Here is a 57,671-nt window from a genome sequence, read left to right on the forward strand (position 1 = left end):
CCGGGGTATTCGGTGGTGCGGAAGGATTGCGCCTTCATGCGGCCGCTGGCCTGGATGCGGATAAAGCCCTCGCCCGCCGTCACGGTGGCGCCGGCTTCGCGCAGCTTGTCGATCACGGCGTCGAGGTGGTCGGCGCGGCCGTGCTTGAGCACGACGTCACCGCCGGCGGCCGCCACTGCGCACAGAAATGTGCCGGTTTCAATGCGGTCGGCCACCACCTGGTGCGTGCAGCCGTAGAGGCGCTCCACGCCCTGGATGCGGATGCGGCGCGTGCCGTGGCCTTCGATCTTCGCGCCCATCTTGATGAGCATTTCGGCCAGGTCGCCGATCTCCGGCTCCTGCGCGGCGTTTTCCAGGATGGTCTCGCCCTCGGCCAGGCTGGCGGCCATCAGGAAGTTTTCAGTGCCGGTGACGGTCACCATGTCGGTGGTGATGCTGGTGCCCTTGAGCCGCTTCTGGCCGGCCGGCAACTTGGCCAGCATGTAGCCGTGCTCTACCGCGATCTCGGCGCCCATGGCCTGCAGGCCCTTGATGTGCTGGTCCACCGGGCGCGAGCCGATGGCGCAGCCGCCGGGCAACGACACGGTGGCTTCGCCGAAGCGCGCCAGCAGCGGGCCCAGGGCCAGCACGGAAGCGCGCATGGTCTTGACCAGTTCATAAGGCGCCTCGGGCGAGCTGAGCTTGCCGGCGTTGATGCGCACCGTGCCGTCGTCGCCACGCTCGGCTTCCACGCCCATGTTGCGGATCAACTTGAGCATGGTGGCCACGTCCTGCAGGCGCGGCACGTTGTGCAGCGTCACCTCGTCGGCCGTCAGCAGCGCGGCGCAAAGTTCGGGCAAGGCGGCGTTCTTGGCGCCCGAAATTTCGACCGTGCCGGCCAGCGGCTTGCCGCCTTTGATGAGTAGTTTGTCCATGTTTTTTTAGCTCGCGTTGCCGTTGTTGTTGGCCCATTCGGTGGGCGTATAGGTTTTCATCGACAGCGCATGCACCTCGTCGGTCTGCATGCGGCCGCCCAGCGTGGCGTAGACCTTCTGGTGGCGCTGGATCAGGCGCTGGCCTTCAAAGGCGCTGGACACCACGGTGGCGTACCAATGGCGGCCGTCGCCCGACAGCTCGATGTGCTCGCAGGGCAGGCCTGCGGCGATGATGGATTGCAATTCTTCGCTGGTCATAGCTTACCTATTGGGCACGAGAGGAGTGGCTTCGCAAGCAGGGGCCGCGGAACTGGCTTTGCCAGGCCGCAGGCGCAGCGCCCCCTCGGGGGGCAGAGAGCGACACGAAGTGCGCGAACGTGGGGGCTCATAGCTTAGTGCCTGATTTTGTAGCCGGTGCGCAGCATATTCACCGCGATGGCGCTGACGACCAGCAGAGCGGTCGCCACGATGCCCAGACTGAGCCAGGGCGAAACATCGCTGACGCCGAAAAAGCCGTAGCGGAAACCGTCGATCATGTAGAAGAAGGGATTCAGGTGGCTGACCTTCTGCCAGAAGGGCGGCAGCGAGTGGATGGAATAAAACACGCCGCTCAGGAAAGTCATGGGCATGATGACGAAGTTCTGGAATGCCGCCATCTGGTCGAACTTCTCGGACCAGAGGCCCGCGATCACGCCCAGCGCGCCCAGCATCGCGGCGCCCAGCACCGCGAACAGCACGATCCACAGCGGCGCCACAAAAGAAGGTTGGCCGAAGAACGCCGTGACGGCAAAAACGCCCACACCCACCAGCAGGCCGCGCGCGACCGAGGAGCCCACATAGGCGAAAAACCAGTGCCAGTGCGACAGCGGCGTGAGCAGCACAAACACCAGGCTGCCCATGATCTTGCTCTGGATCAGCGAGGAGGAACTGTTGGCGAAGGCGTTCTGCAGCACGCTCATCATCACCAGGCCGGGCACCAGGAAGGCGGTGTAGCTGACCTGGTTGTAGACCTTCACCTGGTCCTGCAGCACGTGGCCGAAGATCAGCATGTAGAGCACGGCGGTCAGCACCGGCGCGCCCACGGTCTGGAAACCCACCTTCCAGAAGCGCAGGGTTTCCTTGTAGAGCAGTGTTTGCCAGCCGGTCATGTTGCCACTTTCGCGAGATCTACCGCCACGGCCGCGGTTTCGGCCACCGGTTTTTTGTTCATGACGTCGAGGAAGACGTCTTCGAGGTCGGCTTTGCGGATTTCAACGTCCTCGGCCACCAGGCCCGCCTCGCGGATCGCCGCGAGGTATTGCTCGATGTCATGGGCGTTGTGCGCCGGGAACTGCACGATGCGGCCGGTGATGCGGGCCTGCACGGCCAGGTGCGCGGGCAGTTCACTGTCGATCTTGAAGCGCAGCACGTTGGAAGACGCCGCCTTGAGCAATTCGGAAGTTTGCGCCAGCGCCACCACACGCCCCTGCTTGAGCATGGCGATGCGGCTGCACAGTGCCTCGGCTTCTTCGAGGTAATGCGTGGTCAGCAGCACCGTGCTGCCCTGCTTGTTGAGTTTGGCGATGAACTGCCAGAGCGTCTGGCGCAGCTCCACGTCGACGCCGGCGGTGGGCTCGTCCAAGACGATGACCTGGGGTTTATGCACCAGCGCCTGCGCCACCAGCACGCGGCGCTTCATGCCGCCCGAGAGCTGGCGCATGTTGGCGTTGGCCTTGTCGGCCAGGCCCAGGCTGACCAGCAGTTCGTCTATCCAGTCGTCGTTGTGCTTGATGCCGAAATAGCCGGACTGGATGCGCAGCGCCTCGCGCACGGAGAAGAAGGGGTCGAACACCAGTTCCTGCGGCACCACGCCGAGCTTGCGCCGGGCGCTGGCGTAATCGCTGAGCACATCGCTGCCATGGACCTTGACGGTGCCGCTGCTGGCGCGCGACAGGCCGGCCAGGATGCTGATGAGGGAGGTTTTTCCGGCGCCGTTGGGGCCCAGCAGGCCGAAAAATTCGCCTTGCCGGATGTCGAAACTGACGTCGTCCAGCGCCTTGACGACGGGCCCCGTTTGATTTCGCGAGGAAGAGTAGGTTTTGGAGACGGACTGGAATGAGATCGCTGGCATGAGCCCGCCATTTTAAGGGCGTATGCCGCTTTCCAGCCGGGAGGGCGATGGAATGCCCTTGGCGGGACCGCTGCGAGCGGCCGTACCTGCTGCAGCGCTCAGGCCGCAGCGGCAGGAATCAGTTCGGCCACACCGTACAAGCCCGCCAGCTGGCGCAGGCGGGGCGGTAAGCCCGCCACCGAAAAATCCTTGCCGGCGGCCAGCGCCTCACGCCGGCATTCCAGCAGCACCGCTAAAGCAGAGGAGTCAAATTCCTTGAGCGCGCCCGCGTCCGCCACCACGCCGGCCGGCTGGGCCAGCACGGCCTGCTTCAGGCCGCGGGCAAAACCTGCGGCTTCGGCGTGCGTCAGGATGGGGGGAAGCGTCAGCACCGGCAATTCGTCCGCTCAGGACTTTTTGGCGGCCGCGCCGGTGTTGGACTGGTTGCGCTGCACCAGCGAGGCGATCAGGCCGTCCACGCCCTTGGTGCTGATTTCCTGCGCGAACTGCGTACGGTAGGTTTCCACCAGCCAGACGCCGAGCACGTTCAGGTCATAGATCTTCCAGCCCGTGGGGGTCTTTTCCATGCGGTAGTCCAGCTGGACGGGGTCGCCCCGGCCCAGGACTTCGGTGCGCACCACCACTTCGGTGTCGGCAGCCTCCGCGCGCAGCGGCTTGACGTTGACGCTCTGGTCGCTCACCTGTGCCAACGCGCCGGAGTAGGTACGGATCAGCAGGGTTTTGAACTCGTCCTGCAGCTTCTTTTGCTGCTCGGGCGTGGCCTGGCGCCAGTTGCGGCCCACGGCGGCAGCCGTCATGCGGGTGAAGTTCACGTTGGGCATGATCTTGCTGTCGACCAGGGACAGCACCTTGGTCAGGTCGCCGGCTTTGACGGCCTTGTCGGTCTTGATGTTGTCCAGCACTTCAGCGGACACGCGTTTGATCAGGGCGTCGGGGGCCTCGACCTGTTGGGCGCGGACGAAAGGCGCGGCGCCCAGCAAGGCGAGGCTGAGGGTGGCGGTCAACAAATGGCCAAGGGTTCTGCGTTTCATGGTGTTCCTTCGGTGGCGAAACATGCGGTTGCCAGCTTGCGGCATCAGGGTCGATGCATTACATGCTGGAAACCGATGGTTCGATGGAGATTCTGCGGGATTGCTTCCGGTCTGGGGATGAAGTTATTCGGCAGTCTTGTAAATATTGTCTGGATACCGCTTAAACAAGGCCTTTTTTGGCCCTGTTCAGCCTGTTTCACTTCTTACTTGGCTGCGGGTGCGGGCGTCGCCGGTGCACCTTCAGGCAAATCGAAGCGCTCTTCCTTTTCGACCGGGGCATTGCCGATCAGGCTGCTGCGGCGCTGCTGGTAAATTTCACGGGTGAAGCTGTATTTATCCAGGGCCGCCTGGTCGAGTACGTCACCGGCGCCCAGCAGGTTGGCGCGGCCGTTAACCACGCGCAGCGTCGTCAGCGAATTGCGCACGCGGACATTGCTGGCCTGGGTCACCAGGTCCAGCTGCGAGTCCACCACCAGGCCGGCGGTATCGCGCACCGTGGAGGGGCCCAGCAAGGGCAGTACCAGGTAGGGGCCGGAACCCACGCCCCAGACACCCAGGGTCTGGCCGAAATCTTCCGAGTGTTTCGGAATCTTCAATTCCGTGGCCACGTCAAAAATGCCGCCCAGGCCCCAGAGGGTGTTGGTCGTGACGCGGGCCAGGCTGTCGGCGGCGTATTCACCCTTGCCCTGCAGCAGGTTGTTGACGATAGCCCAGACATCCGAAATATTGCCGAAGAAGCTGGTGACGCCGGTGCGCACCGGCTGGGGCGTGACGTCGCGGTAGACGGTGGCCACTGGCTTGAGGACGGCGCGGTCCACGCCTTCGTTGAAACCGAACATGGCGCGGTTGAACGGCTCCAGCGGATCGGTTGGATTGGCGCCCGGCCCGGTTGCACACCCCTGAAGCAGCGTCACCGCCAGAACCGCCGCGCCTGCCCACCCTGTTGACTTTTTCATCGTGTTATTGCTCGTCATTTTTTTTCTGTCGTCGCTGGTGGCGGTGCAGACCCTGATCCGGAACTGCTGTCCGCCGCTTTACTGTATAAAAACTGGCTGATCAGATTCTCAAGTACTACGGCAGATTGCGTGTTTTTGATCACGTCTCCCGAAGTAAAATTTTTCTCGTCGCCGCCGGCTTCCACGCCGATGTACTGCTCACCGAGCAAGCCGCTGGTCAAAATTTTCAGCGAGCTGTCCTTCGGAAATACATAACGGCTCTCCATGGCCAGGTTGACGCTGGCTTGGTAGGCCTTGTCGTCGAAAGTGATGTTTTCAACCCTTCCGACCACCACGCCGGCACTTTTTACCGCGGCGCGCGGCTTCAGGCCGCCGATATTGTCGAATTTCGCCGTGATCTTGTAAGAAGTGTCGAAATTCAGTGAAAGAAGGTTCGCGGACTTCAGTGCCAGGAACAGGATGGCCGCGCCCCCTATCAGGACAAACAGGCCAACCCAGAGGTCATTTTTGGAGCGTTGCATGGTTTTTCTTTCAGTGGCCCCAAAGGGCAGCCCTGCACCAACCATCCAAGGCGAACACTGGAACGGTGGATTTTCTCATGGGCGGATTAAAAATGTTTTAGGGTGGTCTAAAGGCCGCATCAAAGGCTGAACATCGACGCGGTGAGCAGGAAATCCAGCCCCAGCACGGCCAGCGAGGCCACCACCACGGTGCGTGTGGTGGCGCGCGAGACGCCTTCGGGCGTGGGCTGGGCTTCAAATCCCTGGTGCAGGGCGACGAAGGTGACGGTCACGCCGAAGACAAAACTCTTGATGATGCCGTTGCCGACGTCGCGCCAGACGTCCACGCCCGATTGCATCTGGCTCCAGAAGGAGCCTGAATCTATGCCTATCATGACCACCCCGACCAGCCAGCCGCCCAGGATGCCGACGGCGCTGAACACCGCGGCCAGCAAGGGCATGGCGATGATGCCGCCCCAAAAACGCGGCGCCAGGATGCGTCGGATAGGGTCGACGGCCATCATTTCCATGGCCGACAGCTGCTCGCCGGCTTTCATCAGGCCGATTTCGGCGGTCAGGGCCGTACCGGCACGGCCGGCGAATAGCAGCGCCGTGACCACCGGCCCCAGTTCGCGCACCAGGCTGAGGGCCACCAGCAGGCCCAGCGCCTCGGCGGAACCGTATCGCTGCAGCGTGTAATAACCCTGCAGGCCCAGCACAAAGCCGACAAAAAGCCCCGACACCCCGATGATGGCCAGCGAATAGTTGCCCAGAAAGAAAATCTGGTCGCGCACCAGGCCGAAGCGCGCCAGCGCCGGCCCGCTCAGGGCCACCAGGCGCGACATCAGCCGGGCGGCGTAACCCATCTCGGCCAGTTGCCGGCGTGTGGCAAAGCCGAGGTCGGACACCAGGCGCACGGGGCTGTAGCGGCTCATGCGCGCTCCTTTTTGGCCGCGTCCGCGTTGCCGAAGTCGGCCTCTACGCCCGGCCCGGGGTAATGGAATTTCACGGGGCCTTCGCTCTCGGCGTTGACGAACTGGTGCACCAGCGGGTCGGCGGAGCGTCTGACTTCATCAGGTGTGCCCTGCGCCGCGATGCTGCCGTTGGCCAGGATGATGACCTTGTCGGCGATGCGGAAGGTTTCTTCGAGGTCGTGCGAGACGACGATGCTGGTGATGCCCAGCGTGTCGTTGAGCTGGCGTATGAGCTGCGCGGCGGTGCCCAGCGAGATCGGGTCCAGCCCGGAGAAGGGTTCGTCGTACATGATGAGCTCGGGGTCCAGCACGATGGCGCGCGCCAGCGCCACGCGCCTGGCCATGCCGCCGGAAATCTCACTGGGCATCAGGTCGCGCGCGCCGCGCAGGCCCACGGCGTTGAGTTTCATCAGCACGATGTCGCGGATCAGGCGCTCATTCAGCGCGGTGTGCTCGCGCAACGGGAAAGCCACGTTGTCGAACACGCTCAGGTCGGTGAACAGCGCGCCGAACTGGAACAGCATGCCCATGCGCCGGCGGGCCGTGTAGAGCTCTTCCTGCACCAATTTCCCGACGTCCTTGCCGTCAAACAGCACGGCGCCGCCGGTGGCCTTCTGCTGGCCGCCAATCAGGCGCAGAACGGTCGTCTTGCCGCCGCCCGAGGCGCCCATCAGCGCGGTGACTTTGCCCCGGGGCACGGACAGGGTGACCCCGTCCAGAATGACGCGGTCACCCGCGGAACCGGGGTAGGAGAAGGTCACATCCTTGAATTCAACCAGTGAAGAAGCGGAGATGTCGGCCATGGAAAAAGGAGAGGCCGACGGTCGTGTCGGCGGTGCTAGGGGAATGCCCTAATGATACGAGGTTTGACCTGGCGCTTCCCGGGAAGTAATACCAGACATGAATACCCGTAAGGACTGTGCCGGCGGCACAACGGCGTAAGCCCGCCGTCACCATGGCGGCGCTGGAGCCGGACGGCCTTGGACCGGCGTTCGCAGGAAGGCCCTTGAGCCCCAGGCGCAGCCTGGGTTTGTTCGACCGTTTTGGCGCTCAGCGCGGCAAGTCGCTGTAACCCATCAAAAACTCGTCGACGGCGCGCGCGGCCTGGCGGCCTTCGCGAATCGCCCAGACGACCAGGCTCTGGCCGCGGCGGATGTCGCCGGCGGCAAACACCTTGGGCACGTTGGTGGCATAACCGCCCGTGAAGTCGGTGCCGGCCTTGGCGTTGCCGCGGTTGTCTTTTTCGATGCCGAAGGCGTCCAGCACGGAAGCCACCGGCGAGATGAAACCCATGGCCAGCAACACCAGGTCGGCCTTGAGGGTCTGCTCGGAGCCGGGTACCTCGACCATCTTGCCGTCTTTCCATTCGACGCGAACGGTCTTGAGGCCCGTGACCTTGCCTTTTTCGCCCATCAGCTCCTTGGTGGAGATGGCGAACTCGCGCTCGCAGCCTTCCTCATGCGACGAAGAGGTACGCAGCTTGATGGGCCAGTAAGGCCAGGTCATGGGGCGGTTTTCTTCTTCGGGCGGCTGGGGCATCAACTCGAACTGCGTGACGCTGACGGCGCCGTGGCGGTTGCTGGTGCCGACGCAGTCGGAGCCGGTGTCGCCGCCGCCAATGACGATGACGTGCTTGCCGTCGGCGCGCAGCTGGCCCTTGACCTTGTCGCCGGCGTTGACCTTGTTCTGCTGGGGCAGGAATTCCATGGCAAAGTGCACGCCGTCCAAGTCGCGGCCGGGCACGGGCAGGTCGCGCGACTGCTCGGCGCCGCCGGTCAGGATCACGGCGTCAAAGTCTTTTTGCAGCTGCTCGGGACTGATGCTTTCCTTGGCCCAGTTGGTGACTTTGGAGTCCTTGGGCAAGGCGCCGACCATCACGCCGGTGCGGAAGTTCACGCCTTCGGCTTTCATCTGGTCGACGCGGCGGTCGATGTGGATTTTCTCCATCTTGAAGTCGGGAATGCCGTAGCGCAGCAGGCCGCCCACGCGGTCGTTCTTCTCGAACAGGGTCACCTCGTGGCCGGCGCGCGCCAGCTGCTGGGCGGCGGCCATGCCGGCGGGGCCGGAGCCGACAACGGCGACTTTTTTGCCGGTCTTGTGCTTGGGCATGACCGGCTTGACCCAGCCTTCGGACCAGGCGCGGTCGATGATGGCGTGCTCGATGGACTTGATGCCGACGGCCTCGTCGTTCACGTTCAGCGTGCAGGCGGCTTCACAGGGCGCCGGGCAGATGCGGCCGGTGAACTCGGGGAAGTTGTTGGTGCTGTGCAGCGTGTCGATGGCGTTTTTCCAGTCGGCTCTGAACACCATGTCGTTGAAGTCGGGAATGATGTTGTTGACCGGGCAGCCGCTGTTGCAGAACGGCGTGCCGCAGTCCATGCAGCGTGCGGCCTGCTTGTTGGCTTGCGCGTCGTCCAGCCCGATGACAAATTCGCGGTAGTTCTTCAGGCGCTCCGGCACGGGCTTGTAGCCCTCCTCGATGCGCTCGTATTCCATGAAGCCGGTGATTTTTCCCATGATGAGGTCCTGTGCGATTCTTTTAACTTTTCAGGCCGCCGGCCCGTGCCTGACTACGGCAAGGGACGCGGGCGGCGGCGATGAATTCCATGCAAGCGTGAGGTCCAGCGGCGCCTACTTGGCGGCCACCGCTTCCTGGTTGGTGGCGACCTGGGCGCGGGTGGTCTCGGTGGCAGCTTCCAGGCGGCGCTCCTTGCGCTCGATCAGGGCCTTCTTGTATTCGTTCGGGAAGACCTTGACGAACTTCAGGCGCGACTCGCTCCAGTTGTCCAGCAGTTCGCGCGCGCGCTTGCTGCCGGTCCAGCGGTTGTGGTCCTGCAGCAGGCGCTTGAGCAGTTCCTCATCGCTCTGTTCGGCATGCCAGTCGGCCTTGTCATGGGTGTGCTGTTCGGCCGTGGTGACGATGCGGTCCATGGAGACCATGGAGGTGTTGCAGCGCGTGGCGAACAGGCCGTCCTCGTCATACACATAGGCCACGCCGCCGCTCATGCCGGCGGCGAAGTTGCGGCCGGTCTTGCCCAGCACCGCGACGGTGCCGCCCGTCATGTATTCGCAGCCGTGGTCGCCCGTGCCTTCAACGACCGCCGTGGCCCCCGAAAGCCGCACGGCGAAACGCTCGCCGGCCACGCCGCTGAAGAAGGCCTCGCCGGTGGTCGCGCCGTAGAGCACGGTGTTGCCGACGATGGTGTTCTTCACCGCGTCGCCGCGGAAGTCAATGCTGGGGCGCACCACGATGCGGCCGCCGGACAGGCCCTTGCCGGTGTAGTCGTTGGCGTCGCCTATCAGGTACATGGTGATCCCCTTGGCCAGGAAGGCGCCGAAGGACTGGCCGCCCGTGCCTTCCAGCTGGATGCGCAGGGTATCGTCGGGCAGGCCTTGCGGATGGTGGCGCGTCAATTCGCCCGACAGCATGGCGCCGACGGTGCGGTTGACGTTGCGCGCCACCTCGATGAACTGGACTTTTTCGCCCTTTTCAATCGCTGCCTTCGATTTTTCGATCAGGCGCACGTCCAGCGCTTTTTCGAGCGCGTGGTCCTGCTCCATGACGTGCATGCGCGGCACGTCGGCCGGCACGTTGGGCTGGTAGAACAGGCGGGCGAAATCCAGGCCGCTGGCCTTCCAGTGTTCGATGCCCTTTTGCGTGTCGAGCAGGTCGGCGCGGCCGATCAGGTCGTCGAACTTGCGCACGCCGAGCTGCGCCATGAGCTGGCGGGCCTCTTCGGCGACGAAGAAGAAGTAATTGACGACGTGCTCGGGCTTGCCGCTGAATTTCTGGCGCAGCACCGGGTCCTGCGTGGCCACGCCGACGGGGCAGGTGTTGAGGTGGCACTTGCGCATCATGATGCAACCTTCGACCACCAGCGGCGCGGTGGCGAAACCGAACTCGTCGGCGCCCAGCAGCGCGCCGATGATGACGTCGCGGCCGGTTTTCATCTGGCCGTCGGCCTGCACGCGGATGCGGCCGCGCAGGCGGTTGAGCACCAGGGTCTGCTGGGTTTCGGCCAGGCCGATTTCCCAGGGCGAGCCGGCATGCTTGATGGACGACCAGGGCGAGGCGCCCGTGCCGCCGTCATGGCCGGCGATCACCACGTGGTCGGACTTGGCCTTGGCCACACCCGCCGCGATGGTGCCGACGCCGACTTCGCTGACCAGCTTGACGCTGATGCTGGCGCGCGGGTTGACGTTCTTCAGGTCGTGGATCAGCTGGGCCAGGTCCTCGATCGAATAGATGTCGTGGTGCGGCGGCGGCGAGATCAAACCGACGCCGGGCACCGAATAGCGCAGGGAGCCGATGTATTCGCTGACCTTGCCGCCGGGCAATTGCCCCCCCTCGCCGGGCTTGGCGCCCTGCGCCATCTTGATCTGGATCTGGTCGGCCGACACCAGGTATTCGGCCGTGACGCCGAAGCGGCCCGACGCGACCTGCTTGATGCGCGAACGCAGCGAGTCGCCGTCCTGCAGCGGCAGGTCGACCTCAACCTGTTTCGGGCCGATCACGCTTTTGAGCGTTTCGCCCTTCTTGATCGGGATGCCCTTGAGCTCTTGCCGATAACGGTTGGGGTCTTCACCGCCCTCGCCCGTGTTGCTCTTGCCGCCTATGCGGTTCATGGCAACGGCCAGGGTGGCGTGGGCTTCGGTGCTGATGGAGCCCAGCGACATGGCGCCGGTGGCAAAACGCTTGACGATGTCCTTGGCCGGCTCGACTTCGTCGATGGGGATGGCTTTGGACGGGTCGATCTTGAACTCGAACAGGCCGCGCAAGGTCATGTGGCGGCGGTTCTGGTCGTTGATCAGCTGGGCATATTCCTTGTAGGTGTTCCAGTTGTTGGAGCGCGTGGAATGCTGCAGCTTGGCAATCGCGTCGGGGGTCCACATGTGGTCTTCGCCGCGCACGCGCCAGGCGTATTCGCCGCCGGCGTCCAGCATGTTGGCCAGCACCGGGTCGTCGCTGAAGGCGGCGCGGTGCATGCGCAGCGCTTCTTCGGCGATTTCGAACACGCCCATGCCTTCGACCTGGCTGGCGGTGCCGGTGAAGAACTTGGCCACGGCGTCGCGGTTCAGGCCTATGGCCTCGAACAGCTGCGCGCCGCAGTAGCTCATATAGGTAGACACGCCCATCTTGGACATGATCTTGGACAGGCCCTTGCCGATGGCCTTGGTGTAGTTGTAGACGGCTTTCTCGGTGCTGAGGTCGCCCGGCAAGCCCTTGGACAACTCGCCCAGGGTTTCCATGGCGAGGTAAGGGTGCACGGCTTCGGCGCCGTAGCCGGCCAGCACGGCGAAATGGTGCACTTCACGCGCGGACCCGGTTTCCACCACCAGGCCGGCCGTGGTGCGCAGGCCTTCTTTCACCAGGTGCTGGTGGATGGCCGACAGGGCCAGCAGGGCCGGGATGGCGACCTGCGTGGCGCTGATGCCGCGGTCGCTCACGATCAGGATGTTCTTGCCGTCCTTGATCGCGTCGACCGCCTCGGCGCACAGCGACGCCAGCTTGGCCTCGACGCCCTCGTGGCCCCAGGCCAGCGGGTAGGTGATGTCCAGGGTGTAGCTCTTGAACTTGCCTTGGGTATGCGCTTCGATGTCGCGCAGCTTCTGCATGTCGGCCACGTTGAGCACGGGCTGGCTGACTTCCAGCCGCATGGGCGGGTTGACCTGGTTGATGTCCAGCAGGTTGGGCTTGGGTCCGATGAAGGACACCAGCGACATCACGATGGCTTCGCGGATCGGGTCTATGGGCGGGTTGGTCACCTGCGCGAACAACTGCTTGAAGTAGTTGTACAGCGGCTTGTTCTTGTTGGACAGCACGGCCAGCGGGCTGTCGTTGCCCATGGAGCCCGTGGCTTCCTCGCCGTTGGCGGCCATGGGGGACATCAGGAACTTAATGTCTTCCTGGGTGTAGCCGAAGGCCTGCTGGCGGTCCAGCAAAGGGATGTTGGAAACGGCGGGCGCGGTCACCGGAGCGGCTTTTGCAGCCTTGCCGGCCACGTCGTCGAGCTTGATGCGCAGGTTTTCGATCCACTGCTTGTAAGGCTTGCTGTGCGCCAGCGTGGCCTTGATTTCCTCGTCGTCGACCATGCGGCCCTGTTCCAGGTCGATCAGGAACATCTTGCCGGGCTGCAGACGCCATTTGCGCACGATTTTGTGCTCAGGGATGGGCAGCACGCCCGATTCCGAGGCCATGATGACCAGGTCGTCGTCCGTCACGCAGTAGCGCGAGGGGCGCAGGCCGTTGCGGTCCAGCGTGGCGCCGATCTGGCGGCCGTCGGTGAACACGATGGACGCCGGGCCGTCCCAGGGCTCCAGCATGGCGGCATGGTATTCATAGAAGGCCTTGCGGCGCTCGTCCATGGTGGTGTGCTGTTCCCAGGGCTCGGGAATCATCATCATCACGGCCTGGCTGATGGGGTAGCCGGCCATGGTCAGCAACTCGAGGCAGTTGTCGAAGGTGGCGGTGTCGGACTGGCTGGCAAAACTGATGGGGTAGAGCTTTTGCAGGTCGGCGCCCAGCACCGGCGAGGACATCACGCCCTCGCGCGCCTTCATCCAGTTGTAGTTGCCCTTGACGGTGTTGATCTCGCCGTTGTGCGCGACATAGCGATAAGGGTGCGCCAGCGGCCACTCGGGGAAGGTGTTGGTGGAAAAGCGCTGGTGCACCAGACCGAGCGCCGAAACGCAGCGCGTGTCGGTCAAATCACGGTAGTAGGTGCCTACCTGGTCGGCCAACAGCAGGCCTTTGTAGACCACCGTGCGGCTGGACATGCTGGGCACGTAATATTCTTTGCTGTGCGTCAGGCGCAGGTTCTGGATGGCGGCGCTGGCGGTCTTGCGGATCACATACAGCTTGCGCTCCAGCGCGTCCTGCACGATGACGTCGTTGCCGCGGCCGATGAAGATCTGGCGCAGGATGGGCTCTTTGGCGCGCACGGTGGGCGACATGGGCATGTCGCGGTTGACCGGCACGTCGCGCCAGCCCAGCAGCACCTGGCCTTCGGCCTTGACGGCGCGCTCCAGCGCCTGCTCGCAAGCCAGGCGGGAGGCGTGCTCTTTCGGCAGGAACACCATGCCGACGCCGTATTCGCCGGGCGGCGGCAGCTGAACGCCTTGCGTTGCCATTTCTTCGCGGTACAGCGCGTCGGGCAGCTGGATCAATATGCCGGCGCCGTCGCCCATGAGCTTGTCAGCCCCCACTGCGCCCCGGTGGTCGAGATTTTCGAGGATCTTCAGGCCTTGCTGGACGATGGCATGACTTTTGTGCCCCTTGATGTGCGCCACGAAACCGACGCCGCAGGCATCGTGCTCATGGGCTCCGGAGTACAAACCGTTTTCTTCAAAATGCTTGATTTCAGCAGCCGTGGTCATGGCAATTCCTCGTCAGGTGGGGATGACGGCGATGCAGGATGGCCCCGAAAAAAGGCCGACAACGCTTCCATCCGCAAGGTTCATAATTTTTCGCAGGGAATGGGAGCATAGTGCACTGCAACAACAATGCCAAGCACTTTAAATGGGGTCAGATTCTAATTAAATACCCATAAAATCAATCAAGATTTATTTGGGGACATATTAAATTTGATAGCAATAAACTCAGGGCTGGTCACGCTTAACCTGCTGAAGAACCCTCTTTTGGCGCCATGGGTGGTCGCCCTGCCCGGTTTTTGGTCACGCGGCGCTCCGTGCGTTTTTGGAGTTCGGCCAGAAAATCCTCACCACCCAGCGCCCAGCCGCTGAGGGCCGAGCGCGTCAGCAGGTCCTGCTGCTCCAGCGTGATGCCGGCACGCACCAGTTCGGCGTAGGCCGCTTCACGCGCGAAGGGCGTGTTGCCCAGCGCCCAGACCAGTGGATGCGGCGTCAACAGGCTGTCGACCCGCAAGCCGGCGTAATGGCCGTGGCTGGACCACAGGTAGTCTTTGGCTTCGGCCACCAGCCCCGCGCGCACCGGGTTGAGGTCCAGGTAGGCCATGCAAGGCAGCAGATAGCGTTCGGCGTCGACCACGGTGGCGCGGTAGCGCCCTTCCCACAAGGTGCCGAAGCGCCCTTGGCTGTCGTTGTAGTAGCGCACGTAACGCCGCCCGGCCGCCTGCATCATTTGCGGCAGGCCGTCCGCCGTGGAAGGCGTGGCCAGCAGGTGGAAGTGGTTGTCCATCAGCACATAAGCATGCAGGGCGACGCCGAATTTGCGGGCGCTTTCGCCGAGCAGGCCCAGCAGCATCTGATGGTCGGCGGCGCAAGAAAAGACGGCCTGCCGGTTGTTGCCGCGCTGGATCATGTGGTGGGGATAACCGGGAAGCGTCAGACGGGGAAGACGGGCCATGGTGCATTGAATGGAGTTTGCACCATGGTATTCGAATCTGACCCCAATTTCTCGCCCCGAACCGCTGCGCGCGATCCTGAGGCCGGAGGTTTAACGAACCACTTTGCCGTCAGGCGTGATGGTGACCAGGTCGATGGCGCGCACCGATTCGTATTTTTTCGGGCGCAAATTGACGCGAAAGCCGCCCACGTCGTAATCCGTCATGGACTCAAACGCCTTTTGCAGGCCGGCCCGGTCGGGCTTGCCGCTGCCCGCAGCGCTGCGGCGAACGCCCTCAGCAAACGTCTTGGCGGCGATATAGCCTTCCACGCTTTCATAACTCGGCGTCTGGTCGGTCTGGTTCAGCACGTCCAGGTATTCCTTGATGATAGGCGTGCCGGTGCTGCGCGGCGAAGGCACAACCTGCGAAATCACGACGCCGCCGATTTCCTTGCCCAGGGCGCTGAACAGCGGATCAATACCGACCACCGAGAAATTCAGGAACTGGCCGCCGAAACCTGCCTGCCGCATCTTGCGGATAAAAGCCGCCGACGAATTGAACAGGCTGACCTGGATGATGGCCTGGGGCTGCGCTTTCATCAGCAATGCCACGGCCGCGTCGACCTTGTCGCTGTTGACCGGCGACAGCGCGCTGCCGACGATGGCCGGGCGCTTCAGGTCTATAAGCGCCTGGTTGACGGCCGCCAGGCCGCCGCGCCCCATGGCGTCGTCTTCGGCGAACACGGCGATGCGGTCCTGGTTCAGCGTGGCGCAATGGCGCGCGATCTTGTAGGCCTCATCGGCCAGCGCGGGACGCACATGGAACACGTTGCTGAGCGCGGGATCGTGCAGCGCATCGGACGCGGCAAAGGGCGCAAAGAACAAGGTGCTGGAAGCTTTGGCCGCGGCGAAAGCGGCATCGCAGCTGGCCGTGCCGGTGAAGCCGAAGAGCGCGTCAACGCCCTCGTCGATGAGTTGCTTGGCATTGGCGGCGGCCTTGGCCGGGGCGTAGCCGTCGTCCAGGGCCTTGACTTCAATCTTGTAGCCGCCCGCGCCGTTTTTGGCATTGATGGCGTCGAAAAAAATCTTGGCGCCATTCAGGTAGGCCAGGCCGATCTGGTCGGCGGCGCCCGTGAGCGGCACCGATTGCCCGACGACGATTTTCCGCGCGGTCTTGCTTTGCGCCCACAACACGGGGCTTGCTACCGCGGCGCCCGCAGACACCCCACTGAGAATTAATTGACGCCTATTGAAGCCCATGACAACACCTTTGGAGATAGGGAATAGCTAAGCAGGTTTGATGCCTGCATCGCAAAGCGCGCCAACTGTTAAAAAAGTCACGAACTGAGCGCAGATAGCAAGCGTAATCCGTGCCGGCCCGGAAAAACAGCGGGGAAATGCCAACACGTCATAAGCCCATGTTCTTCGCTGTGGCCTTTTGTTTGTGCTTTCGTCCCGCTTTGGTATTTATATTTTTCCGGTCCGGGCCGCTATGCGCCCTACCGCACGCATGGCCGGCAAACGCTGCAACTGCAGCGCCAGCACGAGGCCCAGCGCGGAACTGGCCGCCGTGACCCAGCCCGTCCATTGCCAGCTTCCGGTGGTGGCGGCCACCCAGGCCACCAGCGGCGGGCCCGCGAACTGGCCCAACGCCGACCATTGCTGCATCCAGCCCACGGTGGTGGAAACGGTGTCCGTGCCGGGGGCCAGCCGGACGGCCAAGCTGAACAAGGTGGCGGGAACCAGGCCGCCCAGCATGGAAAAACCCAGGATCGCCAGGTACTGCAGCACAGGTGAAACCTGCGGTGCAAAAGCCAGCAGGGCGCCGCCCGCCATCACCAGAAAGCCGGTGCCCAGCAGGGCCAGCGGTCGCACGCCGCGGCCCAGCAGCCGCCCGGCAGCGACGTTGCCGATGATGTTGACGGCGGCGGCGAACGCCGTGAGCGGGCCCGCCCAGGCGCCGGCCACACCTGCCTGGGCGTAGATGGACGGCAAAAAGCCCACCACCGCGAGCCATTGCCCCGAATACATCGCAAAGGCCATGGCCAGAAGCCAGGCCGCGCGCGAACGCAATGTCGCGCCTATCAGCCGGCCACTGGAAGAATGAGCGGACGCACCGATGGTTGCGGGCGATTCCGCCGGCACCCGCCAGGCGACAAGCAGCGCCAGCACCCCGGCCATGGCGGCCAGCAGCCACCACAGGATGCGCCAGCCCCATTGCGGCGCACCGAGACTGATCACACAAGGCCCGGCCAGCAAGGCCAGCGAGGCGCCCAGGGGCATGTAAGCGCCCCACATACCCAGCATGCCGTTCAGTTTTTCCGGTGGCACCAGCCGGCGGACCAGGGCCGGCGCCGGCAGGACCACCCACAAAAATCCCAAGCCCTCCAGCACACGCGTGGCAAGCAAGCCATACGCATTGGGGGCCATCGCACCCAGCGCGCCGGCCAGCGCCAGCACACACAGGCCGCTGACCATGCTGCGCTTGAGCCCCACACGCTGCACGGCCAGGCCCGTCACCAATCCCAGCGCCATCCCCGCGAGTTGCACGAGCGACAGTAAAAAGCCCGCCTGCAGCAACGAAACCCCCAGCACCTGGCCCAGCACCGGCAAGGCCGGCGGCAGCTTGCCGACCTGCAGCGCGGCCACCACGCCAGCCGCGATCACGTACCAGGCGGCGCGCGGGTTGAGGGTGGTGTCCGGCTTGAACTCAGACACACGGATGAAGCGCGAGTTGCAATGTCAGGCCGAAAAAGCAGCCCGTCCCTTGAGGCGCTCATGCTCTTTGGCGGCAAAGCGGTCTGTCATGCCGGCGATGTAGTCGGCCACCACCCGCTCCGGCTTGGCGCCCGCGGCGTGCGGCGCGTCTATGCCATCGAAGCGGTCGATGTGGGCTTGCGGCATCTGCGCCGGGTCGGCCATATAGGCTTCGAACAACTCGCGGACCACCTCCTTGGCGGCCAGCGTGGTTTCCACCACTTTCGGATGGCGATAAAGGTTTTGCAGCAGGAAGCGCTTGAGCGACGCGGACTGCTGCGCCATCTCGGGCGTGAAGCAGACCAGCGCCGGGACCTGGCGCACGTCGTCGACGCTGGCGGGCGCCGCCGTGTGAATGGCGGCCCAGGTCGCATCCATCACGTTGTAGACCTGCGCGCTGAGCATGCGCCGTATGGTCTCAAACAGCAGCCGGCGGCCCTGCAGGCCGGGATGGGCCAGCCGCGTTTCGCGGCAGTACTGGCTGAAAAGCTCCACGTCCTCGAGCTGCTCCAGCGTCAGCAGGCCCGAGCGCACGCCGTCGTCGATGTCGTGCGCGTTGTAGGCAATCTCATCGGCCAGATTGGCGAGCTGGGCCTCAAGGCTGGGTTGCTGCCAGTGCGGGCCTTCGGCCGGCTGCTCCACAAAGCGGCGCGCCACGCCGCCCGGTTCGCGCGCCTCGATATGGCGCGCATTGCGCCTGGAGCAGTGTTTGAGGATGCCCTCGCGCGTCTCGAAGGTCAGGTTCAAGCCGTTGTAGGCCGGGTAACGCTCTTCCAGCGCATCCACGACACGCAGGCTTTGCAGGTTGTGCTCAAAGCCGGCGCTCTCGGGATAGCCGGCTTTGAGGCAGGCGTTCAGGGCATCCTGGCCCGCATGGCCGAAGGGCGTGTGGCCCAGGTCGTGGGCCAGCGCGACAGCTTCCACGAGGTCTTCATTGAGCTGCAGCGTGCGGGCGATGGAACGCCCCAGCTGCGCGACCTCCAGCGAATGGGTCAGGCGGGTGCGGAACAGGTCGCCTTCATGGTTCAGGAAGACCTGGGTTTTGTAGACCAGCCGGCGAAAGGCCGTGGAATGCACGATGCGGTCGCGGTCGCGCTGGAATTCGGAGCGCGTGGGCGCTGCCGGCTCGGCATAACGGCGGCCGCGCGATAACGCGGGATCACAGGCATAGGGCGCCAGGCTCATGGTTCAGGCCTTCGGGGGCATCACGCGCAGCACCGGTCAATCACGCCGCGCACCAGCGCATCGGGCGCGCTGCGAAGCGCCGCCTTGCCGGGGCCGTCGATCAGGATAAAGCGAATCTCACCGGCTTCGGATTTTTTATCGATGCGCATCAATTCCAGGTAGCGGCCGGAATTGTCTGTGGCTGACAGCACAGGCGCCCTGACCGGCAAGCCGGCACGCTGAACCAGCCGGGTCAGCCGTTCGACAAAAGCCATATCGACCAGGCCCAGGCGTTCGGACAGGTGCGCGGCCATCACCATGCCGCAACCCACGCCCTCCCCGTGCAGCCATTCGCCATAGCCCAGGCCGGATTCAATCGCGTGGCCGAAGGTATGGCCGAAATTCAGGATGGCGCGCAGGCCGGCTTCGCGCTCGTCCTGGCCCACCACCCAGGCCTTGATCTCGCAGCTGCGCTGGATCGCGTGGGCCATGGCCGCGGGTTCGCTGGCCAGCAGGCCGTCAAGGTTGGCCTCTATCCATTCCAGGAAGGCCATGTCGGCAATCGGCCCGTATTTGATGATCTCTGCCAGGCCCGCGCTCAATTCGCGCGCAGGCAGCGTCTGCAGCGCGTTGAGGTCGCAAACCACCAGCAGCGGCTGGTAGAACGCGCCAATCATGTTTTTGCCCAGCGGGTGGTTGATGGCCGTCTTGCCGCCCACCGAGGAATCCACCTGCGCCAGCAAGGTGGTGGGCACCTGCACAAACGGCACGCCGCGCATGTAGCTGGCCGCGGCAAAACCCGTCATGTCGCCGACCACGCCGCCGCCCAGCGCAAACATGACTGTTTTGCGGTCGCAGCCGTTTTCCAGCAAGGCATCAAAGATCAGTTGCAGCGTCGGCCAGTCCTTGTGGGCTTCACCGTCGGGCAAAGTGACGAGCAGCACCTTGGCGTAACGCTGCTTCAGCGCCTGGCTCAGTTGCGCCGCATACAGGGGCGCCACCGTCGTGTTCGACACCACCAGCGCGGTGGCGGCTTTCGGAAGATCCTGATACGTCAGCGGGTTGCCAAGCAGCCCGTTGCCGATGGCGATCGGGTAGCTGCGCTCGGCCAGTTCGATCTGGACCCGCGCCGCCGTGGGGGAGGAATTTGCATGCATGGGGGAAGTGTAGAGGTACTCGGCCCGGCAAGCGCCTCGGGCCTAGGGCGAAGGCATCAGGCCGGCCAGATCCAGCTGCATGAGGATCATGTTCACCAGGGTCGACACCGAAGGGCGGCCGGTCTCGATGACGAAATGGGCGGTTTCCCTGTACAGGGGGTCTCGGGCGGCGTAAAGGTCCCTGAGCCGGGCCAGCGGGTCGGCGACCTGGAGCAAGGGCCGGTTCTGGTCGTGCCGCAGGCGGCGAAACACTTCCTCTGGAATGGAGTGCAGGTAGACAACCTGCGCACGCTCTCGAAGATGCAGGCGATTGGCCGGGCGCAATACGGTTCCGCCACCGCTGGACAGCACGCACGGCTCGCCTTGAGTCAACTCGTCGATGACTTGCTGCTCTATATCGCGGAAAGCGTTTTCGCCTTCGCGCTCAAAAAACTCGCGGATGGAGCAGCCGATGCGCTGCTCTATCACCTGGTCCGAGTCGATGAATCGCAAGCCCATCTTGCGCGCCAGGTGCCGGCCGACGGTGGATTTCCCCGAACCCGGCAGGCCCACGCAGGCGATTCTCAAGGGGTTTGCATTCAATGGAGTCTGGGAGGCATTTGCCCCGGATGCGTGAATAGGAACGGAAGAAAGAAAAGCCGGCGTCACAAACGCGACAGGCCCCAAAGGGCCTGTCACTACCTGTATTCTCGCACCAGACCGGCCCCGCCTCACGGCGGCCCCGGCCTGCGCAAGCTCAACGAAGCGCAGATCCGTTGGTCAGCATCTTGGGCGTGATGAACACCAGCATTTCGGACTTGGTCGAGGAGCGGGTCGTCTGTTTGAAGAGATTGCCCACACCAGGCAAGTCGCCGAGGAGCGGAACCTTGGTGACGTTGTCGCGGTCATTCTGTTCAAAAATACCGCCGATCACGACCGTTCCGCCGTTTTCCACCAGCACCTGCGTCTGGATGTGCTTGGTATCGATCGCAAAACCATTGGAAGTCTCGCGGCCCACGCTGTCTTTGTTCACATCGACGTTCAGGATGATGTTGCCCTCGGGCGTGATCTGCGGCGTGACCTCAAGTTTCAGGTTGGCCTTGCGGAAGGCGATGGAGGTCGCGCCGCTGGAAGTGGCCTGCTGGTAGGGCAATTCCGTGCCCTGCTCGATCAGCGCCTTCACCTGGTCCGCCGTGACAACCCGCGGGCTCGACACGATCTTGGTCTTGCCGTCCGCTTCAGATGCGGAAATCTCAAGGTTGAGGAATCGCGTCTTGGCGGCGTTGAACAAGGAGACGGCAAACGTGGCCGCCGAGAAGCCGTTCTGCCCCACCGCCGGCAGGTTCAGGAATTGGCCGGCGTTGGTACCCGCCGTCGTCGCATTGTAGGAGCCGCCGAACGCCGTATTGGTGTTTTGGTTAAAGGGCTGCCCACCGAGCCGCACGCCCAGCGACTTCCCGAATGTATCCGCCGCCTCAACAATCCGCGCCTCAATCAACACCTGGCGCACCGCCACGTCGAGTTTGGCGATCAGGCCTTGAACCTGCTCGAGCTTGGACGGGATGTCGGTCACGAAAAGTTGGTTGGTCCGCGCTTCGGCGATGACGCTGCCCCGGCTGGACAGGATGCGGGCGCTGGCGGGCCCCGTGCCGGCCGCGCTGAGCTGGGTTGCAATATCCGCGGCTTTGGCGTAATTGATCTGGAAGGACTGCGTCCGGACGGCTTCAAGATTCTGTATGGCGTTGCGGGACTCCAGCTCCAGCTTGTCCTTGGCGGCCAATTCGTCCTTGGGCGCAATTACCAGCACATTGCCGTTTTTCCGCATGCCCAGGCCCTTGGACTGCAAAATGATATCCAGCGCCTGGTCCCACGGCACGTCCTTCAACCTCAGCGTGACGCTACCTGTCACAGAATCGGAAGTGACGATGTTGAAGTTCGTGAAATCGGCAATGACCTGCAAAAGCGAGCGAATTTCGATGTTCTGAAAATTCAGTGACAGCTTCTCACCGCTGTAGCCCGGCCCTTGCGTCAATTTGGTCGGGTCGATCTTCTGGGGACGAACCTCGAGGACAAACTGGTTGTCGCTCTGGTAGGCACTGTGCTCCCAGGCGCCTTTGGGCTCCACCACCATCCGGACTTTGTCGCCTGTCTGGAAGGTCGTCACGGTTTGCACCGGCGTGCCGAAATCCGCCACGTCAAGCCGGCGGCGCAAGCCTTCGGGCAAGGCCGTCTTCAGGAATTCAACCACCAGGGTCTGGCCCTGCTGGCGGATGTCAACACCCACTTCGTTGTTAGTCAGGCCGACGACGATACGCCCGGCACTGTCGGTTCCACGGCGGAAGTCGATATCCTTGAGCGGCAGGACATCGCGGTTGCGGCTTTCCGCAAATACCTGGACCGGCGCAGGCATTGATGCCGCGGCAGCGGAAGAATCCAGCGTGATCACCAGTGACTTGCCCTGTATTTCGGCCTTGTAGGTCGATGGCGCCTTGAGATTGAGCACCACCCGGGTCCGCTCCCCGGCTTGAACCACGTTTGCAGACCGCAGGTTTCCAAGGTTCATGTCCAGTGCCGAACGCCCCATGGCATTGCTGACACCGGGAAAGTCAAGGGCAATGCGCGCAGGCGCCTGGATGCTGAATCCGGTGGGAACGGCGGCAAGAGGCTCGGCCAGATCGATGCGGATGATCTCGGAGCCGCCCTGAACAGAGCCAGTCACCGATTGGATCGAATTTTGCGCTTGGGCGGTTGCCGGCAGTGTTGCCGCCAGCAATGACAGCACCATGCTCAACGAAGCGCCGCGCAACACACGTTCAAGCAAACGCTTCAGGCCGCCTCCCGTACCCTCTGCCTCAAATGCCCATGTCTGCTTGTTCATTTTGATCCCTCTAAAAGCTGTAAAGTCGCCGTCCGCTCAATCCATTCACCCGCGGCATCCTGCACGATTTCACGCAGTGCAACGCTCGTTTCGGTCACCTTCGTGATACGGCCGTAATTCTGTCCAAGGTAGTTGCCGGCCCGCACCTGGTAAATCAGGTTATCAACCTTCACCAGCGCCACCGGCTGGCCCACCTTGATCAAGCTCCCGACCATGAACGTCGCGTCAAGAGGATAAGCCTCCAGGGGCTCCTTGCGCCGGCTCAGCTCCGGCGCTATCAGCGCCGCATTGGATGTCGCCTGGTTGGAGTCGCGCTTGAGCGCCTGGGTCAGTTTCTGGTTGCTGAAAGGTTCGATGGAGCCTTCCTGGGTATAGGCTTGCGGCGAAAATTTGGTAGGCTCCGGAAGAGGGTCCACCCGAGGCCGGATCGCGTTACGCTGTTCCGTCATCCACTGCTGCAACTCTTCCTGGCCGGACGAACCGCAACCGGCCAATCCGAGCGACATCACCATGAGGCTCCCCGTGAGCGCATAACCGGAAAATCTCATTTTTTGGCTCCTTTGGGCGCGTTCTTGCGCTGCAGTGCCACTTCTTCGGTGTCGAGATAGCGGAAAGTCTTGGCCGTGGTGTCCATGGTGAGATTGCCGTCCTTGCCAGGAACCAGGGTCAGGTTGTTCAAGGTAACGATGCGGGAAAGGTTGGCGATATCGGCCGCAAAAGCACCTATATCGTGATAACGCCCGGTGACGCGGACAGCGATCGGCAATTCAGCGTAGTACTCCCTGACGCTGACTTGCCCCGGCCGGAACAGTTCAAACTGCAGGCTGCGGCCCAGGCCGGCTTGGTTGATGTCGGACAGTAGCGCGTCCATTTCGGCTTTGCTGGGAAGCTGCTTCTCGAGTTGGGTCACATACTGCTGGACCTGCTCGCGTTGTTTTTTCAACGCGTCCAGGTTGACCGCCTGCACCAGTTTCTTCTTGTAGTCTTCCCTCAACTTAACTTCCTTGGCCTGCTCGGCCACGAGTTCCTCGTCTGAGGCGCTCAACCACACAAACCACAGCGCGACTACCACGGCAATCGTGACGGCGACGCACAGGAGATAACGCGGAAGCGCCGGCCAGGAGGGCGGGTCATTCGGGTCGAGCCCGCTGAACTGGGCCTTCAAGCTGTTTTGGACCGCCGAAAAATCGACGGAGACGTTAGGGGTTTTTGCCATGATCGTTCAGCCCGTTTCAGGTCTTGGCCGCAGGCGCCGTGCCAGCCGGCGCGGATCCGGCCGCTTTCGGCTCACTGGCACGCTTCAGACCAATGCGCATGGAAAAATTGGACACCCGCCGCTGGTCGCGCTGGGTCAGCGCCACCGTGCCGGCGGTGATTTCAACCAGTTCGGGCTTGGTCAACCAGGGACTGTTGTTGCCCAGATTGCGCAAAAGCTCGGAAACCCGTTCGTTGGATTGGGCCACGCCGCTGATCAGCACCGACTGGTTAACCTGCCTCATGCTGTTGATGTACACGCCATCAGGCAGCTGTTTGACCAGTTCGCTGAGCAGATAGACCGGCAAATTCCGGTTGCCCTGCAGATCTTCCACCGCGTTCTGGCGCGCCCTCAGCGCGGCAATTTCCTCCTGCAGCGCGGCAATGTCCTTGATTTGCCCTTCCAGGCGCTTGATCTCCGTTGCCAGGAAGGTGTTCTTGCTTCGCTGGCCTTCAATCTGGGCCAGGTACCAGGAGTACACGGCACCGCAAATCAGGCCGCCAACCAGGGCCGCCACGCCAAGCGTCGCAAAAAACATTTCCCGCCTGCGCTTGCGCGCAGCTTCGCGGTGCGGGAGCAGATTGACGAGAATCACTGCAGGAACCTCCGCAAGGCCAGACCACACGAGGTCAGGTAAGACGATGCCTCACGGCGCATTTTCTTTTCCCGCACACTGTCACCCAGTTCCATACCCTCGAAAGGATTGGCCAGGAGGCAGGCAAACGAGGTTTGCTGCGTGACGGAGTCGGTCAGCCCGGGCAGGGCGGACGAACCGCCGGCCAGCATGACGTAGTCCACCTTGTTGTGCGGAGTGCTGGTAAAGAAGAACTGGAGTGCGCGGCCGATTTCCTGGGCCATGCTTTCCACGAAGGGTTTCAGCACGCCGGAGCCGTAGTCTTCCGGCAAATCACCGCTGCGTTTCTTGCTTTCCGCCTCTTCCGGCGAAAACCCGTACTGGCGCACGATCAGCTGCGTCAGCTGCGCACCGCCAAAGGCCTGGTCGCGCTCGTACAGCACCTCGTCGTTCCTGATGACCTGCATGCTGGTCGTCAAAGCGCCCACCTCAAACAGGGCGACCATGGTGTCCACCCCTTTATTGGGCAGGTTTTCGACCAGGCGGGCGGTTGCCAGACGTGAAGCGTAGGACTCCACGTCAACCACGATGGGCTTGAGGCCCGCGGCCTCGGCCAAGCCTTGCCGGTCTTGCACTTTTTCCTTGCGCGAGGCGGCGATCAGCACCTCGACGTCGCCGCTGGAGGTGGCGCTGGGACCTACCACGCAGAAGTCAAGGCTGACTTCATCCAGGGAAAAGGGAATGTATTGATTGGCTTCCGACTCGACCTGGATTTCGAGTTCGGCGTCCGTCATGCCGCCGGGCAGGATGATTTTTTTGGTGATGACCGCGGAAGCGGGCAACGCCATGGCGACATTTTTGGTCCGGGTGCCGCTCTTTTTGACCAGGCGGCGCACAGCTTCGGCGACTTCGTCGAATTTTTCGACATTGCCGTCGGTGATCCAGCCGCGCTCCAGGGGCTCGATCGCGCAGCGATCCAGCACCAGGTTGCCGGCCTTGTCACGGCTCAACTCCACCAGCTTGACGCTGGACGAACTGATATCCAAACCCAGCAATGCGGGTTGTTGGCGGTTGAATAACGATCCCAGAGAGATCAAAGCAGTCCCCAAATGACGGCTAATATGTAGCCCTGCATACTTAAGAAATCACTTGAATAGTAGCAGTAAGCTCTTTGTGCAGTAAGGATTTTTCCTGTTTTGGACATCCAGAGCGTTGTCAAAAGCCGACGCTTGCAATTGTCCGCAGGCGGACAGACCCGGGCAAAACAACGTCTGCAAACGTAAAAATGTGGCGCTTCGCCGTCAACCCGGTGCGCCCCGGTTTCCAGGATTTTTATAATAGTGACGCGACTTTACGATTGCCTACATGCCCTCCACGCCAACCTCTCCTGATTCACCTCCCGGCCCGGCCAAGCGCAGCCCCACCAGTTCCTGGCTGCCGCGCTGGCTGGTCAAGTTCCTTTTATGGAGCGTGGGGCTGTTGCTGGCCGGCGTCGCCTGCGTCCTGCTGTTCGTGGCCGTCGCCCTGTCGGTCGCCTACCCCAACCTGCCCGACATCTCCGACCTGGTCGATTACCGGCCCAAGCTTCCGCTTCGTGTTTTCTCCGCCGACGGCGTGGTCATCGGCGAATTCGGCGAGGAGCGCCGCAGCCTGACGCCCATCAAGGACATCCCGCAAGTCATGAAGGACGCCGTGCTCGCCATCGAGGATGCGCGCTTCTTCTCCCACGGCGGCGTCGATTACCTGGGCGTGATCCGCGCGGGCTTTGCCAACGTGGGCCGCGCCAAGAGCCAGGGCGCCTCCACCATCACCATGCAGGTGGCGCGCAATGTGTACCTCTCGGCGGAAAAAAGCTACACCCGCAAGATTTATGAAATCCTGCTGACCTTCAAGCTGGAACATATGCTGACCAAGGACCAGATCCTTGAGATCTATATGAACCAGATCTTCCTGGGCAACCGGGCGTACGGCTTTGCCGCAGCGTCGGAAGCCTATTTCGGCAAGCCCCTGAAGAACATTTCGATTGCGGAAGCCGCCATGCTGGCCGGCCTGCCCAAGGCGCCTTCGGCCTACAACCCCATCATCAACCCCAAGCGCGCCCGGGCCCGCCAGCTCTACATCATCGAGCGCATGGAGGAAAACGGCTTTATCACGGCCGAGCAGGCCAAATCCGCCAAGGAAGAAGAACTCAAGGTCAAAACCGGGCCCGACGCGGGCCGGGTGCACGCCGAATATGTGGCCGAGACCGTGCGCCAGCTGGTCTACAACCAGTACGGCGACGAAACCTACACCCGCGGCCTGAATGTTTACACCACCCTGCGCTCCACCGACCAGACCGTGGCCTACAAAGCGCTGCGCAAGGGGATCATGGATTACGAACGCCGCCAGATCTACCGCGGCCCCGAGAAATTCATCGACCTGCCTGCCAACCCGCAGGAAACCGAAGACGCGATCGACGATGCGCTGACCGACAACCCCGACAACGGCGACGTGATGTCGGCCGTGGTGCTGGAAGCCAATCCCAAGCGCATCCTGGCCCTGCGCCAGAACAGCGAAACGGTCGAGATCACCGGCGACGGCCTCAAACCCGCGCAGTCCGGCCTGGCCGACAAGGCCGGCCCCAACATCAAGATCCGCCGGGGCGCCCTGATCCGCGTCGCGAAAACACCGAAAAACACCTGGGAAATCACCCAGTTGCCCGAGGTCGAAGGCGCTTTTGTGGCGCTGGACCCGCGCGACGGCTCAATACGCGCGCTGGTGGGCGGCTTTGACTTCGAGAAAAACAAGTTCAACCACGTGACCCAGGCCTGGCGCCAGCCCGGCTCCAGCTTCAAGCCCTTTATCTACTCGGCCGCGCTGGAAAAGGGCTTCACCCCCGCCACCGTGGTCAACGACGCACCTTTGTTCTTCGACGCCGGGGTGACGGGCGGCCAACCCTGGGAGCCGAAGAACTACGACGGCACCTTCGACGGCCCCATGAGCCTGCGCACCGGCCTGAAGAAATCCAAGAACATGATTTCCATCCGCATCCTGCAGGCCATAGGTGCGCCCTACGCCCAGGACTGGATCACCCACTTCGGCTTCGAGGCGGAAAAACACCCGGCCTACCTCACCATGGCGCTGGGCGCCGGCTCGGTGACGCCGATGCAGATGGCCACCGCCTACTCCGTGTTCGCCAACGGCGGCTACCGCGTCAATCCTTACCTGGTCAGCAAGATCACCGACCAGCGCGGCAAGGTTCTGCTCGATACCAAGCCGCCCGCGCTGGACGAATCCATGCGGGGCATAGATGCGCGCAACGCCTTCATCATGGACAGCCTGCTGCAGGAAGTGGCGCGTTCCGGCACGGCGGCCAGGGCACAGGCCACCCTCAAGCGGCCCGACCTCTTCGGCAAGACCGGTACGACCAATGACTCCATCGACACCTGGTTCGTGGGTTTCCAGCCCACGCTGACGGCGGCGGTCTGGATGGGCTACGACACCCCGAAGAAGCTCGGCGACCGCGAAACCGGCGGCGGCCTGAGCCTGCCGATCTGGATCAACTTCATGGAATACGCCCTCAAGGGCGTGCCGGTCGCCGAATACCCGCCGCCCGAAGGCGTCGTCAACGTGGGAGGCGAGTGGTATTACAGCGAGTACGCCCGCGGCTCCGGTGTCAGCACCGTGGGCGTTCAGCAGGATCCGGCGGCCGCCAATGCGGGCCAGCCCGCCGGCCCGGCCGCGCCGGGCGGCCCCATCCAGGTGCTGCCGCCTTCGGACGAGAAAAAGCGCATCCTGGACCTGTTCAAGAATTGACCCGAAGGTGGGTTGCCCATAAAAAACGGCCCCTGAGGGCCGTTTTTCATTTCCGGCAGCGAATCGGCTTCAGGCCTGGGCCTTGAACACCAGCGGCTGGCCCGCCTGCTCGCTGGCATAACGCGACAGGTTGGCAAAAAACTCGCTGGAGTCCTTGGTGTCGGCCCAGCGACCGCCGCTGAATTTGTAGTGAAACCCGCCGGCCTTTGCCGCCATCCAGATTTCCTGCAGGGGTTTTTGCAGGTTGATGATGATCTGGCTGCGGTTGGAAAAGGTGAGCGTGACCATGCCGCCGGTTCGCTGGTTGTCGATGTCCGCATCGGTTTCATCGTTGATCCGGTCGCAGGCGGCCTCCACCGCCTGGAGCGCGCGCTCGGCCAAATCCTGGTATTCAAGGTCCGTCATTACAATCCCGTTATGGTTTCTTCAGCTCAAATTTTAGGTCGCGCCCGCAATCCCGCCTTACGGCATGGCCTTGTCGCGATTGTGGCCGCTGCCGCCCTGCTGGCCGGTTGCGGCCAAAAAGGCCCTCTTTATTTTCCGGTGCCGCCCAGAGTTCCCGGCGCGCCGGCCTTGCCGTCCCTGACCACCCCTCCCGCCACCACGCTTCCGGCAGCGCCGGACGATGCGGCCGTCGTGCCGCCTGTGCCGGTCTTGCCGGCATCCGCCGCCCGTTGATTCCGTCCCAACGTTCGTCCTCCCCGGCCTGAACCTTCAAATTCAAGGCGGCGGCGGACAGTCACCTTGAATCGGCCATGGCGCGCATGCCGCGCGCTTCTTAAGATACGTCGAACCCTTCGCACTCACAGCCTGCCCACTACCCATGACCCGCCCATCCCTCCCCGGCCATCCCCATTTCGCTTGCCGCGAGGGCGAACTCTTTGCCGAGAACGTCAACCTGCGCGAACTCGCCGCCGCGCACGGCACGCCACTCTTCGTGTATTCCAAAGCGGCCATGCTCTCCGCCTTGGCCGCCTACCAGCGCGGCTTTGCCGGGCGCCATGCGCAGATCTGCTACGCCATGAAGGCCAACTCCTCGCTGGGCGTGCTGCAGGTGTTCGCCCGCGCAGGCTGCGGCTTTGACATTGTCTCGGGCGGGGAACTGGACCGCGTGCTGGCCGCGGGCGGCGAGGCCGGCAAGGTCATTTTCTCGGGCGTGGGCAAAACCCGCACCGAAATGCGCAAGGCGCTGGCTGCCGGCATAGGCTGCTTCAACGTCGAAAGCGAAGCCGAACTCGACGTGCTATCGGAAGTCGCGCTGGCCCTGCAACTGCGCGCGCCCGTCAGCATCCGCGTCAACCCGAATGTGGACCCCAAGACCCACCCCTATATTTCCACCGGCCTGAAGGACAACAAGTTCGGTGTCGCGCATGAAGACGCGCTGCGCATCTACCAGCATGCGGCATCGCTCAAGGGCCTGCGCGTCGTCGGCATCGACTGCCACATCGGCTCGCAAATCACCGACGCCACGCCCTACCTCGACGCCATGGACCGGGTGCTGGACCTGGTGGCCGCCATTGAAGCCGCCGGCATCACGCTGGAACACATCGACTTCGGCGGCGGCCTGGGCATCAACTACAACAACGACACCCCGCCCGAGGCCGATGCGCTGTGGCGGCAATTGCTGGCGCGGCTGGACGCGCACGGCTACGGCGGCAAGAAGCTGATGATAGAACCCGGCCGTTCGCTGGTCGGCAATGCCGGCGTGTGCCTGACGGAAGTGCTCTACGTCAAACCCGGCGAGCACAAGAACTTCTGCATCATCGACGCGGCCATGAACGACCTGCCGCGCCCCGCGATGTACCAGGCCTTCCACGCCATCGTCCCGGTGACGGCTGCCGCCACAAAGGGCGCGGCCGAAATGACGTACGACGTGGTCGGGCCGGTCTGCGAAAGCGGCGACTGGATAGGCCGCGACCGCGCGCTGAGCGTGGTGGCCGGCGACCAGTTGGCCGTGATGTCGGCGGGCGCCTATTGCATGAGCATGTCCAGCAACTACAACACGCGCGGCCGCGCGGCCGAACTGCTGGTCGACGGCGACCAGGTGCACCTGATTCGCCGCCGCGAAACCGTGGAAGACCAGATGCGGCAGGAACTGCTGGTCAAGGGCTGAGGCCGGAGCCCAGCCGGCCGGCGGCTGCCGCTAGGACAGCTTGCCGCGCACGCCGTAAGCGGGCTGCAGCTTCTTTTTCCTGATGAACTGCTGCACACGCCAGCCCAGCAGCACCGCAACGATCGCCGCATAGACAAACACCTCGGCGAAATTGTTCTTGCCGGCCCGCATCCAGAAAAAATGCAGCAGCCCCAGGCCCGCAATGAGGTAGACCAGCTTGTGCAGCCACTGCCAGCGCTTGGCGCCCATGGCCTTGATCGCGGCGTTGAAGGACGTCGCCGCCAGCGGCGTCAGCAGCACAAAAGCCAGGAACCCCACCAGGATGAAAGGCCGCTTGGCGATGTCCTTGGCGATGTCGGCCACATCAAAGCCCATGTCGAAGCCGCTGTAGCTCAACAAGTGGATGACGACGTAAAAATACACGAACAAACCCAGCATGCGCCGAAAGCGCGCCAGCGCCGGTATGCCGCTGATGACGCGAAGCGGCGTCACCGCCAGCACGATGCAGATGAACCGCAGCGTCCAGTCGCCCGTGGCGCGTATCAAGGCTTCGGCCGGGTTGGCGCCCAGCTGGTTGGTGAAAGCGCCGTAGAACAGCCAGGCGAACGGCAGCAGGCAGATGATGAACAACACCGGCTTGGCGGCCGGATGCAGCAAGCACTTCTGCGTTGCCGCCTTGAGCGTGGCCATCAGAAGTTCTTCTTGAGATCCATGCCGGCGTAGAGCTGGCCCACCTGGGCTTCATAGCCGTTGAACATCAGGGTCTTGCGCTTCTTGGCGAACAGGCCGTCCTCGCCGATGCGGCGTTCGGTTTCCTGGCTCCAGCGCGGGTGGTCCACGTTGGGGTTCACGTTCGAATAAAAACCGTATTCCTGCGCCGCGGCCTTGTTCCAGGCCGTGCGCGGCTCCTTGTCGGTGAAGCGGATCTTGACGATGCTCTTGCCGCTCTTGAAGCCGTACTTCCACGGAAGCACCATGCGCACCGGTGCGCCGTTCTGGTTGGGCAGCACCTCACCGTACATGCCGAAAGCCAGCAGCGCCAGGGGGTGCATGGCTTCGTCCATGCGCAAGGCTTCCACATAGGGCCAGTCCAGCACGCGCGAACCGACGAAAGGCATGGTCTTGGGGTCGGCCAGGGTGATGAACTCGACGTACTTGGCATTGCCCAGCGGCTCGACCTTCTTGATCAGTTCGGACAGCGAATAGCCGACCCAGGGAATCACCATGGACCAGCCCTCCACACAGCGCAAGCGGTAAATGCGCTCTTCCTGCGGCGCCAGCTTGACAAGGTCTTCCAGCGTGAAGGTTTTCGGCTGCTTGACCAGGCCCTCGACGGCGACCGACCAGGGTTTGGTCACCAGCGTGTGGGCATTCTTGGCGGGCTCGGCCTTGTCGACGCCGAACTCGTAGTAGTTGTTGTAGGTGGTGACGTCTTTGTAGTCGGTGATCTTTTCCATGGTCACCGCGCCGGCCACCGCCGACTTGCCGCCGGGCAGCGCCGCCAGCTTGCCGGGCTTTTGCACCGTCTGCGCCATGGCCTGGCGTCCCGCCCAGCTGGCCATCGCGGCACCGGCGGCGCCCGTGGCCATCAGCTTGATCAGGTCGCGGCGGCCGTGGTAAATGCCTTGCGGCGTGATCTCGCTGGGAACGGGATGGTCGAAACCGCTGGCGTGGGTCTTGATGAGCATGGGGGCGTCCTTGAATATCCGTTGTTAGGTGTTAGTCTGAATACGCAGCAAGTTCTTACAGGGATTCAGCCAGGGGCTTTAACAAAGACTCGCCGGCGGCTACAAGGTTCCGTAGCTGTGCAGTCCCGAGAGGAACATGTTGACGCCCAGGAAGGCAAACGAGGTGACCGCCAGCCCCACCAGGGCCCACCAGGCGGCGACCGTGCCGCGCAGGCCTTTCATGAGCCGCATGTGCAGCCAGGCGGCGTAATTGAGCCAGACGATCAGCGCCCAGGTTTCCTTGGGGTCCCAGCTCCAGTAGCCGCCCCAGGCCTCGGCCGCCCACAAGGCGCCCAGCACCGTGGCGATGGTGAAGAAGGCAAAGCCGACGGCGATCGCCTTGTACATCACGTCGTCCAGCACTTCAAAACTGGGCAGGCGCGCGGCGATGCGCTTGCGGCCCAGCAGGATGCCGGCGGCGATCAGCCCCGACACCGCCAGGTAACCCACCCAGTAGTAGCTGCCGCCCACTTCGGCCGGCGACTTGCTGCGAAACACGATGGGCACAAAGCACAGCACCACGCCCAGCAGCCACAGCGGCGTGAGCCGGTGCCAGCGCGTTTCGTCGGCCTGCTGTTTGATCAGGTAAGACAGCGACACCATGGCGGCCAGCGAGAACATGCCGTAGCCGATGAAGTTGGCCGGCACGTGCAGCTTCATCCACCAGCTTTTGAGGGCGGGCACCAGCGGCTGGATTTCATGGGCTTCGCGCACCACGGTGTACCAGAGCAAGAAGCCGACCGCGGCGCTGACCACCAGCATCACAAAGGCGCCCAGCGCGCGGGTGTTGTACTGCGATTCGAAGTAGAGGTAGAAGGCGGCCGTCATCCAGCAGAACAGCACGAAGACCTCGTACAGGTTGCTGACGGGAATATGGCCGACGTCGGCGCCAATCAGGTAGCTTTCGTACCAGCGCACCAGCGTGCCGATCAACGCCATGCCGACGGCCACCCAGGCGATTTTCGAGCCCAGCGACTCCAGCGTGCTGCTCTGGCTTTTGGCGAACATGCCGAGCCAGTAAAAAATCGTGCTCATGAAGAACAGCACGCTCATCCACAAAATGGCCGACTGGCTGGAAAGGAAATACTTGAGCCAGAACACCTGCTCGGCGCGCGCCAGGTCGCCCTGGTAGGAGGCGATGCCCAGCAGCGCGAAGGCGCTCACCACCACCATCAGCACACGCAGCGGCCGCCAGAACCAGCCCATCGCGATGGCGGCCGGAATGGCGGCCAGCAGGATGCCTTTTTCGTAGACGTCCATGAAGGCGCCGTAGCGGAAGAAGGCATAAAGGAAGCCGCCGGCGACCAGCGCCGCAAACACCCAGTCCAGCACATTGCGCTTGGCGAAATAGCCTTCGTTGAGGCTCAGCGTGCTGTCGCCGCCGGCCTTGAGCGTGGTGGTGTTCACCGCCGTGGTGTTGATCGTGGAGGTATTCATACAGGACCCTGCAACAGTTTTGTTTTCAACATCTCGAATTCCTTGTCGCCATCCATGGTCTTGCGGTTGGTCGACAAAGCCATGGTGGCCTGGCTGTTCGCCGCCGATTCTGACACCGAATCCCCCTCAGCGGGAGCTCCTTGTCCCAGGGGTAGACGCGGCGCCAGCCAGACCCAGACGCGGCGCTCACGCACATAAAGCATGGCGAACACGCCCAGAATGAGGAAGGCGCAGCCCAGGTACACAATGGTTTTGCCCGGCGCGCGCGCCACCTGGAACACGCTGGCCTGGACCTGCGTGAAATCCTTGAGTTCAAAGGCCATGGGCGCGGGATAGAAATGAGCGTCCGACAGGCTCAGCACCATCTGCGACATGAAGCCCAGTGTCTTTTCGTCCTGCGCCATGGGCTTGAGCCCGGCTTGCTCGCGCGTCATCTGGGCCAGCTCGAACAGCGCGCCGTTGAGGATGCGCACCAGCACCTCGCCGGCGCGGTTGCGTTCGGCCTCGGGCACGTTGGCTTCCATGAAATCTGAAATCGCCTGCAGGCCGGCGGCCTTGCCGTTGCCGCCGCCGGCCGCCGCCGCGTCAGCGCCGCTGCCGGCAAACAGCGCCAGCGCGCGCGAAGCGGAGGCCGCGAGCTGCTGCGCCAGTTCAGGCCGGTCGCGGCCTATGGCCTGGCTGGCGTAGCGCCTGACGGCCAGTTCGCGCTGGGCCGGGTCGGCCAGCGCGGCGCGCAGGCGCAAAAAGCTTTCCATGCCGCCTTCGGTGTCGACCGGAATGCGCAGGTACTGGAAGGGCGCCGACGGTGTTTCGCGCACGCCCATCAGGTACACGGCCGGGCTGTTTTCGTCCTGGTCGGTCTTGACCGGCAGCATGTAGTTGTGGAACTCGCGGGCCTGCCCGGCCGAGTCGCGCAGCTTGTAGCTCACGCTGGGGCCGACGTTGCGCAATTCTTTTTGCGTCACCGTCTTGTTGGCCGCGCCCAGGCGCGAATCGATGGCCTGGTGCAGGTCGACCTTGCGCACGTCGGCGCCCGAGCCGCCCATGCTGCCGCCCGAGGCGAAATTTTCCACATTGATGACGCGCAGCGCCGTGTATTCGAGCGTCAGTTTTTCGGCGCCCTCGCCCTGCCCGTTGGTCAGGCTGCTGGTGCCGCCTATCGTGCCCTGGATTTCAAACGGCTTGCTGGCCGCCGCCATGGGAATGGCCTTGAGCGTGACGCTGGAGCCGCCGTCGTCAAAACTCGACTGGTAGATCTCGACGCCCCTGTGGCGGGCCGGGTGGTTGACCTCCACGCGCGCCGGGATTTTTTCGCCGGTTTCCTTGTCGTGGATGATGATGTCGCTGGCAAACAGCTTGGGCATGCCGGTCGAGTAGTACTCGACGATGAACTTCTTCAGCTCGATGGAAAACGGCAGTTCCTGCAGCAGCACGCCGCCGGGCTGGTTCAGGATGGCGGTGCTGGCCTGCGTGCCTTCGGCCACCAGCAGGTTGGCGCGGAAAGTCGGGTTGCTGTCGCTCAGGCGGTATTGCGCCGGCACGTCGGCGATCAGGCCGCCGCCGGTGTAGATGGATTTGCCGTTGAGCCACATCTGCGCGCGCACGACCATGTCGCCGTCCAGCAGGCCGCCGATGCACACCAGCACGATGGCGCTGTGCGCCGCGATATAACCCAGCTTGTTGGCCGAGCCCTTCTTGGCAGCCACCATCCAGCCGCCGCCTTGGGGCGTCTGGCGCTGCTGCAGCTTGACCTTCCAGCCGCTTTGCACCAGCGTCTGGCCGATGCGGCGCGCGGCGGTTTCAGGCGCTTCGGCCAGTGCGGCCTCGGCGCGGTGGCCGAAGGCCTTGAGGCTTTGCTCGCGGACGTTTTCCTTGAGCTGGTTCAGGTCCGCCAGGATTTTGGGCGCGTTGCGCGCGATGCACAGCGAGGTGGAAATGACCAGGAAGGCCAGGATCAGCAAAAACCACCAGGCGCTGTAGATGGTGTTCAGGCTCAGCAGGCTGAAGGCCTGCGCCCAGAACGGGCCGAACTGGTTCACGTAGTTGCCCAGCGGCTCCGCCTGCTTGAGCACGGTGCCGATGATGGAGGCGATGCAAATGACCGTCAGCAGCGAGATGGAAAACCGCATGGACGACAGCAGTTCCACCGACGCCCGCAAGCTGCGGGAGCCCCAATTGACCTTCATACCCTGGGTGGAAACTGTCATGCTTTGAATGGAACCGGAATCGGGCTGCGGGCAGCCGACAAGGGGAAAAAAGAAAAAAGGCGGGCTTTCATCAGAAAGACCCGCCTTGGTGTGATTGGTTTTAGCGGCTTGGGTTCAATACGGCAGGCGTCCTGCGTGTACTTTCGGCACAAAAGGCCCGCCTCCCGGCAGGCCCGGGCTCAGCGCAGGCCGGCGATGTAGTCGGCCAGCGCGCGGATTTCGCGGTCGTTCAGCTTGGCGGCGACCTGGGCCATGGGCACGCTGTTCTTGCGGCCGCCGTCGCGGAAGGCCGTCAGCTGCGTCACGGTGTAGTCGGCGTGCTGGCCGCTCAGGCGCGGGTACTGCGAAGGGATGCCGGCGCCGGTCGGGCTGTGGCAGCCCGCGCAGGCGGCGATCTGGCGGTCCTGCACGCCGCCGCGGTAGATGCGCTCACCGAGGGCGACCAGTTCCTTGTCCTTGGCGAAGCCGGTCTTGGCTTTTTTCGAGGTCGCCCAGTAGGCTATGTTTTTCATGTCGTCGTCGGACAGCGCCGAAGCGAAGCCTTGCATGATGGGGTTCTTGCGCTTGCCGGATTTGAACTCCTGCAGCTGCTTGACCAGGTATTCGGGGTGCTGCTGCGCCAGTTTGGGGTTGGCGGGTGTGCCGGAATTGCCGTCGGCGCCGTGGCAGCTGGCGCACACGGCGGTGAAGCTGGCCTCGCCTTTGACCAGGTCGGGCTTGGCAACCTTGGCCGGGGCCGCAGCAGCGGCCGGGGCGGCCTCGTGCGCGGGCGCGGCTTCGCCGGCGGCAAACGACGACACGGCAGGCACGGCCAGCAAAGCGGCCAGGAGAGAAGTAACGAACAGCTTCATATCGGGGGTTTTAATTGGTTGGCGCACAAAACTTATAACTTTCTGATTTTACAATGGCTTCTGGGCATCCCCGATTATTCGGGTCTTGCCGCAGCAAGCCGCCACCGGCTTCCTGCCGGCCAAGGGCCTCAGCAGCCCCGCCCACAGAGGCTTTGGCCCCATTTCACGCATACCCCCGGCATGCAACAGACTTTCAGGGACCGCCCGACATGACCTCAGCTTCCACGCCCAAACAGCCCCCCGCGGCGCCCGGCGCCCCCGATCCCAAGATCGCCATGGGCTGGCTGCACACGGCCAAATTCCTGACCACCGCGCCCGAACTCAAGCACCTGCCGCGCGTCGACGTGCCGGAAATCGCCTTCGTGGGCCGCTCCAACGCGGGTAAATCCACCTGCATCAACACGCTGACGCAACAGCACCGGCTGGCTTTTGCCTCCAAGACGCCCGGCCGCACGCAGAGCATCAACCTGTTCAGCCTCGGCAAGCAAGGGGTAACCGACGCGGTGCTGGCCGACCTGCCGGGCTACGGCTATGCGGCCGTGCCCAAGGAAGCCAAATACCGCTGGCAGCAGGTGATGGGCAATTATTTGCAGACGCGCGACAACCTCAAGGCCGTGGTGCTGCTGTGCGACCCGCGCCTGGGCCTGACGGAACTCGACGAAATCCTGCTGGACGTGATACGCCCGCGCGTCGAGGACGGCCTGAAATTCCTGGTGTTGCTGACCAAATCCGACAAGCTCAACAAGACCGAGGCGGCCAAGGCGCTGTCCATTGTGCGACTGCAGGCCGGCGGCGGAGACGTCAAACTCTTTTCTTCGCTGAAGCGCCGCGGCGTCGAGGAAGTTGCCCAGCATTTGTGGGACTGGGCGCATCCGGCGGAAAAGCCGGCCAAGCCCGCCAGGGCCGCGCCTGAAGAGTTGCCCGAAATCAACGATTGATACCGGGCGGCGCTGCCGGCAATCGACAGAAAGCGTAGCGCCATGATCGAAACCAGTTTGCAGGCCTTGCCGCACGGCATCACCCTGTCGTGCCGCGCCAGCGGCGCCAAAGGCCGGCCCGTGCTGATGTTCCTGCATGGTTTCCCGGAAGCCGCCTTTGTCTGGGACGGCCTGCTCGAGCATTTCGCCCAGCCCGAAAACGGCGGCTTTCGCTGCGTTGCGCCCAACCTGCGCGGCTTTGAACAATCCAGCGCACCTGCCGAGCCCGCGGCTTACCGGCCCAAACACCTGGTGCAAGACATCGCAGCGCTGATTGCGCTCGAAGGCGGGCAACTCGAATGCCTGGTTGCGCACGACTGGGGCGGCGCCGTGGCCTGGAACCTGGCGGCGGGCCAGCCGGCCCTGATGAAAAAGCTGGCCATCATCAACTCCCCGCACCCCGGCACTTTTTTGCGCGAGCTGCAGCAGTCGACGGCGCAGCAGGATGCCAGCGCCTACATGAACTTTTTGATCCGCCCCGACGCCGAGGCGCTGCTGGCCGAAGACGATTTTCGCCGCCTCTGGGAGTTTTTCACCCACATGGGCGCGGTCGACGGCCCGCATGCCTGGCTCACCGATGCGCTGCGCGAACAATACCGCGCCATCTGGCGCCAGGGCCTGACCGGGCCCTGCAACTACTACCGCGCCTCGCCGCTGCGCCCGCCGCGGCCCGGCCCGCCGCACAACGATCCGGCCGCGGCGGCCGTGACGATTCCGCGCGAAATGCTGGAAGTTCATTTGCCCGCGCTGGTGCTCTGGGCCCTGGACGACATTGCCCTGCCGCCTGCCTTGCTCGATGGCCTGGAAGGCTACGTGCCGCGGATGGAGCTGCACCGCATCGCGGGCGCAACCCACTGGATCGTCCACGAGCAGCCGCAGATTGTGGCCGCGTACTTGCAGGATTTTTTGCGTTAGCCGGCAACGGCCCCGCTCAATACAGCGAGGGCTCGCCTTCAGGCCGGGTCTTGAAGCGCTTGTGCACCCAGTAGTACTGCGCCGGCATGGCTTTGATGTACTCGCCCAGCCGCGCATTCATGAGCGCGGTGTCGGCCACCGCATCTTCGCTGGGGAAGTCAGCCCATGCCGGCAGCACCTGCACCTCGTAGCCCGTGGGGGTGATGCGTGGCAGCAGCGGCAGCACCTTGGCGCGGCCCAGTTTGGCGAAGCGCGAGAGCGAAGGCACGGTGGCGGTCGGCATGCCGAAAAAAGGCACGAACACGGAGTCGTCGGGGCCGAAGTCCATATCGGGCAGCAAATACAGCGGCTGGCCTTCACGGAGCGCGGCCACGATGGGCTTGACGCCCGCCGCGCGGCCGAACAGCCGCAAATTGCCGAAGCGCCGCCGCCCGCGCAGTATCCAGCGGTCCACCAGCTTGTTGGACTGGTCGGTGTAAATCGTGGTGGAGGGCCGCGGCATCTGCAGCGCCACGGCCGTCCATGCCGCGTCCAGGCCGACAAAATGCGGCAGGAAAATCACCGTCGGCGCGTTGCCTGCCAGTTCCTCGACCGCGCCCGTCAAATGCACGCGGCGCTGCACCCAGGCCTTGGGCGCATGCCATAGCCAGGCGCGGTCCAGCCAGGCCTGGGCGAAGTAGACAAAAGTCTGCACGTTCAGCCGTCGCCGCCCAGCCGCGGAAAGCCCCGGAAAGCAAAGGGTGAGATTGGTGTCCACCACCCGGCGCCGCGCGCCCACCACGGCATAGAGCACCCAGCCGAGCAGCACGCCCAGCCCGCGTGTCCACGACAGCGGCAGCAGGGCCAGCAATTGCATAAAGAGGATGCCGCCGCGGGTCACAAGCCGGCCGGCGATCTGGCGCGCAGTCTTCAAAGCGGTGCTTCCTTGCGTGGTGTCTTGTAGCGCGCGTAGCCCCACAGGTACTGGCCGGGCTGGCTCAGCACGATGGCTTCGATGGAGCGGTTGATCCGGGTCACGGCCTGCAGCAGGTCGGCGCGCGGCTTGCCGGAATCGGCGGGCTCTACCCCTTCGACGGCCGGCCATATCTTGAGGAAATAGCCCTTGCCGTGTGCCAGGCGTTCGCAGCTCACCGGCAGCAGCACTGCGCCGCTTTGCAGGGCCAGCCGCGCCGCGAGTGTCATGGTGTAGGCCGGCTTGCCGAAAAACGGCGCCCAGACACCCAGCCCTTCCGGCGGCACCTGGTCGGTCAGCAGCGCAACAGCCTGGTTGGCCTTGAGGGTCTTGTGCATCAGGCGTATGCCGCTCAGGGACGCCGGCACCACCGTGAGGTTGGCGCGGTCGCGCGCCAGCCGTTCCAGCCGCGCCAGCCAGGCCTTGCGCGCGGGCCGGTAGATGGCGGTGATGGGGCCGTAAAGCTCGGCCAGCGCCTGTGGGCCCAGTTCGAAACTGCCGCAGTGGGGGCCGAAAAAAATCACGCCGCGGCCTTGTGCGAAAGCGCTCTCGGCATTGGCCTGGCCCTCCACCCGCACATTGCCCAGGCAGGACTCCGACGCGGGCCTCATCCACAGCTTGGGCAGTTCGGCGATGAAACGCCCGGCCTCGGCAATGGCCGGGCGGGCCCGCTCAAACGGCAGGCCGGCCTGCGCCACATGGGCGCGGAATTGCGCGCGGTATCGCGGGCTCAAACCCCAGACCAGCCAGCCCAATGCACCGCCCAAAGCGTGCAGGGCGGCCAGCGGCCAGAGGGCGAAGAAACGGAACAACCAGGGCATCGATGAAGCAAAAAAGGGGTATTGAGGGGCCAAACCGGCGCAAAAACGACCGTCATATAATGAGCGCTGTCGCCGAGTTACTGAACAACTTGCAGGGCGACATTAAACCAAACTGCTAAAGCGTTCGCCGAAGCACCCCAGCCGGCAACGCGCCGACAAACTTCATGGAGTGTACGCAATGGCGAACGATTTTCTCTTTACTTCCGAATCCGTCTCCGAAGGCCATCCCGACAAGGTCGCGGACCAGATTTCCGACGCGATTCTCGACGCGATTTTCAAGCAGGACCCGCGCAGCCGCGTCGCCGCCGAGACCCTGACCAACACCGGCCTGGTCGTGCTGGCCGGTGAAATCACCACCAACGCGCATGTCGACTACATCCAGGTCGCGCGCGACACCATCAAGCGCATCGGCTACGACAACACCGAATACGGCATCGACTACAAGGGTTGCGCCGTGATGGTCTGCTACGACAAGCAGTCCAACGACATCGCCCAGGGCGTGGACCACGCCAGCGACGACCACCTGAACATAGGCGCCGGCGACCAGGGCCTGATGTTCGGCTACGCCTGCGACGAAACGCCCGAACTGATGCCCGCGCCGATTTATTACGCGCACCGCCTCGTCGAGCGCCAGGCCCAGCTGCGCAAGGACGGCCGCCTGCCTTTCCTGCGCCCCGACGCGAAGAGCCAGGTCACCATGCGCTATGTGGACGGCAAGCCGCACAGCATAGACACCGTGGTGCTGTCGACACAGCACAGCCCCGACCAGAGCGAGACCGCGCACAAGATGAAGGCCTCCTTCATCGAAGCCGTCATTGAAGAAATCATCAAGCCGGTGCTGCCCAAGGGCATGCTGACCAAGGACACCAAGTACCTGATCAACCCCACCGGCCGCTTCGTCATCGGCGGCCCGCAAGGCGATTGCGGCCTGACCGGCCGCAAGATCATCGTCGACACCTACGGCGGCGCCTGTCCGCACGGCGGCGGCGCCTTCAGCGGCAAGGACCCCAGCAAGGTGGACCGCTCGGCCGCTTACGCAGCCCGTTACGTCGCCAAGAACATCGTGGCGGCCGGCCTCGCCCGCCAGTGCCAGATCCAGGTCGCTTATGCCATCGGCGTGGCCAAGCCCATGAACGTGACGATCTACACCGAAGGCACCGGCGTGCTGTCCGATGAAAAGCTCTCGGCCCTGGTCAACGAACACTTCGACCTGCGCCCCAAGGGCATCATCCAGATGCTGGACCTGCTGCGCCCCATCTACGAAAAAACGGCAGCCTACGGCCACTTCGGCCGCGACGAACCGGAATTCACGTGGGAACGTACGGATAAAGCCGCAGCACTTAAGGCGGCAGCCGGCCTGTAAGGCTACGAGCAAAGCGCGGCAGACGAAAGCGCAGCGTCCTACGCCGCAGCCCGCCAAGTACCGGCAACATAAAGCCACCTTCGGGTGGCTTTTTTTATGCCTTGCCGAGGAGTCGGCGTCTACAATTTTCAGCAGGTTTGCGCCCAATCGGTGGCGCCTTTTCGAGCACTTCACAAGAAAGCACCCATGCGAAGCACCACCCGAAAAATGGCCGTCAACATCGCCTGCGCCTTGTTCGCTTTTTTCACCTTGATCGGCATCAGCGAGTTGTCGTATGACAACTCCATGGATGCCATGGACGACGTGGCGCAAGCACAGCTCGCGCGCGGCCATGTGCAGCGGCTGTTGCGCGACGTGCTGGATGCGGAAACCGGGCAGCGCGGCTACCTGCTGACGGGCGACACCATGTACCTGGAGCCCTACAAAGCCGCCATCGCCGATATCGGCCAGACGCAGGACCAGTTGCGCGAACTGTTCGCCACACGAAGCGGGCAGATCGGCACCCTGGCGCGGCTGGGACGCACGGTGCAGCGCAAGCTGGCCGAGATGGACCTGTCCATCCGCATGAAAAACGAAGGCAAGGAGGATGCCTGGCGCTTTGTGCTGACGACGGAGGTGGGCCGGGAGCAAATGGACGTCATCCGCAGCAGCGCCGGCCAACTGGTCAGCGAGACCGACCAGCAAACAGCCCATGGCTACGCGGAAGTGCGCCGCTCCCTGCTGCTCACCCGCATAGGCATCACCCTGGTGGCCGCCGTCGCCTTCGTGGCTTTCTGGCTGTACCTGCGCCAGACTGCCGCCCTGAACCAGGCCGGCCAGCGCCAGCAGCTTGCGCTGCAGGCCGAGCGCGACCTGCTGGACGTCCAGGTCAGGGAACGCACCACCCGCCTGGCCGAACTGGCGACGCACCTGCAGCAGGTGCGGGAAGAAGAACGCGGCCACCTGGCGCGCGAACTCCACGACGAACTCGGCTCGCTGCTCACCGCGGCCAAGCTTGATGTCGCGCGCATCAAGGCCAGGATAGCCGCCGATGCCGGCGACCTGCACGCGCGCATTGAACATTTGATTGAAACGCTGAACAGCGGCATCGCCCTGAAGCGCCGCATCATTGAAGACCTTCGCCCCTCGTCGCTGTCCAACCTGGGCCTGGTGCCGGCCCTGGAAATACTGACACGCGAATTCGGCCAGCGTTCGGGCCTGAACATCGTCGCCAACCTGGAGCCGGCTGAAGTGGACGAAACCGTCCAGCTGACGGTGTACCGCCTGGTGCAGGAGTCACTGACCAATATCGCGCGGTATGCGGAAGCCAGGAATGTGGAAATCAACCTGCTGGGCTACAAAGACTACATCCTGGTGACTGTTCACGATGACGGCCGGGGCTTTGATCCGCAGGCGGTGCAATCCTCCAGCCACGGCCTGCAGGGCATGCGCCACCGGGTGGAGGCCTCCGGCGGCCGTCTTGACATTGTCTCGGTAGACGGCACCACCATTTCTGCCACCTTGCCTTTGACCGTGCTGCGTAAAACCGCGCCGCAAGCCGCGCTGACCTCCCCTGACGAGTTGCCTCAGCCGCGCGTGTAAGGCGTTTTCCCGACGTGCGGCGTATTCCCTAATTCCTCTGAAGGCGCGTTGTCGGCCTTGGGCTGGGGAATGGTCTTGTTGGTGCCTTCCCGACCATATTCGCCGGCGGAGTCCTTGCCGGGCCCGGCCTTCGGCGCTTTCATGCCGCCATCCGCGTCATTCTTGCCGCCCTTGGTGATTTTCTGGCTCATACCGTCTCCTTTTCGTGCAAATCGATCAGGTGACAAAACCGCCGGATGCCGGGAGAGCAGGCGCGGGCAATTCAGAGGCGCCCGTCCCGTGCGTGTTCGGAACAACCAAGCCCTTGTCCGCCACGATAAAAGGCCAGACACCACGGGACTTTGCCGCCTCTACGGCAGCGGGCTCTCGCTGCGGCCGCACGGCCCGATTTTCAGGTGTTTGCAGGGGGAAGCTGTCTAGAAACATGTCGAGGCCTTCAAGGCTTGGAGTAACTGGGTTTTGACTTTAGGGTCGCCTGCGGCCGTGACGCGTCGGCGGGATAGGAAATCTGTGTAGGACAAGCCCGAATCAGCCCGTACCCTCCTTATTTCCCCTAACCCGCAAGGCAGGACATCAGCCTGTCATAGTCCACCGGCTTGACCAGATGGTGGTCAAACCCCGCCAGGCTGGCGCGGTTTTTGTCGGTCGACTGGCCCCATCCCGTGAGGGCAATGAGGACGATTTTTTCATTGCCCGGCTGCTGGCGGATCAGGCGCGCCGCGTCGTAGCCGTTCATGCCGGGCATGCCGATGTCCATCACCACCACGTCCGGCCTGCCCGCCGCAACGGCGGCCACGGCGGCAAGGCCGTCGTAGGCCGTGGTGACCGCAAACCCGTCCATGCCCAGCAAGGCTTCCAGCGTATTGGCCGCGTCCACGTTGTCGTCCACCACCAGGATTTTTTTGGCATTTCCCGCCGGGCTGGCATCGGCAAGCGGCGCGGGTGATTCAGGCTGCTCGCCTTCCAGCACCACCGGCATGGCCAGCACGAACTCGCTTCCTTTGCCCAGGCCTTCGCTGAAGGCGTGGAGCGTGCCGCCGTGCATCTCGGCAAACTGCCTGGCCAGGCTCAGGCCGATTCCCAGGCCGGTAGGCGCCTCGCCCGGCACGGGGGTCTGGGCGAACAGGTCGAATATCTTCGCCAGCGAGGGCGCCTCCAGCCCGATGCCGTTGTCCCTCACACGAAACGTCACCACCGGGCCCGCGACGTCGGCGCGCAGCACGATATACCCGCCGGCAGGGGTGAATTTGGCGGCATTGACCAGCAGGTTGGCAACGCTCTGCACCAGGCGGGCATGGTCGGCATCCAGCACGTGCGGCGCGTCGGGCTGCTGCACGTCCAGCCGGTGCTGCTTGCTTTCCATCGCCGAACCGGAGATTTCCACCGCATGGTTGATCACCGACTGCAGGGTGATCCGCCCTTTTTTCAGCATCACCTTGCCGCTGGTGATGCGGGCCACGTCCAGCAGGTCGTCCACCAGCCGCGTCAAGTGGGTCACCTGCCTGTCCACCACATTACGCACCCGCGTGACCTGGCCCGAATCGGGATGAAGGTGCTTGAGGATGCCCATGGACGTGCGTATGGGCGCCAGCGGGTTGCGCAGCTCGTGCGCCAGCGTGGCCAGGAACTCGTCCTTGCGTTTGTCTGCATCGCGCACCTGGTATTGCCGTTCGCGCGCCCGCACGGCCGAGCGCGTGGCGGTGATCAGCGCGATGGTGCGCACCGGCCGCTCCACCAGCGTCACGTTGCCCAGGTGTTCCACGGCCCGCTGCACGTCCAGGGAATCGGCGCCGCTGCGGGTCAGCAGCAAAATCGGAATGTCCGACCAGGTCGGCTGTGAGGCCACATACTCGGCCAGCGGCCGCATGCCCGTGCCGCTGACCACCTCCTCTACCAGCAGCAGGGCGCCGGCGCCCTGCGACAGCTGCACCATGAGTTCTTCGCTGTTCGCGCAGACGATGCTGTGGATCCCCACGGACTGGAGCACTTTGGCGGTCAAGGCGGCATCCCGCCCGGTCGGCGCGCAGATGACGATGCGCCGCTCCACTATTGCCCTCCGCGGGCCGCACCCACCTCGGGATCACTGCCGGTATACACAGGCACTCCCGTCAGGATGCCGCGGAAGCCGCGCAGCGGCGCGCCCACGTGGATGCCCTTTCGCGACATCGAAAACTGGCGGATGGTGCGTTCGTGCAGGCTGCCGCGCTTCTTGAAGACCGACACGGCCTGCTTGACCTCGCCGTCGTGCTCGAAGTAACGCAGCATGAGCACGTTGTCCGCGAGGTAGCTGGCGTCCACCGTGGTGGACATCTGGCCGCCCAGCATGCCCTGCTGCACGCCCACCAGGATGGTCACGACGCCGCGCTGGCCCAGGTAAGTCAGCAGCTCGTGCAAATGCGTGGTCAAAAAACGCTCGTCCGGCATGGCATTGAGGTAGCCGTTGATGCTGTCGATGACGATGACTTTGCAGCCGCGGTCGGCGGCCTGGCACACCACGGACGCAAACTCCCCCGGGGATAGCTCGGCCGGGTCAATTTGCTGGATGCTCAGCGTGCCGGTTTCGTAGGGCTCGCGGATCTTCATGCCCAGCCCGTCGGCGCGGTTCAGCAAATTATTGGCGGCCTCTTCGAACAGGAACATGGCGCTGGTCTGCCCGCGCTCCGCCGCGGCCGTGACAAACTGGGCCGCCAGCGACGACTTGCCGGTGCCGGGCGGCCCGGCAATCAGGGTGCTGGTGCCTTCTTCCAGGCCGCCTCCGAGGAGCGTATCGAGGTCGCCCAGGCCGCTTTTGAGCTGTTCACGCTTTCCCATCACGCGCGATTCGGACGCGACCAGGCGCGGGTACACGCACAGGCCGCCGTACTGGATGTCGTAATCATGCATGCCGCCGCGAAACGCAACCCCGCGGTATTTCACCACGCGAATGCGCCGCCGCTCGGCGCCGTAATCCTTCACCGACTGCTCAAGCGTGATCACGCCATGGGCGATGCTGCGCACCTGAAGGTCTATGCCGGCGGCGGTGCGATCATCCAGCAGCATCACGGTGCAGGACCGGCTGGCGAAGAACTGCTTGAGCGCCAGCACCTGGCGGCGATAGCGCAAAGGCGTGTCGGCCAGCAGTTGCAGTTCAGACAGGGAGTCGATCACCACACGGGTCGGTTTGTACTTTTCAATCACCGACAGGATCATCTGCGTGGTCGTGCCCATTTCCACCTCCGACGGATGGAACATGGTGTATTCCGCCTCCGGCGTCAGCAGGTTTTCGGAAGGCAACACTTCATGGATAAGGATGCCGTCCAGGCCCCAGCCGTGGGATTCGGCCACGCCTTCGAGTTCGGCGGCCGTCTCTGCCAGCGTGATGTAGACGACGGATTCGCCCCGCTTGGCGCCTTCCACCAGGAACTGCAGGCCGGTGGTGGTCTTGCCGGTGCCCGGCTCACCTTCAATCAGATAGATGCGGTCCTTCAGCAGGCCTCCGCTCAGGATGTTGTCCAGGCCGGGGATGCCGGTTGACAGGAAATTCGTCGCAGGAGGTGGGTTAGGGCTCATGGTTATTTAAAACTGATGCGGTTGTGGGCCAACAAGGCCTGAAAAGCACAATCCGCTACACCCCGTCAAAGAACGAAGCGGCTTGTAACACCTGGATAAATATTAGCCAGCGGGCTGGGGAATCCAGGGTTTTCGGCGCCTGAGTTGCGTGTAGGACAAGCCCCCATTTAGCAGTGCGCTACGGCCTTCACCCCGGTTCAGCGAAGCCTCGACGCCCGCGTCCGCCCTGGCAATACCTTCGCGAGCGATAAAACCAGCAAAACAGCAGTTTTCAGGCAGCGTTGCCTTGAAATGAGGCCAGATTGCCCCTATGATTAGCACTCGATGGTATTGAGTGCTAACAAGCCTCGCCAATCGCCAAAGTTAACAAGCACCCACTTTCAGGTGGATGTTTTTTGATTCCCCAAACCATTGTTCTCAAACAAGGAGCTCTCATGAAACTTCGTCCTTTGCACGACCGCGTGATCGTCAAACGCGTGGAAAACGAAACCAAAACCGCTTCCGGCATCGTCATTCCTGACAGCGCCGCTGAAAAGCCTGATCAAGGCGAAGTGCTGGCCGTTGGCCCCGGCAAGAAGAACGACAAGGGCGAACTGAGCCCCGTGGGCGTCAAAGTGGGCGACCGCGTCCTGTTCGGCAAATACAGCGGCCAGACCGTCAAGGTCGACGGCGACGAACTGCTCGTCATGAAAGAAGAAGATTTGTTTGCAGTGGTTGAGAAGTAATTCTTCGCCGCCCCGAACCCCTTATTAACTGAATCTGGAGAATTAAACATGGCAGCAAAAGACGTCATTTTCGGCGGCGAAGCCCGCGCACGCATGGTCGAGGGTGTGAACATCCTGGCCAACGCGGTCAAGGTAACCCTGGGCCCCAAAGGCCGTAACGTGGTTCTGGAGCGCTCGTTCGGCGCCCCCACGGTGACCAAGGACGGTGTGTCCGTCGCCAAGGAAATCGAACTGAAGGACAAGCTGCAGAACATGGGCGCGCAGATGGTCAAGGAAGTCGCTTCCAAGACCTCCGACAACGCCGGCGACGGCACCACCACCGCCACCGTTCTGGCACAAGCCATCGTCCGCGAAGGCATGAAGTACGTGGCCGCCGGCATGAACCCGATGGACCTGAAGCGCGGTATCGACAAGGCCGTGCTGGCCCTGACCGAAGAGCTGAAGAAAGCTTCCAAGCCCACCACGACTTCCAAGGAAATCGCCCAGGTCGGCTCGATCTCGGCCAACTCCGACGAATCCATCGGCAAGATCATTGCCGACGCGATGGACAAAGTTGGTAAAGAAGGCGTGATCACCGTGGAAGACGGCAAGTCCCTGCAAAACGAACTCGACGTCGTCGAAGGCATGCAGTTCGACCGCGGCTACCTCTCCCCTTACTTCATCAACAACCCTGAAAAGCAGTCCGCACTGCTGGACAACCCCTTTGTGCTGCTCTACGACAAGAAGATCAGCAACATCCGCGACCTGCTGCCCACCCTGGAGCAAGTCGCCAAGGCCGGCCGTCCGCTGCTGATCATTGCCGAAGAAGTCGAGGGCGAAGCCCTGGCAACTCTGGTGGTGAACACCCTGCGCGGCATCCTGAAGGTTGTGGCTGTGAAGGCCCCCGGCTTCGGCGACCGCCGCAAAGCCATGCTGGAAGACATCGCCTGCCTGACCGGCGGCAAGGTCATCGCTGAAGAAGTCGGCATGTCGCTTGAAAAAGTGACGCTGGCCGACCTCGGCCAGGCCAAGCGCATCGAAGTGGGCAAGGAAAACACCATCATCATCGACGGTTCCGGCGCCGCTGCCGACATCGAAGCACGCGTCAAGCAAGTCCGTGTCCAGATCGAAGAAGCGACCAGCGACTACGACCGCGAAAAACTGCAAGAGCGCGTGGCCAAGCTGGCCGGCGGTGTTGCCGTGATCAAGGTCGGCGCTGCCACCGAAGTCGAAATGAAGGAAAAGAAGGCCCGCGTGGAAGACGCACTGCACGCGACCCGCGCTGCCGTGGAAGAAGGCATTGTGGCCGGTGGCGGCGTGGCCCTGCTGCGCGCCAAGCAAGCCGCAGGCAAGATCGCCGGCGACAACCCGGACCAGGATGCCGGTATCAAGCTGGTGCTGCGCGCCATCGAAGCTCCCCTGCGCGAAATCGTTTACAACGCAGGCGGCGAAGCCTCTGTGGTGGTGAACGCCGTGCTGGCCGGCAAGGGTAACTATGGCTTCAATGCAGCCAACGACACCTACGGCGACATGATCGAAATGGGTATCCTGGACCCCACCAAGGTCACCCGCACCGCGCTGCAGAACGCAGCCTCCGTCGCATCCCTGATGCTGACGACCGAAGCCATGATCGCCGAAGCTCCGAAGGAAGAGTCCGGCGCCGGCGGCGGCATGCCAGGCGGCATGGGTGGAATGGGCGGCATGGGCGACATGGGCATGTAATGCCTGCCTGAGCTTCTCGCTCCATCAAAAAGGGCCGCTTTCGCGGCCCTTTTTTTATTGCTCGCCGGGTGTGCCGGCAGGCGCCGCGGGTGCGGCGCCTTCGTCATACTGGTTCGGGCCTTCCGAAGGCTGCACGCACCAGTACAGCAGCAGCAGGTTGACCAGCGGGATCAGGCCGATCAGCAGCAGCCAGCCGGTCTTGCCGATGTCATGCAGGCGCCGCACGCCGACCGCGATGGCCGGCAGCAACAGTGCCAGGGCGGCGATGCCGTACAGGATGCTGCTGACCATGCCGGTGACGCCCAGGACGATCACCTGGAACAGGAAAAACCACCAGAATTCCGGCCGCGATGCGCGCCCGGTAAAAGTGACGTATTTGGAAAAACAGGTGGAAATGGCTTGGCCGAAATTCATGGCGATGATCCTCCTCACAAGGTGTAGACAGGGTGTATTCCCCGTCGCATCATAAGCGGCGCCTCCCGCAGGCGCTATCGCAAGTTTGTACGAAGAACGTTTTCATTTGGCAAAGCCGTTGCGCCCGCGCTTCACCCTTTCCCCCTAAAACCGCCCCGGATGCACCATGACCGGACGCTTGCCGCTACCATGACATTTCACCGATTTACTGGATGAACCCCCTAACACCTCATACGGTCAACCAGCCACATCCCCGCACTGCTCCCATGATTTTTCCCAGAAAACACCTGATTGCCGCGGCCGTCCTGGCCGCATCCGCCACCCCCTTGTTTGCGCAGCAAGCCGGCAGCTGGTCGCTGTCGGCCGGGGTCACCTATATCAAGCCGTCCGTGGACAGCGGCAGCCTCACAGGCAGCATGCCGAATGTGCGCGTGGGGGTCGGCAACGACACGCGGGTGACGGGCGCGGTGAACTACATGGCCACCGACCACCTCAACCTGCACCTGCCGCTGGGCCTGGGTTTCCGGCATGACGTCACCGGCGACGGCGTGCTGGCGGGCTTCGGCAAGGTGGCCGAAACCAAGGCCTTGCCGATCACGCTGATCGCCCAGTACCGTTTTTTCGAGGCCGAGGCCAGGTTCCGGCCTTACCTGGGCGCCGGCCTGTCGTACGTGAGGTTTTACAACGAGCAGGGCAGCAACCTGCTGACGGCGCTCACCAACCCCGGCGGCCCGCCCACCGGCGTGTCCTTCCAGTCAAAGCTGGCACCGTCGTTCCAGGTGGGCGGCGTCTACAGGCTCAATGACAAATGGTTTCTGGAAGGCAGCTACACCAAGACGCTGCTGAAGACCCGCGGCACGCTGAGCACGGGCCAGACGATTGACGTGGGGCTGGACCCGAACTGCTTTACGGTGCAGTTGGGCTACCGGTTTTAGCCTGGGCGCGCTGACGGCGGCGGACCATCCCGCCAACGCGGCGCTACTTGCGCGCGACGGCCGAAGCGGGGACCAGCTTGAGCGGCCCATAGAAGGCCTGCAGCTGGCCTTCGTTCTTTTCACCTTCGGTGAAGACGGCGACGCTCAGCAAGGCGCCCGGATCTTCGCCGAAAGCCTGGCGGTAGTCGGCACGGATGTCGCGCTCGTAGCTGCGCCACTCGTTGTAACCGTGGTCGCCCGAGTCGACGACGATCTTGCGGATGCGGTCGGTGCGGTCGTTGACGACGACTTCGCCGGGCTGGTTGACCCGGGACCAAGAATACACCAGTGTTGCGAACGGCATCTCTTCGCCCGTCAGCAAGCGGCTCAACTCCGACAGCATGGCGTTTTTCATCGACAGCCGCGAGCGGTCGCCTTCGAATGCGAGCACCACGCGTACCGGTACATCGTCGAGCTGCGGCAGCGTGAGGTTGGTGCCGGCACCCGCGTTCGGCACGTTCCAGGAAAAGCGCACGAGGCCGAGTTGCTCCGGCTCGATGCGGTGGCGATGGCGCAGGATGCTGCCGGAGGCCTCCACCTTCGCGAGCACCGCGTCGCGGCCTTCATGGCGCACATAGCTGTAGCTGGCCGGCTGCTTGCCGGGCACGCGGAATATCTCCCACTGGAGGTCGTCAGGGTTGAGGCCACCGGTTTTGGGCGGCGCCGACATCTCGGCCCAGGCGGTGCCCGTCACCCCTTCGGCCGGGCCCAGCGTTCCGCCCTGGCTGACCGGCTCGTCGATGTCGGCATCGTCATCGGCGGGCGGGTGTGTTGCGCAGCCGGTGACCAGGGCTGCCGCGAGGAGCGCGGCGACGGCGATCGTGAAACGAGGGGAAAACCGGCAAGACGGAAGAAATGAAGACATGGTGCGAAGCCATCGAAAATCGGCGAAGCGGCAAGTTGACCACGGAAGCGCGCGGCCCCGCAATGGAAAAACGCACAGTGTTGCGCGGATCAGCCGGTAATTTTGCGCAGCAGGCCGGCCGTCGAGCCGTCAAGGCCGGACACATCGGTACTTTGCAGGCGCGGCTCTATGTCTCTGGCCAGCACCTTGCCGAGTTCGACGCCCCACTGGTCAAAGCTGTTGATGCCCCAAATCGCACCGCTGACGAACACCCGGTGCTCCTGCAGCGCGACCAACGCGCCCAGGCTGGCGGGCGTGAGCCGCTCCAGCAGCAAAAAGGTGCTGGGCCGGTTGCCGGGGAAATGTTTGTGGCCGCCCGCGTCTTCCTTGCCCTGCATCAGCGCCTGCGCCTGCGCCAGCACATTGGCCAGCAGGGTCGCGTGATGGCCAGCCAGGCTGTGCCCGGCCTGCCTGACGGCGACAAACTCCACCGGCACCACCGAACTGCCCTGGTGCAGCATCTGGAAGTAAGCGTGCTGGCCGTTGGTGCCGGGCTCGCCCCATAGCACCGGGGAAGTGGCGAACGGCAAGGCCTGGCCCTCGGCATCGACACGCTTGCCGTTGCTTTCCATTTCAAGCTGCTGCAGATACGCGGGCAGGCGCCGCAAGGCACTGCTGTAAGGCGCGATGCTGCGGCTGCTGAAGCCGTAGAAATTGCGGTACCAGACATCGAGCAGGCCCAGGCGCACCGGCAGGTTGCGCGCCGGCGGCGTCGTGCGAAAGTGTTCGTCCATCGCATGCGCGCCGGCCAGCATTTCGCGAAAGCCCGCCGCGCCTATGGCGATGGCAATCGGCAAACCGATGGCCGACCAGAGCGAATAGCGCCCGCCCACCCAGTCCCAGAAACCGAAAGTCGTGGTGATGCCGAAGGCATTCGCCGCCGAGACGTTGGTCGTGAGCGCCGCGAAATGCCGGGCGACGTCCGTGCCGCCTTGCGCCTCGAACCAGCGCCGCGCCGAGTGCGCGTTGGTCATGGTTTCGGTGGTGGTGAAGGTCTTGGACGCGACCAGGAACAGCGTGCTCTGCGGCTTGAGCCCCCGCAGCACGCCGGCCAGTTCGCCGCCGTCGACGTTGGAGACGAAGTGAAAGCGCTTGCCGGGCATGGCGAATTCATCGAGTGCCAGCACCGCCATCTGCGGGCCCAGGTCGGAGCCGCCTATGCCGATGTTGACGATGTCGGTGATCGCCGTGTCGGCGCGCAGTTGCTCCGCATAGGCCAGCATGGCATCCAGCGCTTCATGCACGCGCGCAAGGTCGCCGCTCATGCCGCCGGCGGCCGGGCTCCGCAGCAGGAAGTGCATCACGGCGCGCTGTTCGGTGTTGTTGATCAGTTCGCCGGCAAACATGGCGTCGCGGTGCTGTTCAAGCCGGCATTGCGCGGCCAGGTCAAACAGCAGGGCTTCGCTGGTACTGTCGATCAGGTTTTTGGAAAGGTCGGCGAAGAGGTGTGGCGCTTCCTGGCTGAAGTGCGCAAAGCGCCCGGCGTCGGCCGCAAAGGCCTGGCGCAGGTCAAAGGACTTTCCCTGGGCGTCGAAACAGGCCTGCAACGCGGCCCAGGCTGGCGTGCGGTCGCAACGGAGGCGGGGCTGGACGGCCATGCCTCAGGCCGCCAACATCAGTTGCTCGAGCTTCACGGCGTCGGCCGCAAATGCGCGTATGCCTTCGGCCAGCTTTTCGGTGGCCATGGCGTCTTCATTGAGCGCGTAGCGGAAACCGGCCTCGTCGTAATTGACGGCGGGAAGGTCCAGCGCGGCGGCCGCCTTGGCATCGAGTGCACGCGACAGCGGCGCATCGGACGCCGCGAGCTGGGCCAGCAGTTCGGGGCTGATGGTCAGCAGGTCGCAGCCGGCCAGTGCGGTGATCTGGCCCACGTTGCGAAAGCTCGCGCCCATCACCTCGGTGGCAATGCCGAAGTGTTTGTAGTGGTTGTAGATCTCGCGCACCGACTTCACGCCGGGATCGTTGGCGCCGGCCATGGCGGCTTCGTCCCAGGCCGCGCCGGCCGATTTTTTGTACCAGTCGTAAATGCGGCCGACGAAGGGCGAAATCAGCTGCACCTTCGCCTGGCCGCACGCGACCGCCTGGGCGAAGGAGAACAGCAGCGTGAGGTTGGTGTGGATGCCTCGCTGCTCAAGCTTTTCGGCCGCCTGTATGCCCTCCCAGGTCGCGGCCACTTTGATCAGCACTCGGTCGATATGGATGCCTTCGGCCTGGTAGAGCTCGACGATGCGTTCGCCGCGGGTATAGGTGGCAGTGGCGTCAAAGCTCAGGCGGGCGTCGACTTCGGTCGAAACACGGCCCGGGATGATGGAGAGGATTTCACAGCCGAAGCGCACCAGCAGGCGGTCCATGATCTCGTCAAGCTGCCGGCCCTTGAAGCGCGCGACCGTGTCTTTGAGCAAGGGCTGGTAGTCGGCCTTTTGCACCGCCTTGAGGATCAGCGAAGGGTTGGTGGTGGCGTCCTGCGGCTTGAACTGCCCCAGTTGCTTGAAATCACCGGTGTCGGCGACCACGGTGGTGAACTGTTTGAGGGCGTCAAGTTGGGTCATGGCGGAGATGCTGGGGGAAAACGCGAAAGTGGTCCGGATGAAACACCGTGGAGCACCTGGAGGCGTGCATCTCGCGGGTTCAGGGTCGAGTTACCATTATGCCCATAGAATGTGAAACTTAATTACCAAGACACTTTTTTACCATGAGCTTTGACCTCATCCTGTTTGGCGGCACCGGCGACCTGGTGTGGCGCAAGATCATGCCGGCCCTGTTCCAGGCTTTTCGCCATGGTTCGTTGCCGGAAGGCGGGCGCATCGTGGGTGTGGCGCGCGACGATTTGTCGGACGAGCAATACCGCGCGCTGATCAAATCGCGCTTCGACAACGTTGAGCTGGCCAAGCGCCCGAGCGAGGAGGAGTTCTCGCGCTTTGCCGCGCTGCTCGGTTACCTGCGCATGGATTTGTCCAACCCGGCCGACTACGCCGGGCTCGCCGCGCGGCTGCAGCAGCGGCCCGCCGACGTGGTGGTGATGTATGTGGCGACTGCCCCCAGCCTGTTCACCACGGTGTGCGAGCAGATCGCCGCCGCCGGACTGAACGGCCCGCAGACGCGCGTGGTGCTGGAAAAACCGCTGGGCCACGACCTGGCCTCCAACCGCGCCATCAACAAGACCGTGCGCAGCGTGCTCAGCGAGCAGCAGATCTTTCGCATCGACCACTACCTGGGCAAGCCTTCGGTGCAGAATTTGTTCGCGCTGCGCTTCGGCAATTCGCTGTTCGAGCCACTGTGGCGCCGCGAAACCATCGCCAACATCCAGATCACCATCGCCGAAGACCTGGGCGTGGAAAAACGCGGCGCCTTCTATGACAGCACGGGCGCGCTGCGCGACATGGTGCAAAACCACGCGCTGCAGCTGCTGTGCGCCATCGGCATGGAGCCGCCCATCAATTCACACGCCGACGCCATCCGCGACGAAAAGCTCAAGGTGCTGCGCTCGCTGAAACCCTGGACGCCGGAGACGCTGGGCCAGCACGTGGTGCGCGGCCAGTACGCGGCCGGCACCATAGACGGCGAGCCCGTACCCGGCTACCGCGATGAAAAAGGCGTGGCGCCCGACAGCCGGACTGAAACCTTTGTCGCCCTGCGCACCGAGATCGCCAACTGGCGCTGGGCCGGCGTGCCGTTTTATATACGGACCGGCAAACGACTGGCAGGCCGCGACGCGCACATCGAGGTCAATTTCCGGCCGGCGCCGCATGCGATTTTCAAGACATCGATGGCCGGCTCCAATGTGGCCAACCGGCTGGTGATCAACCTGCAGCCCAAGGACGGCCTGGAACTGCACTTGCTGGCGCAGGGCGCCGACCAGCGTTCCGGCAACCACCACGCGCGCGGCACGCCCTCGCTGGCGCCGGTGCAGCTGGACCTGGATTTCGACAAGCGTTTCGGCTCCGAGCGAGTGGGCGCTTACGAACGGCTACTGCTGGACGTGCTCGATGGGCGGCTCAACCTCTTTGTGCGCAGCGACGAGCAGGAAGAAGCCTGGCGCTGGGTCGAGCCCATCCTGGACAGCTGGAGCAATGATTCCGGCGCGCCGCGGTCTTATGCCGCCGGTAGCTGGGGGCCGAGTGCGGCGAGCGCGATGATTGCCCGCGACGGCTATTGCTGGTCAGAAGAATGTTAGCCCCCACGCTCCCCACTGCGTGTGGTTCGCTGCCCCCCGAGGGGGCCGCTACGCCTGCGGTCTGGCAAAGCCAGTCCCGCGGCCCCTGCTGGTTGGGAAAGACATCGTGCCATGCTTGATCGCATTAAAGCCTCCCTGCCCTCTCTCGCGCCTGCCGAACAGCGCGTGGGTCGGCTCGTACTGGCCGATCCGCGTGCCTTTGCCAATTTGCCGATCACCGAGTTGGCCAGCCGTTCGCATGTGAGCAAACCCACTGTTGTGCGCTTTTGCCGCAGCATGGGTTACGACGGCCTGTCGGACTTCAAGCTCAAGCTGGCGGGCAGCGTCAGTGAGGGCGTACCTTTCATTCATCGCAGCGTGGATGCCGATGACAAGACCGGCGACGTGATGGTCAAGGTGATCGACAACACGGTGGCGGCCTTTTTGAAGTACCGCAACGACGCGAGCTCCGTGGCCGTGGAAAGGGCCGCCGACGCGCTGCTGGCGACCTACAACACCGGCAGGCGCATCGAGTTTTTCGGTGTCGGCAATTCGGGCATCGTGGCGCAGGACGCGCAGCACAAGTTTTTCCGCCTGGGCATCACCAGCATCGCCTACAGCGACGGCCACATGCAGGTCATGAGCGCATCGCTATTGGGCCCGGGGGATTGCGTGGTGGTGATCTCGAACTCGGGCCGCACGCGCGACCTGATGGACGCCTGCGACATCGCGCGCAAGAACGGCGCCACCACCATCGTCATCACCGTCACCGGCTCGCCGCTGGCGGCGGCCGGCAACATCCACCTGGCGGCCGACCACCCCGAGGGTTACGACCGCTACAGCCCCATGGTGTCGCGCTTGATGCACCTGATGATCATCGACATCCTGGCGACCTGCGTGGCGCTGCGCATCGGCAGCAAGCTGCAGCCGCTGCTCAAGGAAATGAAGAACAACCTGCGCAACAAGCGCTACGCATGAGGCGGTAGCGCCGGCGCCGCGCGGTATCAGGCCAGCGGCAGCGAACGCTCCACGATGCCGGCGAACAGCGCCGAACCCAGCGGCAGCACGCTGTCGTTGAAGTCGTAGCAGCTGTTGTGCAGGAAGCGGCTGCCCACGCCGCCCGTGGTGCCGCCTTTGCCGTCGGGCAATTGTTCGCCCTGGCCCAGGCGCAGGTAGGCGCCCGGCTTGACGCGCAGCATGAAGGAGAAATCTTCCGAGCCCATGCTGGGTTCGAGGTTGCTCACGACGTTTTCCGCGCCCACGAGCTGGTCCGCCACGGCGGTGGCCAGCGCGTATTCGGCCGGCGAATTGATGGTGGCCGGGTAGATGCGTTCGTACTTGACGGTGGCCGTGGCGCCAAATCCTTGCGCTACCGCCGCGCACAATTCCTTGAGGCGCCGCTCGACCAGGTCCTGCACTTCGGGCTTGAAAGTGCGCACGGTGCCCACCAGCGTAGCGGTTTCTGGCACCACACTCATGGCGCCCAACTCGCCCGCCCTGACGGCGCAAATGCTGACCACCGCGTTGTCCATGGCCTTGACGTTGCGCGACACGATGCTCTGCACCGCAGTGATGATGTGAGCAGACACCAGCACGGGATCCACGGTCAGGTAAGCATGCGCGCCATGGCCGCCCTTGCCGGTGACCTCGATGGTGATGCGGTCGGCCGCAGCCATCATGGGGCCGGGATTGATGCCAATGGTGCCGGGCCGCATGGCGGGCCAGTTGTGCATGGCGTAAATCGATTGCACGGGAAAGCGCTCGAACAGGCCGTCCTTGATCATCGCGTCGGCCCCGCCGCGCCCTTCTTCCGCGGGCTGGAACACCAGCACGGCATCGCCGGCGAAGTTGCGCGTCTCGGCCAGGTAGCGGGCGGCGCCCACCAGCATGGTGGTATGGCCGTCGTGGCCGCAGCCGTGCATCAGTCCGGCTTTGGAGGACTTCCAGCCGAATTCGTT

51 protein-coding genes and 1 pseudogene (1 of these 52 running past the window's edge) are annotated in these 57,671 nt (G+C 63.7%); 12 read left to right on the forward strand and 40 right to left on the reverse strand.

The window, feature by feature from the left end:
- The 23 genes from ACLV8F_RS08390 to ACLV8F_RS08500 all read right to left on the reverse strand — a co-directional run.
- Positions 1–914 (reverse strand): UDP-N-acetylglucosamine 1-carboxyvinyltransferase (locus ACLV8F_RS08390; RefSeq protein WP_411883780.1); only part of this gene is annotated, 914 nt, incomplete at its 3' end.
- Between the two features lie 6 nt (positions 915–920).
- Positions 921–1,172, reverse strand: a complete 252-nt coding sequence (locus ACLV8F_RS08395; RefSeq protein ID WP_411877415.1) for a BolA family protein — start codon at positions 1,170–1,172, stop codon at positions 921–923.
- Between the two features lie 134 nt (positions 1,173–1,306).
- Complete coding sequence (locus ACLV8F_RS08400) at positions 1,307–2,062, reverse strand: ABC transporter permease (protein WP_411883781.1); 756 nt, start codon at positions 2,060–2,062, stop codon at positions 1,307–1,309.
- The gene (locus tag ACLV8F_RS08405; RefSeq protein ID WP_411883782.1) at positions 2,059–3,024 is read right to left on the reverse strand and encodes an ABC transporter ATP-binding protein; all 966 of its coding nucleotides are present in this window, start codon (positions 3,022–3,024) and stop codon (positions 2,059–2,061) included. Before ACLV8F_RS08405 ends, ACLV8F_RS08400 begins: the two co-directional genes overlap by 4 nt.
- A 98-nt stretch (positions 3,025–3,122) precedes the next feature.
- A complete protein-coding gene (locus ACLV8F_RS08410) occupies positions 3,123–3,395 on the reverse strand; it encodes a lipid asymmetry maintenance protein MlaB (RefSeq protein WP_411883783.1) in 273 nt (90 codons plus the stop codon).
- 15 nt (positions 3,396–3,410) lie between these two features.
- A complete protein-coding gene (locus tag ACLV8F_RS08415) occupies positions 3,411–4,055 on the reverse strand; it encodes a phospholipid-binding protein MlaC (RefSeq protein WP_411883784.1) in 645 nt (214 codons plus the stop codon).
- A gap of 203 nt (positions 4,056–4,258) precedes the next feature.
- Positions 4,259–5,029 (reverse strand): VacJ family lipoprotein, encoded by a 771-nt coding sequence (locus ACLV8F_RS08420; protein WP_411883785.1) that lies wholly within the window; start codon positions 5,027–5,029, stop codon positions 4,259–4,261.
- A complete protein-coding gene (gene mlaD / locus ACLV8F_RS08425) occupies positions 5,026–5,532 on the reverse strand; it encodes an outer membrane lipid asymmetry maintenance protein MlaD (RefSeq protein ID WP_411883786.1) in 507 nt (168 codons plus the stop codon). Before mlaD ends, ACLV8F_RS08420 begins: the two co-directional genes overlap by 4 nt.
- A 119-nt stretch (positions 5,533–5,651) precedes the next feature.
- Complete coding sequence (mlaE, locus tag ACLV8F_RS08430) at positions 5,652–6,446, reverse strand: lipid asymmetry maintenance ABC transporter permease subunit MlaE (protein ID WP_411883787.1); 795 nt, start codon at positions 6,444–6,446, stop codon at positions 5,652–5,654.
- On the reverse strand, positions 6,443–7,288 hold the full coding sequence (locus ACLV8F_RS08435; protein WP_411883788.1) for an ABC transporter ATP-binding protein: 846 nt from the start codon (positions 7,286–7,288) through the stop codon (positions 6,443–6,445). Before ACLV8F_RS08435 ends, mlaE begins: the two co-directional genes overlap by 4 nt.
- Positions 7,289–7,535: 247 nt before the next feature.
- Positions 7,536–9,002, reverse strand: coding sequence for a glutamate synthase subunit beta (locus tag ACLV8F_RS08440; RefSeq protein ID WP_411883789.1), 1,467 nt, complete (start codon positions 9,000–9,002; stop codon positions 7,536–7,538).
- A 114-nt stretch (positions 9,003–9,116) separates the two neighbouring features.
- On the reverse strand, positions 9,117–13,862 hold the full coding sequence (locus ACLV8F_RS08445) for a glutamate synthase-related protein (RefSeq protein ID WP_411883790.1): 4,746 nt from the start codon (positions 13,860–13,862) through the stop codon (positions 9,117–9,119).
- Positions 13,863–14,100: 238 nt separating this feature from the next.
- On the reverse strand, positions 14,101–14,811 hold the full coding sequence (locus ACLV8F_RS08450) for a transposase (protein WP_411883791.1): 711 nt from the start codon (positions 14,809–14,811) through the stop codon (positions 14,101–14,103).
- 90 nt (positions 14,812–14,901) lie between these two features.
- A complete protein-coding gene (locus ACLV8F_RS08455; RefSeq protein WP_411883792.1) occupies positions 14,902–15,984 on the reverse strand; it encodes an ABC transporter substrate-binding protein in 1,083 nt (360 codons plus the stop codon).
- 273 nt (positions 15,985–16,257) lie between these two features.
- Entirely contained in the window at positions 16,258–17,508 is a 1,251-nt protein-coding gene (locus ACLV8F_RS08460) for a CynX/NimT family MFS transporter (RefSeq protein ID WP_411883793.1), read from the reverse strand.
- A 24-nt stretch (positions 17,509–17,532) separates the two neighbouring features.
- Entirely contained in the window at positions 17,533–18,732 is a 1,200-nt protein-coding gene (locus ACLV8F_RS08465; protein ID WP_411883794.1) for a deoxyguanosinetriphosphate triphosphohydrolase, read from the reverse strand.
- A gap of 20 nt (positions 18,733–18,752) precedes the next feature.
- Positions 18,753–19,868 carry a 3-dehydroquinate synthase gene (gene aroB / locus ACLV8F_RS08470; protein ID WP_411883795.1) on the reverse strand — a complete coding sequence of 372 codons (1,116 nt, stop codon included), beginning with the start codon at positions 19,866–19,868 and terminating at the stop codon, positions 18,753–18,755.
- Between the two features lie 42 nt (positions 19,869–19,910).
- Positions 19,911–20,435: a shikimate kinase gene (locus ACLV8F_RS08475; RefSeq protein WP_411883796.1), complete on the reverse strand. Its 525-nt coding sequence runs from the start codon at positions 20,433–20,435 to the stop codon at positions 19,911–19,913.
- Between the two features lie 169 nt (positions 20,436–20,604).
- Entirely contained in the window at positions 20,605–22,725 is a 2,121-nt protein-coding gene (gene pilQ, locus ACLV8F_RS08480) for a type IV pilus secretin PilQ (protein ID WP_411883797.1), read from the reverse strand.
- Positions 22,722–23,273 carry a pilus assembly protein PilP gene (locus ACLV8F_RS08485; protein WP_411883798.1) on the reverse strand — a complete coding sequence of 184 codons (552 nt, stop codon included), beginning with the start codon at positions 23,271–23,273 and terminating at the stop codon, positions 22,722–22,724. Before ACLV8F_RS08485 ends, pilQ begins: the two co-directional genes overlap by 4 nt.
- Complete coding sequence (locus ACLV8F_RS08490) at positions 23,270–23,941, reverse strand: type 4a pilus biogenesis protein PilO (RefSeq protein WP_411883799.1); 672 nt, start codon at positions 23,939–23,941, stop codon at positions 23,270–23,272. The genes ACLV8F_RS08485 and ACLV8F_RS08490 overlap by 4 nt, the downstream gene beginning before the upstream one ends.
- A 16-nt stretch (positions 23,942–23,957) precedes the next feature.
- Entirely contained in the window at positions 23,958–24,575 is a 618-nt protein-coding gene (locus ACLV8F_RS08495; RefSeq protein WP_411883866.1) for a PilN domain-containing protein, read from the reverse strand.
- A complete protein-coding gene (locus ACLV8F_RS08500) occupies positions 24,572–25,651 on the reverse strand; it encodes a pilus assembly protein PilM (RefSeq protein WP_411883800.1) in 1,080 nt (359 codons plus the stop codon). The genes ACLV8F_RS08495 and ACLV8F_RS08500 overlap by 4 nt, the downstream gene beginning before the upstream one ends.
- A gap of 268 nt (positions 25,652–25,919) precedes the next feature.
- Between ACLV8F_RS08500 and ACLV8F_RS08505 the strand changes: the two genes are divergently transcribed.
- Complete coding sequence (locus tag ACLV8F_RS08505; RefSeq protein WP_411883801.1) at positions 25,920–28,349, forward strand: penicillin-binding protein 1A; 2,430 nt, start codon at positions 25,920–25,922, stop codon at positions 28,347–28,349.
- Positions 28,350–28,418: 69 nt separating this feature from the next.
- On the opposite strand, the gene cyaY is transcribed toward ACLV8F_RS08505, so the two are convergent.
- Entirely contained in the window at positions 28,419–28,754 is a 336-nt protein-coding gene (gene cyaY, locus ACLV8F_RS08510) for an iron donor protein CyaY (RefSeq protein WP_411883802.1), read from the reverse strand.
- Between the two features lie 12 nt (positions 28,755–28,766).
- Between cyaY and ACLV8F_RS08515 the strand changes: the two are divergent.
- Positions 28,767–28,862: pseudogene (locus ACLV8F_RS08515) on the forward strand (hypothetical protein); the annotation flags it as partial.
- A gap of 20 nt (positions 28,863–28,882) precedes the next feature.
- Here the strand turns inward: ACLV8F_RS08515 and ACLV8F_RS08520 are convergent.
- Positions 28,883–29,038 (reverse strand): hypothetical protein, encoded by a 156-nt coding sequence (locus ACLV8F_RS08520; protein WP_411883867.1) that lies wholly within the window; start codon positions 29,036–29,038, stop codon positions 28,883–28,885.
- A gap of 134 nt (positions 29,039–29,172) precedes the next feature.
- Between ACLV8F_RS08520 and lysA the strand changes: the two genes are divergently transcribed.
- Complete coding sequence (gene lysA, locus ACLV8F_RS08525) at positions 29,173–30,462, forward strand: diaminopimelate decarboxylase (protein ID WP_411883803.1); 1,290 nt, start codon at positions 29,173–29,175, stop codon at positions 30,460–30,462.
- 30 nt (positions 30,463–30,492) lie between these two features.
- Here lysA and ACLV8F_RS08530 read toward each other — a convergent pair whose 3' ends face one another.
- From ACLV8F_RS08530 to ACLV8F_RS08550, 5 genes are all read right to left on the reverse strand, one after another.
- On the reverse strand, positions 30,493–31,152 hold the full coding sequence (locus ACLV8F_RS08530) for a sulfite oxidase heme-binding subunit YedZ (RefSeq protein WP_411883804.1): 660 nt from the start codon (positions 31,150–31,152) through the stop codon (positions 30,493–30,495).
- Positions 31,152–32,150, reverse strand: coding sequence for a protein-methionine-sulfoxide reductase catalytic subunit MsrP (gene msrP, locus ACLV8F_RS08535; RefSeq protein WP_411883805.1), 999 nt, complete (start codon positions 32,148–32,150; stop codon positions 31,152–31,154). Before msrP ends, ACLV8F_RS08530 begins: the two co-directional genes overlap by 1 nt.
- A 99-nt stretch (positions 32,151–32,249) precedes the next feature.
- Positions 32,250–33,626: a c-type cytochrome biogenesis protein CcsB gene (gene ccsB, locus ACLV8F_RS08540; RefSeq protein ID WP_411883806.1), complete on the reverse strand. Its 1,377-nt coding sequence runs from the start codon at positions 33,624–33,626 to the stop codon at positions 32,250–32,252.
- Positions 33,623–35,833 (reverse strand): cytochrome c biogenesis protein ResB, encoded by a 2,211-nt coding sequence (locus ACLV8F_RS08545; protein ID WP_411883807.1) that lies wholly within the window; start codon positions 35,831–35,833, stop codon positions 33,623–33,625. Before ACLV8F_RS08545 ends, ccsB begins: the two co-directional genes overlap by 4 nt.
- 179 nt (positions 35,834–36,012) lie before the next feature.
- Complete coding sequence (locus ACLV8F_RS08550; protein ID WP_411883808.1) at positions 36,013–36,684, reverse strand: c-type cytochrome; 672 nt, start codon at positions 36,682–36,684, stop codon at positions 36,013–36,015.
- 209 nt (positions 36,685–36,893) lie between these two features.
- Between ACLV8F_RS08550 and yihA the strand changes: the two genes are divergently transcribed.
- Together yihA and ACLV8F_RS08560 are read left to right on the forward strand one after the other, a co-directional pair.
- Entirely contained in the window at positions 36,894–37,622 is a 729-nt protein-coding gene (gene yihA, locus ACLV8F_RS08555) for a ribosome biogenesis GTP-binding protein YihA/YsxC (protein WP_411883809.1), read from the forward strand.
- 42 nt (positions 37,623–37,664) lie between these two features.
- The gene (locus tag ACLV8F_RS08560) at positions 37,665–38,576 is read left to right on the forward strand and encodes an alpha/beta fold hydrolase (RefSeq protein ID WP_411883810.1); all 912 of its coding nucleotides are present in this window, start codon (positions 37,665–37,667) and stop codon (positions 38,574–38,576) included.
- A gap of 16 nt (positions 38,577–38,592) precedes the next feature.
- On the opposite strand, the gene ACLV8F_RS08565 is transcribed toward ACLV8F_RS08560, so the two are convergent.
- Positions 38,593–39,489: a lysophospholipid acyltransferase family protein gene (locus ACLV8F_RS08565; protein ID WP_411883811.1), complete on the reverse strand. Its 897-nt coding sequence runs from the start codon at positions 39,487–39,489 to the stop codon at positions 38,593–38,595.
- Entirely contained in the window at positions 39,486–40,349 is an 864-nt protein-coding gene (locus ACLV8F_RS08570) for a lysophospholipid acyltransferase family protein (protein ID WP_411883812.1), read from the reverse strand. Before ACLV8F_RS08570 ends, ACLV8F_RS08565 begins: the two co-directional genes overlap by 4 nt.
- Before the next feature lie 178 nt (positions 40,350–40,527).
- Between ACLV8F_RS08570 and metK the strand changes: the two genes are divergently transcribed.
- Both metK and ACLV8F_RS08580 read left to right on the forward strand, forming a co-directional pair.
- On the forward strand, positions 40,528–41,712 hold the full coding sequence (metK, locus tag ACLV8F_RS08575) for a methionine adenosyltransferase (protein ID WP_411883813.1): 1,185 nt from the start codon (positions 40,528–40,530) through the stop codon (positions 41,710–41,712).
- 186 nt (positions 41,713–41,898) lie between these two features.
- Positions 41,899–43,293, forward strand: a complete 1,395-nt coding sequence (locus ACLV8F_RS08580; RefSeq protein WP_411883814.1) for a CHASE3 domain-containing protein — start codon at positions 41,899–41,901, stop codon at positions 43,291–43,293.
- Here ACLV8F_RS08580 and ACLV8F_RS08585 read toward each other — a convergent pair.
- The 3 genes from ACLV8F_RS08585 to ACLV8F_RS08595 form a co-directional block, all read right to left on the reverse strand.
- A complete protein-coding gene (locus ACLV8F_RS08585) occupies positions 43,278–43,484 on the reverse strand; it encodes a hypothetical protein (protein WP_411883815.1) in 207 nt (68 codons plus the stop codon). The two genes, ACLV8F_RS08580 and ACLV8F_RS08585, sit on opposite strands and share 16 nt — an antisense overlap.
- A 362-nt stretch (positions 43,485–43,846) precedes the next feature.
- A complete protein-coding gene (locus tag ACLV8F_RS08590) occupies positions 43,847–45,292 on the reverse strand; it encodes a response regulator (RefSeq protein ID WP_411883816.1) in 1,446 nt (481 codons plus the stop codon).
- Positions 45,293–45,339: 47 nt separating this feature from the next.
- Positions 45,340–46,842: an ATPase domain-containing protein gene (locus ACLV8F_RS08595; RefSeq protein WP_411883817.1), complete on the reverse strand. Its 1,503-nt coding sequence runs from the start codon at positions 46,840–46,842 to the stop codon at positions 45,340–45,342.
- 434 nt (positions 46,843–47,276) lie between these two features.
- Between ACLV8F_RS08595 and ACLV8F_RS08600 the strand changes: the two genes are divergently transcribed.
- Both ACLV8F_RS08600 and groL read left to right on the forward strand, forming a co-directional pair.
- Positions 47,277–47,567, forward strand: a complete 291-nt coding sequence (locus tag ACLV8F_RS08600; protein WP_007872916.1) for a co-chaperone GroES — start codon at positions 47,277–47,279, stop codon at positions 47,565–47,567.
- Between the two features lie 48 nt (positions 47,568–47,615).
- Positions 47,616–49,268 (forward strand): chaperonin GroEL, encoded by a 1,653-nt coding sequence (gene groL / locus ACLV8F_RS08605; RefSeq protein ID WP_411877453.1) that lies wholly within the window; start codon positions 47,616–47,618, stop codon positions 49,266–49,268.
- Positions 49,269–49,322: 54 nt separating this feature from the next.
- On the opposite strand, the gene ACLV8F_RS08610 is transcribed toward groL, so the two are convergent.
- Entirely contained in the window at positions 49,323–49,682 is a 360-nt protein-coding gene (locus ACLV8F_RS08610; RefSeq protein ID WP_411883818.1) for a DUF805 domain-containing protein, read from the reverse strand.
- 266 nt (positions 49,683–49,948) lie between these two features.
- On the opposite strand from ACLV8F_RS08610, the gene ACLV8F_RS08615 reads away from it, so the two are divergent.
- On the forward strand, positions 49,949–50,617 hold the full coding sequence (locus ACLV8F_RS08615; RefSeq protein WP_411883819.1) for an OmpW/AlkL family protein: 669 nt from the start codon (positions 49,949–49,951) through the stop codon (positions 50,615–50,617).
- 43 nt (positions 50,618–50,660) lie between these two features.
- Here ACLV8F_RS08615 and ACLV8F_RS08620 read toward each other — a convergent pair whose 3' ends face one another.
- The 3 genes from ACLV8F_RS08620 to tal all read right to left on the reverse strand — a co-directional run bounded on the left by ACLV8F_RS08620 (position 50,661) and on the right by tal (position 54,109).
- Positions 50,661–51,521 carry a DUF3047 domain-containing protein gene (locus ACLV8F_RS08620; protein ID WP_411883820.1) on the reverse strand — a complete coding sequence of 287 codons (861 nt, stop codon included), beginning with the start codon at positions 51,519–51,521 and terminating at the stop codon, positions 50,661–50,663.
- Positions 51,522–51,610: 89 nt separating this feature from the next.
- On the reverse strand, positions 51,611–53,158 hold the full coding sequence (gene pgi / locus ACLV8F_RS08625; protein WP_411883821.1) for a glucose-6-phosphate isomerase: 1,548 nt from the start codon (positions 53,156–53,158) through the stop codon (positions 51,611–51,613).
- Between the two features lie 3 nt (positions 53,159–53,161).
- Complete coding sequence (gene tal / locus ACLV8F_RS08630; RefSeq protein ID WP_411883822.1) at positions 53,162–54,109, reverse strand: transaldolase; 948 nt, start codon at positions 54,107–54,109, stop codon at positions 53,162–53,164.
- Positions 54,110–54,252: 143 nt separating this feature from the next.
- Between tal and zwf the strand changes: the two genes are divergently transcribed.
- Both zwf and ACLV8F_RS08640 read left to right on the forward strand, forming a co-directional pair.
- Entirely contained in the window at positions 54,253–55,734 is a 1,482-nt protein-coding gene (gene zwf, locus ACLV8F_RS08635) for a glucose-6-phosphate dehydrogenase (protein ID WP_411883823.1), read from the forward strand.
- Between the two features lie 111 nt (positions 55,735–55,845).
- Entirely contained in the window at positions 55,846–56,691 is an 846-nt protein-coding gene (locus tag ACLV8F_RS08640) for a MurR/RpiR family transcriptional regulator (RefSeq protein ID WP_411877460.1), read from the forward strand.
- 26 nt (positions 56,692–56,717) lie between these two features.
- Here the strand turns inward: ACLV8F_RS08640 and ACLV8F_RS08645 are convergent, their stop codons facing one another.
- A protein-coding gene (locus tag ACLV8F_RS08645) for a M20 aminoacylase family protein (protein ID WP_411883824.1) crosses the window boundary here: on the reverse strand, positions 56,718–57,671 show its 3' portion. The gene runs 375 nt beyond the window's last position; only the last 954 of its 1,329 coding nucleotides appear in the window; its start codon lies off the right edge, out of view; it ends in the stop codon at positions 56,718–56,720.

It is taken from the genome of Polaromonas sp. YR568, assembly GCF_943369675.1.
Taxonomy (GTDB): domain Bacteria; phylum Pseudomonadota; class Gammaproteobacteria; order Burkholderiales; family Burkholderiaceae_C; genus Polaromonas.

Coding starts and splice junctions, on each gene's coding strand:
- ACLV8F_RS08435 (WP_411883788.1), bottom strand. CDS start 7,288: ATGGCCGACATCTCCGCTTCTTCACTGGTTGAATTCAAGGATGTGACC.
- ACLV8F_RS08490 (WP_411883799.1), bottom strand. CDS start 23,941: ATGGCAAAAACCCCTAACGTCTCCGTCGATTTTTCGGCGGTCCAAAAC.
- tal (WP_411883822.1), bottom strand. CDS start 54,109: ATGACCCAACTTGACGCCCTCAAACAGTTCACCACCGTGGTCGCCGAC.
- ccsB (WP_411883806.1), bottom strand. CDS start 33,626: ATGAATACCTCCACGATCAACACCACGGCGGTGAACACCACCACGCTC.
- yihA (WP_411883809.1), top strand. CDS start 36,894: ATGACCTCAGCTTCCACGCCCAAACAGCCCCCCGCGGCGCCCGGCGCC.
- pgi (WP_411883821.1), bottom strand. CDS start 53,158: ATGGCCGTCCAGCCCCGCCTCCGTTGCGACCGCACGCCAGCCTGGGCC.
- zwf (WP_411883823.1), top strand. CDS start 54,253: ATGAGCTTTGACCTCATCCTGTTTGGCGGCACCGGCGACCTGGTGTGG.
- ACLV8F_RS08420 (WP_411883785.1), bottom strand. CDS start 5,029: ATGACGAGCAATAACACGATGAAAAAGTCAACAGGGTGGGCAGGCGCG.
- ACLV8F_RS08580 (WP_411883814.1), top strand. CDS start 41,899: ATGCGAAGCACCACCCGAAAAATGGCCGTCAACATCGCCTGCGCCTTG.
- msrP (WP_411883805.1), bottom strand. CDS start 32,150: ATGCTCATCAAGACCCACGCCAGCGGTTTCGACCATCCCGTTCCCAGC.
- ACLV8F_RS08400 (WP_411883781.1), bottom strand. CDS start 2,062: ATGACCGGCTGGCAAACACTGCTCTACAAGGAAACCCTGCGCTTCTGG.
- lysA (WP_411883803.1), top strand. CDS start 29,173: ATGACCCGCCCATCCCTCCCCGGCCATCCCCATTTCGCTTGCCGCGAG.
- cyaY (WP_411883802.1), bottom strand. CDS start 28,754: ATGACGGACCTTGAATACCAGGATTTGGCCGAGCGCGCGCTCCAGGCG.
- ACLV8F_RS08640 (WP_411877460.1), top strand. CDS start 55,846: ATGCTTGATCGCATTAAAGCCTCCCTGCCCTCTCTCGCGCCTGCCGAA.
- mlaE (WP_411883787.1), bottom strand. CDS start 6,446: ATGAGCCGCTACAGCCCCGTGCGCCTGGTGTCCGACCTCGGCTTTGCC.
- ACLV8F_RS08450 (WP_411883791.1), bottom strand. CDS start 14,811: ATGGCCCGTCTTCCCCGTCTGACGCTTCCCGGTTATCCCCACCACATG.
- ACLV8F_RS08595 (WP_411883817.1), bottom strand. CDS start 46,842: ATGAGCCCTAACCCACCTCCTGCGACGAATTTCCTGTCAACCGGCATC.
- ACLV8F_RS08485 (WP_411883798.1), bottom strand. CDS start 23,273: ATGAGATTTTCCGGTTATGCGCTCACGGGGAGCCTCATGGTGATGTCG.
- ACLV8F_RS08615 (WP_411883819.1), top strand. CDS start 49,949: ATGATTTTTCCCAGAAAACACCTGATTGCCGCGGCCGTCCTGGCCGCA.
- ACLV8F_RS08600 (WP_007872916.1), top strand. CDS start 47,277: ATGAAACTTCGTCCTTTGCACGACCGCGTGATCGTCAAACGCGTGGAA.
- ACLV8F_RS08415 (WP_411883784.1), bottom strand. CDS start 4,055: ATGAAACGCAGAACCCTTGGCCATTTGTTGACCGCCACCCTCAGCCTC.
- pilQ (WP_411883797.1), bottom strand. CDS start 22,725: ATGAACAAGCAGACATGGGCATTTGAGGCAGAGGGTACGGGAGGCGGC.
- groL (WP_411877453.1), top strand. CDS start 47,616: ATGGCAGCAAAAGACGTCATTTTCGGCGGCGAAGCCCGCGCACGCATG.
- ACLV8F_RS08405 (WP_411883782.1), bottom strand. CDS start 3,024: ATGCCAGCGATCTCATTCCAGTCCGTCTCCAAAACCTACTCTTCCTCG.
- mlaD (WP_411883786.1), bottom strand. CDS start 5,532: ATGCAACGCTCCAAAAATGACCTCTGGGTTGGCCTGTTTGTCCTGATA.
- ACLV8F_RS08620 (WP_411883820.1), bottom strand. CDS start 51,521: ATGTCTTCATTTCTTCCGTCTTGCCGGTTTTCCCCTCGTTTCACGATC.
- ACLV8F_RS08550 (WP_411883808.1), bottom strand. CDS start 36,684: ATGAAGCTGTTCGTTACTTCTCTCCTGGCCGCTTTGCTGGCCGTGCCT.
- ACLV8F_RS08505 (WP_411883801.1), top strand. CDS start 25,920: ATGCCCTCCACGCCAACCTCTCCTGATTCACCTCCCGGCCCGGCCAAG.
- aroB (WP_411883795.1), bottom strand. CDS start 19,868: ATGCATGCAAATTCCTCCCCCACGGCGGCGCGGGTCCAGATCGAACTG.
- ACLV8F_RS08560 (WP_411883810.1), top strand. CDS start 37,665: ATGATCGAAACCAGTTTGCAGGCCTTGCCGCACGGCATCACCCTGTCG.
- ACLV8F_RS08465 (WP_411883794.1), bottom strand. CDS start 18,732: ATGAGCCTGGCGCCCTATGCCTGTGATCCCGCGTTATCGCGCGGCCGC.
- ACLV8F_RS08585 (WP_411883815.1), bottom strand. CDS start 43,484: ATGAGCCAGAAAATCACCAAGGGCGGCAAGAATGACGCGGATGGCGGC.
- metK (WP_411883813.1), top strand. CDS start 40,528: ATGGCGAACGATTTTCTCTTTACTTCCGAATCCGTCTCCGAAGGCCAT.
- ACLV8F_RS08610 (WP_411883818.1), bottom strand. CDS start 49,682: ATGAATTTCGGCCAAGCCATTTCCACCTGTTTTTCCAAATACGTCACT.
- ACLV8F_RS08570 (WP_411883812.1), bottom strand. CDS start 40,349: ATGCCCTGGTTGTTCCGTTTCTTCGCCCTCTGGCCGCTGGCCGCCCTG.
- ACLV8F_RS08545 (WP_411883807.1), bottom strand. CDS start 35,833: ATGACAGTTTCCACCCAGGGTATGAAGGTCAATTGGGGCTCCCGCAGC.
- ACLV8F_RS08445 (WP_411883790.1), bottom strand. CDS start 13,862: ATGACCACGGCTGCTGAAATCAAGCATTTTGAAGAAAACGGTTTGTAC.
- ACLV8F_RS08395 (WP_411877415.1), bottom strand. CDS start 1,172: ATGACCAGCGAAGAATTGCAATCCATCATCGCCGCAGGCCTGCCCTGC.
- ACLV8F_RS08440 (WP_411883789.1), bottom strand. CDS start 9,002: ATGGGAAAAATCACCGGCTTCATGGAATACGAGCGCATCGAGGAGGGC.
- ACLV8F_RS08530 (WP_411883804.1), bottom strand. CDS start 31,152: ATGGCCACGCTCAAGGCGGCAACGCAGAAGTGCTTGCTGCATCCGGCC.